General features: G+C 33.5%; 48 protein-coding genes, 1 tRNA gene and 2 pseudogenes (2 of these 51 cut by a window edge). 28 read left to right on the forward strand and 23 right to left on the reverse strand.

Annotated features, from left to right (window positions below):
- The 5 genes from IE051_RS12615 to IE051_RS12635 all read right to left on the reverse strand — a co-directional run.
- Positions 1-490: the 5' portion of a beta-N-acetylhexosaminidase gene (locus IE051_RS12615; protein WP_189361177.1), read on the reverse strand. Its footprint begins 1,562 nt before the window's first position; 490 of the gene's 2,052 nt are visible here — the first part of the coding sequence; it begins with the start codon at positions 488-490; its stop codon lies beyond the left edge, outside the window.
- A gap of 19 nt (positions 491-509) precedes the next feature.
- Complete coding sequence (locus IE051_RS12620; protein WP_189361179.1) at positions 510-929, reverse strand: DUF4488 domain-containing protein; 420 nt, start codon at positions 927-929, stop codon at positions 510-512.
- A gap of 9 nt (positions 930-938) precedes the next feature.
- Positions 939-2,861 (reverse strand): glucosamine-6-phosphate deaminase, encoded by a 1,923-nt coding sequence (nagB, locus tag IE051_RS12625; protein ID WP_189361183.1) that lies wholly within the window; start codon positions 2,859-2,861, stop codon positions 939-941.
- A gap of 116 nt (positions 2,862-2,977) precedes the next feature.
- Positions 2,978-4,555 carry a RagB/SusD family nutrient uptake outer membrane protein gene (locus IE051_RS12630; protein WP_189361184.1) on the reverse strand — a complete coding sequence of 526 codons (1,578 nt, stop codon included), beginning with the start codon at positions 4,553-4,555 and terminating at the stop codon, positions 2,978-2,980.
- 5 nt (positions 4,556-4,560) lie between these two features.
- A complete protein-coding gene (locus IE051_RS12635) occupies positions 4,561-7,668 on the reverse strand; it encodes a SusC/RagA family TonB-linked outer membrane protein (RefSeq protein ID WP_189361186.1) in 3,108 nt (1,035 codons plus the stop codon).
- A gap of 470 nt (positions 7,669-8,138) precedes the next feature.
- Here IE051_RS12635 and IE051_RS12640 point away from each other — a divergent pair, with 470 nt between their 5' ends.
- From IE051_RS12640 to IE051_RS12655, 4 genes are read left to right on the forward strand one after another with little or no spacing between them, the layout of a single operon-like run.
- A complete protein-coding gene (locus tag IE051_RS12640; protein ID WP_229796805.1) occupies positions 8,139-8,945 on the forward strand; it encodes a sensor histidine kinase in 807 nt (268 codons plus the stop codon).
- The gene (locus tag IE051_RS12645; protein WP_189361188.1) at positions 8,942-9,667 is read left to right on the forward strand and encodes a LytR/AlgR family response regulator transcription factor; all 726 of its coding nucleotides are present in this window, start codon (positions 8,942-8,944) and stop codon (positions 9,665-9,667) included. The genes IE051_RS12640 and IE051_RS12645 overlap by 4 nt, the downstream gene beginning before the upstream one ends.
- A 27-nt stretch (positions 9,668-9,694) precedes the next feature.
- Positions 9,695-11,026: a sugar MFS transporter gene (locus tag IE051_RS12650; protein ID WP_189361190.1), complete on the forward strand. Its 1,332-nt coding sequence runs from the start codon at positions 9,695-9,697 to the stop codon at positions 11,024-11,026.
- 5 nt (positions 11,027-11,031) lie between these two features.
- On the forward strand, positions 11,032-12,123 hold the full coding sequence (locus IE051_RS12655; RefSeq protein WP_189361192.1) for an acyltransferase family protein: 1,092 nt from the start codon (positions 11,032-11,034) through the stop codon (positions 12,121-12,123).
- A 194-nt stretch (positions 12,124-12,317) separates the two neighbouring features.
- Here the strand turns inward: IE051_RS12655 and IE051_RS12660 are convergent, their stop codons facing one another.
- Positions 12,318-14,825, reverse strand: coding sequence for a TonB-dependent receptor (locus IE051_RS12660; protein WP_189361194.1), 2,508 nt, complete (start codon positions 14,823-14,825; stop codon positions 12,318-12,320).
- A 193-nt stretch (positions 14,826-15,018) separates the two neighbouring features.
- Between IE051_RS12660 and IE051_RS12665 the strand changes: the two genes are divergently transcribed.
- The 5 genes from IE051_RS12665 (at position 15,019) to IE051_RS12685 (ending at position 20,261) form a co-directional block, all read left to right on the forward strand.
- Positions 15,019-16,023: a LacI family DNA-binding transcriptional regulator gene (locus IE051_RS12665; protein WP_189361196.1), complete on the forward strand. Its 1,005-nt coding sequence runs from the start codon at positions 15,019-15,021 to the stop codon at positions 16,021-16,023.
- 350 nt (positions 16,024-16,373) lie between these two features.
- Entirely contained in the window at positions 16,374-16,514 is a 141-nt protein-coding gene (locus IE051_RS12670; RefSeq protein ID WP_189361198.1) for a hypothetical protein, read from the forward strand.
- 108 nt (positions 16,515-16,622) lie between these two features.
- On the forward strand, positions 16,623-18,635 hold the full coding sequence (locus IE051_RS12675; RefSeq protein ID WP_189361200.1) for a tetratricopeptide repeat-containing sensor histidine kinase: 2,013 nt from the start codon (positions 16,623-16,625) through the stop codon (positions 18,633-18,635).
- A gap of 10 nt (positions 18,636-18,645) precedes the next feature.
- On the forward strand, positions 18,646-19,320 hold the full coding sequence (locus tag IE051_RS12680; protein ID WP_189361201.1) for a response regulator: 675 nt from the start codon (positions 18,646-18,648) through the stop codon (positions 19,318-19,320).
- A 464-nt stretch (positions 19,321-19,784) separates the two neighbouring features.
- Positions 19,785-20,261: a hypothetical protein gene (locus IE051_RS12685; protein ID WP_189361203.1), complete on the forward strand. Its 477-nt coding sequence runs from the start codon at positions 19,785-19,787 to the stop codon at positions 20,259-20,261.
- 1 nt (position 20,262) lies between these two features.
- On the opposite strand, the gene IE051_RS12690 is transcribed toward IE051_RS12685, so the two are convergent.
- Together IE051_RS12690 and IE051_RS12695 are read right to left on the reverse strand one after the other, a co-directional pair.
- On the reverse strand, positions 20,263-21,384 hold the full coding sequence (locus tag IE051_RS12690) for a glycosyltransferase (RefSeq protein ID WP_189361205.1): 1,122 nt from the start codon (positions 21,382-21,384) through the stop codon (positions 20,263-20,265).
- The gene (locus IE051_RS12695; RefSeq protein WP_189361207.1) at positions 21,384-22,361 is read right to left on the reverse strand and encodes a lysylphosphatidylglycerol synthase domain-containing protein; all 978 of its coding nucleotides are present in this window, start codon (positions 22,359-22,361) and stop codon (positions 21,384-21,386) included. The genes IE051_RS12690 and IE051_RS12695 overlap by 1 nt, the downstream gene beginning before the upstream one ends.
- Before the next feature lie 27 nt (positions 22,362-22,388).
- Here IE051_RS12695 and IE051_RS12700 point away from each other — a divergent pair, with 27 nt between their 5' ends.
- From IE051_RS12700 to IE051_RS12735, 8 genes are all read left to right on the forward strand, one after another.
- Entirely contained in the window at positions 22,389-23,030 is a 642-nt protein-coding gene (locus tag IE051_RS12700; RefSeq protein ID WP_189361208.1) for a cell envelope biogenesis protein OmpA, read from the forward strand.
- Positions 23,030-23,578: a crossover junction endodeoxyribonuclease RuvC gene (ruvC, locus tag IE051_RS12705; protein WP_189361210.1), complete on the forward strand. Its 549-nt coding sequence runs from the start codon at positions 23,030-23,032 to the stop codon at positions 23,576-23,578. The genes IE051_RS12700 and ruvC overlap by 1 nt, the downstream gene beginning before the upstream one ends.
- A 12-nt stretch (positions 23,579-23,590) precedes the next feature.
- Complete coding sequence (gene hemW, locus IE051_RS12710) at positions 23,591-24,736, forward strand: radical SAM family heme chaperone HemW (RefSeq protein ID WP_189361212.1); 1,146 nt, start codon at positions 23,591-23,593, stop codon at positions 24,734-24,736.
- 12 nt (positions 24,737-24,748) lie between these two features.
- Positions 24,749-25,498, forward strand: coding sequence for a cyclase family protein (locus IE051_RS12715; RefSeq protein WP_189361215.1), 750 nt, complete (start codon positions 24,749-24,751; stop codon positions 25,496-25,498).
- Positions 25,499-26,107, forward strand: a complete 609-nt coding sequence (locus tag IE051_RS12720) for a DUF4230 domain-containing protein (RefSeq protein ID WP_189361217.1) — start codon at positions 25,499-25,501, stop codon at positions 26,105-26,107.
- Positions 26,107-26,475 carry an MmcQ/YjbR family DNA-binding protein gene (locus IE051_RS12725; protein WP_189361219.1) on the forward strand — a complete coding sequence of 123 codons (369 nt, stop codon included), beginning with the start codon at positions 26,107-26,109 and terminating at the stop codon, positions 26,473-26,475. The genes IE051_RS12720 and IE051_RS12725 overlap by 1 nt, the downstream gene beginning before the upstream one ends.
- Positions 26,476-26,606: 131 nt before the next feature.
- Positions 26,607-27,434, forward strand: a complete 828-nt coding sequence (locus IE051_RS12730) for a hypothetical protein (protein WP_189361220.1) — start codon at positions 26,607-26,609, stop codon at positions 27,432-27,434.
- Between the two features lie 118 nt (positions 27,435-27,552).
- A complete protein-coding gene (locus tag IE051_RS12735; protein WP_189361222.1) occupies positions 27,553-28,131 on the forward strand; it encodes a PhnA domain-containing protein in 579 nt (192 codons plus the stop codon).
- Positions 28,132-28,278: 147 nt separating this feature from the next.
- On the opposite strand, the gene IE051_RS12740 is transcribed toward IE051_RS12735, so the two are convergent.
- The 3 genes from IE051_RS12740 to IE051_RS12750 all read right to left on the reverse strand — a co-directional run bounded on the left by IE051_RS12740 (position 28,279) and on the right by IE051_RS12750 (position 29,805).
- Complete coding sequence (locus IE051_RS12740) at positions 28,279-28,680, reverse strand: hypothetical protein (RefSeq protein ID WP_189361224.1); 402 nt, start codon at positions 28,678-28,680, stop codon at positions 28,279-28,281.
- A gap of 68 nt (positions 28,681-28,748) precedes the next feature.
- Entirely contained in the window at positions 28,749-29,318 is a 570-nt protein-coding gene (locus IE051_RS12745; RefSeq protein ID WP_189361226.1) for a Crp/Fnr family transcriptional regulator, read from the reverse strand.
- A gap of 55 nt (positions 29,319-29,373) precedes the next feature.
- Positions 29,374-29,805, reverse strand: a complete 432-nt coding sequence (locus IE051_RS12750) for a YybH family protein (protein ID WP_189361228.1) — start codon at positions 29,803-29,805, stop codon at positions 29,374-29,376.
- Between the two features lie 234 nt (positions 29,806-30,039).
- Here IE051_RS12750 and IE051_RS12755 point away from each other — a divergent pair, with 234 nt between their 5' ends.
- Positions 30,040-30,318, forward strand: coding sequence for an STAS domain-containing protein (locus IE051_RS12755; RefSeq protein ID WP_189361231.1), 279 nt, complete (start codon positions 30,040-30,042; stop codon positions 30,316-30,318).
- Positions 30,319-30,320: 2 nt separating this feature from the next.
- Here the strand turns inward: IE051_RS12755 and IE051_RS12760 are convergent, their stop codons facing one another.
- The 3 genes from IE051_RS12760 to IE051_RS12770 all read right to left on the reverse strand — a co-directional run bounded on the left by IE051_RS12760 (position 30,321) and on the right by IE051_RS12770 (position 33,880).
- Positions 30,321-31,421, reverse strand: coding sequence for a DUF4407 domain-containing protein (locus tag IE051_RS12760; protein WP_189361233.1), 1,101 nt, complete (start codon positions 31,419-31,421; stop codon positions 30,321-30,323).
- A gap of 84 nt (positions 31,422-31,505) precedes the next feature.
- Positions 31,506-32,366 (reverse strand): DMT family transporter, encoded by an 861-nt coding sequence (locus IE051_RS12765; RefSeq protein ID WP_189361235.1) that lies wholly within the window; start codon positions 32,364-32,366, stop codon positions 31,506-31,508.
- 125 nt (positions 32,367-32,491) lie between these two features.
- Positions 32,492-33,880, reverse strand: a complete 1,389-nt coding sequence (locus IE051_RS12770; RefSeq protein WP_189361237.1) for a dipeptidase — start codon at positions 33,878-33,880, stop codon at positions 32,492-32,494.
- A 102-nt stretch (positions 33,881-33,982) separates the two neighbouring features.
- On the opposite strand from IE051_RS12770, the gene IE051_RS12775 reads away from it, so the two are divergent.
- A tRNA-Leu gene (locus IE051_RS12775) sits at positions 33,983-34,064 on the forward strand.
- 409 nt (positions 34,065-34,473) lie between these two features.
- On the opposite strand, the gene IE051_RS12780 is transcribed toward IE051_RS12775, so the two are convergent.
- From IE051_RS12780 to IE051_RS12790, 3 genes are all read right to left on the reverse strand, one after another.
- Positions 34,474-36,792: a family 16 glycosylhydrolase gene (locus tag IE051_RS12780; RefSeq protein ID WP_189361239.1), complete on the reverse strand. Its 2,319-nt coding sequence runs from the start codon at positions 36,790-36,792 to the stop codon at positions 34,474-34,476.
- Between the two features lie 448 nt (positions 36,793-37,240).
- A complete protein-coding gene (locus IE051_RS12785; RefSeq protein WP_189361241.1) occupies positions 37,241-38,905 on the reverse strand; it encodes a beta-N-acetylhexosaminidase in 1,665 nt (554 codons plus the stop codon).
- Between the two features lie 66 nt (positions 38,906-38,971).
- Entirely contained in the window at positions 38,972-41,371 is a 2,400-nt protein-coding gene (locus tag IE051_RS12790; RefSeq protein WP_189361242.1) for a glycoside hydrolase family 3 N-terminal domain-containing protein, read from the reverse strand.
- 537 nt (positions 41,372-41,908) lie between these two features.
- On the opposite strand from IE051_RS12790, the gene IE051_RS12795 reads away from it, so the two are divergent.
- The 6 genes and pseudogenes from IE051_RS12795 to IE051_RS12820 all read left to right on the forward strand — a co-directional run bounded on the left by IE051_RS12795 (position 41,909) and on the right by IE051_RS12820 (position 45,157).
- Positions 41,909-43,558: a T9SS type A sorting domain-containing protein gene (locus IE051_RS12795; protein WP_189361244.1), complete on the forward strand. Its 1,650-nt coding sequence runs from the start codon at positions 41,909-41,911 to the stop codon at positions 43,556-43,558.
- 181 nt (positions 43,559-43,739) lie between these two features.
- Positions 43,740-44,072 (forward strand): sulfatase-like hydrolase/transferase, encoded by a 333-nt coding sequence (locus tag IE051_RS12800; protein ID WP_189361246.1) that lies wholly within the window; start codon positions 43,740-43,742, stop codon positions 44,070-44,072.
- A gap of 203 nt (positions 44,073-44,275) precedes the next feature.
- Complete coding sequence (locus tag IE051_RS12805; protein WP_189361248.1) at positions 44,276-44,482, forward strand: hypothetical protein; 207 nt, start codon at positions 44,276-44,278, stop codon at positions 44,480-44,482.
- Between the two features lie 17 nt (positions 44,483-44,499).
- Positions 44,500-44,631 (forward strand): annotated as a pseudogene (locus IE051_RS18760) (hypothetical protein); the annotation flags it as partial.
- Between the two features lie 39 nt (positions 44,632-44,670).
- On the forward strand, positions 44,671-44,949 hold the full coding sequence (locus tag IE051_RS12815; protein WP_189361250.1) for a hypothetical protein: 279 nt from the start codon (positions 44,671-44,673) through the stop codon (positions 44,947-44,949).
- Positions 44,950-45,019: 70 nt separating this feature from the next.
- Complete coding sequence (locus IE051_RS12820; protein WP_189361269.1) at positions 45,020-45,157, forward strand: hypothetical protein; 138 nt, start codon at positions 45,020-45,022, stop codon at positions 45,155-45,157.
- Positions 45,158-45,705: 548 nt separating this feature from the next.
- On the opposite strand, the gene IE051_RS12825 is transcribed toward IE051_RS12820, so the two are convergent.
- Positions 45,706-46,896 (reverse strand): LamG-like jellyroll fold domain-containing protein, encoded by a 1,191-nt coding sequence (locus tag IE051_RS12825; protein WP_189361272.1) that lies wholly within the window; start codon positions 46,894-46,896, stop codon positions 45,706-45,708.
- A gap of 329 nt (positions 46,897-47,225) precedes the next feature.
- Here IE051_RS12825 and IE051_RS12830 point away from each other — a divergent pair, with 329 nt between their 5' ends.
- The 3 genes from IE051_RS12830 to IE051_RS12840 all read left to right on the forward strand — a co-directional run bounded on the left by IE051_RS12830 (position 47,226) and on the right by IE051_RS12840 (position 51,330).
- Positions 47,226-48,875, forward strand: coding sequence for an aryl-sulfate sulfotransferase (locus IE051_RS12830; protein WP_189361274.1), 1,650 nt, complete (start codon positions 47,226-47,228; stop codon positions 48,873-48,875).
- A gap of 53 nt (positions 48,876-48,928) precedes the next feature.
- A complete protein-coding gene (locus tag IE051_RS12835; protein ID WP_189361276.1) occupies positions 48,929-50,611 on the forward strand; it encodes an aryl-sulfate sulfotransferase in 1,683 nt (560 codons plus the stop codon).
- A gap of 71 nt (positions 50,612-50,682) precedes the next feature.
- Complete coding sequence (locus tag IE051_RS12840; protein ID WP_189361278.1) at positions 50,683-51,330, forward strand: carbohydrate-binding family 9-like protein; 648 nt, start codon at positions 50,683-50,685, stop codon at positions 51,328-51,330.
- Positions 51,331-51,468: 138 nt separating this feature from the next.
- Here the strand turns inward: IE051_RS12840 and IE051_RS12845 are convergent, their stop codons facing one another.
- From IE051_RS12845 to IE051_RS12865, 5 genes and pseudogenes are all read right to left on the reverse strand, one after another.
- Complete coding sequence (locus IE051_RS12845; protein WP_189361280.1) at positions 51,469-52,176, reverse strand: SGNH/GDSL hydrolase family protein; 708 nt, start codon at positions 52,174-52,176, stop codon at positions 51,469-51,471.
- A gap of 35 nt (positions 52,177-52,211) precedes the next feature.
- Positions 52,212-52,358, reverse strand: a pseudogene (locus IE051_RS18765) (electron transporter RnfD); the annotation flags it as partial.
- A gap of 27 nt (positions 52,359-52,385) precedes the next feature.
- Positions 52,386-52,550, reverse strand: a complete 165-nt coding sequence (locus IE051_RS12855; protein ID WP_189361282.1) for a hypothetical protein — start codon at positions 52,548-52,550, stop codon at positions 52,386-52,388.
- Between the two features lie 101 nt (positions 52,551-52,651).
- Positions 52,652-55,984 carry a VCBS repeat-containing protein gene (locus IE051_RS12860; protein WP_189361284.1) on the reverse strand — a complete coding sequence of 1,111 codons (3,333 nt, stop codon included), beginning with the start codon at positions 55,982-55,984 and terminating at the stop codon, positions 52,652-52,654.
- 83 nt (positions 55,985-56,067) lie between these two features.
- Positions 56,068-57,671 carry the 3' portion of a VCBS repeat-containing protein gene (locus IE051_RS12865; protein WP_189361286.1) on the reverse strand. 1,702 nt of this gene lie beyond the right edge of the window, so only the last 1,604 of its 3,306 coding nucleotides appear in the window; its start codon lies off the right edge, out of view; its stop codon occupies positions 56,068-56,070.

Raw genomic sequence — 57,671 nt, forward strand, 5'->3', positions numbered from 1 at the left:
CAAACCTTGGGGTATCGGTAATAGTGACGCCTGGAATATAATAAGAGGTCATGTTATTGGTCACTAACTGAAGTAAGGTTTGTAAGCCTCGCAATGCACCTATGTCTGTATTAGCATGAATTTTTATGGTTTCATTATTGACCTCTAAGGTGTAAGATTCATTAGTATTTATGTTCAATGTTGCCACCTCATCATAGGAAATAAGGATGGTGTTCGCTTGACTTGATGCAACGGGAAAGCCTTCTTTTAAAAATACGCCTGTTTTATTGCTCAATTGTCTTAAAAAATGAATAGCGACATTACGAACTCGTTCTGAATGGTCAGAATTAATTGAGATCGTAACGTCGCTATTAATCATAAACTTAGCAGAGTTCTCTTTAATTTCTTTTGGCCAGGGCATTAAATCATATTGACTAGCCAAAGCGGACTGAGCATAGCCAAGTGCGCCGAAAAAACTAGTGAATAAAATAAGTAATATGATTTTTTTCATGTTCTGATTTGTTGTGTGCTTAATTAATGCGAATGTACTTTTCAGTTATCATCCTATTAATACCAGCTTCTTTAACTTCTTCTAGCCCGGTTTGAATTAGGCTATCTCCTTTTATTTGTACCTTAAACGGGAATGTGTGATTTCTAATAGCGTTTACAGCTGTAAAACTTAAAGTCTCAGTATAATTTTGACCATTTAATTCATACGTCCCAGAACCTCCATAAAAATTCTCATTACCATCTTTTTGTTGATTAAAAAAAGCAAAATGGCTGTGGTTAATAATTTTTATAAATTCGGTATTGTTAAGGTTTTTAATATTAATAGAATCGTTTTCTATGGTTTCAGCATATACCATTTTCCAAGTACCTACAATCGTGTTTGATTGCTTTTTACAAGAAAAAAGGGTTAAGACCAAAAATGTGAAAACGATTCTTTTCATAATGATTTCTTAAAAATGATAGCGTTTAAAGGCTTCAATTGCGGCATAATCAGCCAAGCCTAAGTCATTGTATTTTTTTGCTGTTAATCTATTTCTGTCCTCAGCTCTCACCCAAAATTCTCTTGAATCGCCGCCTTGAAACATAACACCATCTTTTTGTGATTGATGATAGAAAATAGCATGTCTTTTTCTTAGTACTTGATCCGGACTCATTGGTACAGCCATTTCAATTTGATATGACTCCCATTCATGCCATGCACCTCGATATAGCCAAACCCAGCAATCCTTCATGTAATCATTAGGTTTTAAAACCTTTAATGCTTCAAATAAGGAGTCTAAGCATACCTTGTGGGTGCCATGGGGATCAGCTAAATCACCAGCTGCATAGATTTGATGTGGTTTTATGGTGTCAATAATATCACACATAATATCAATATCTACTTTAGAAATGTTATTCTTTTTAATAGTACCTGTTTCATAAAACGGTAGGTCTAAAAAGTGTACATGCTCATCTTTAAGTCCAAAATATCTTGTGGCTGCTAGAGATTCACTGCGTCTTATTAATCCTTTTAATTGACGAACTTCGACAGAATCAATATCGTTTTCAGTCTTAATTTTTAAGAAGTTTATAATGCTTTGTGTTTCTTCACAATCAGGGCAAAGGTTTTGTGTTATTTCTGCAAATTTTAAAGCTTCCTCATCAGAAACTGCAATGTTTCCCGATGTTTGGTAAGCAATATGAACCTCGTGTCCTTGTTCTACTAATCTATCAAAGGTACCACCCATAGAAATGACATCGTCATCAGGATGCGGACTAAAAATAATCACTCTTTTTTTAGGGATACTAGCACGTTCAGGTCGGTTAGAGTCATCGGCATCTGGTTTACCGCCTGGCCATCCAGTAATAGTATGCTGCAATTTGTTAAACATTTTAATGTTTAAATCATAGGCTGTACCTTCTTCAGTAAGCAGACCAGACATACCATTATTATTGTAGTCCTTATCTGTTAGCTTTAAGATTGAATTATTCGTTAATTCACTCAACCAAACTACTGCCTTTAATTTTAAATCATCATTCCAAACGCAATTTGTAACCAACCATGGTGTTTTAACTCTGGTCAGTTCTGAAGCCGCAGCCTCATCAATTAGAAATGTGGTATTGTTATGGTTTTGCAGGTAGGTAGCAGGTACCTCAGAATTGATGTTGCCTTCAATCGTTTCTTTTAGAATGGATGCTTTGTTACCTCCCCAACCTAACAGAATAATTCTTTTTGCTTTAAGCACAGTACCAATACCCATGGTAATCGCTTTTCTTGGCACATTTTCTATGCCTAAAAATGCAGGAGCAGCATCAACACGTGTAATATGATCTAGCGTGATACTACGTGTTCCCGAATTGAGGTGGGAACCTGGTTCATTAAAACCAATATGTCCTGTTCTACCAATACCTAAGAGTTGAAAATCTAAGCCACCTACAGCTTGTATTTTCATTTCGTAATCTATGCAGTACTGATATAAATTTTCAGAACTTACAGTTCCACTAGGTACATTTACATTTTCGGGTAAAATATCTACATGATTGAACAAATGCTCATGCATGAAATAATAGTAACTTTGTATGTTACCTTGTTCCATGGGATAATATTCATCAAGGTTAAAGGTTATTACATTTGCAAAACTTAAACCTTCTTCTTTATGCATTCTAACTAGTTCTTCATAAACTTTTATAGGTGAAGAACCTGTTGCCAAGCCTAGTACACAAGGTTTGTTTTGTTTTTCTTTTGCTCTAATTAAATCAGCTATTTCTTGTGCAACAAGAATAGAAGGTTCTTTGGAGTCTTTGAAAATAACATTGTGTATTTTTTCAAACCGCGTTTCTTCAAACGTTCCAGCTTTGGTGTATGATATACTTTTTTGATTTGTAATTTCCACAGTACAAGTTGTTTTCTGTTAATGCTTTTTTTTGTAAAAGCAAGCGGAAAAACAGCGATCTCTCCGCTTGCACAACTACAAACTAACTATTGACTAAACTTAATATCAATTCAATTTTAAAAGTTTCCTGCTCCGGTGTCCCACCATAAGCGCGTACCACCAGTGTCTGGACCTCCTAAGAAACCTACCGCTTCCTCAACATTGGCGCTATTGGTGTTTCTTTCGTTTTCTACAAAATTTATTCTTCGTACCTGAATGTTGGTATCAATGGTGCCTCCACTATTGTTAACTACTACAGGGAAGATTCTTGGGTATCCTGTACGTCTAAACTCTGTCCAAGCTTCTTGGCCATCGGGGAACATAGCAATCCATTTCTGAGTTATGATTTGCTCTAATTTTTCTTCATTCGTTCCTGCATCGTTAAATGCAATTTTCACGTCACTGCCATAGGCTATATCATTAGCATCGTTTAATGCATCAACAAAATCAGCAGGTGTACTTGTTGTATCTGCTAAGTAGTCTGCAATTCCCGATACACCGTGCTGTGCAAATGACGCTGAAACTCCAGCTTCATAATTAGACTTAGCATCACCGGCACTAGCCCATCCTCTCAATGCAGCTTCAGCTTTTAAGAAGTGAACTTCGGCAGCAGTCATCCATGTTAATGTTTCTCCATCAATAACACTTCCAATTGAAGCGTGATCGCCATATTCTCCTTTAGCGGCAATGTCAATACCCATTCTAATACCTTTATAGTCACCTTCTAAACTAGCATCTGCCGAAGGATTAAAATACGTTTCAATTCTGCCATCATCATAACCCGTTAGGATAGACTCCATTTCAGCACCCATTCTAATGTCTCCCCAAGAACCACTTATCACTGTGATAGGGTGAGGGAAGCCTGTATTGATTACCATATTAGACTCTGTCATTAAACCCGCATCACTTGATAAAGCTAATTCGCCTTGCGTTTTAGCTAAAGCAGGATCAATTTTAGATACGCGAATTGCTAAACGTAAACGGATACTATTTGCAAATTGTCTCCAACCGGCTATATTTCCTGCAAGAGAAGACATGTCAAATGGAGCAAATTGCACATCGTCTTCATAGACCTTAAGTCCGTCTATGGCTTCCGTTAAATCTTGGAAAAAGGCTTTATAAGCTACATCTTGAGCGTCATATTCACCAGTGGTGGCAAAATCATTAAATTTTGTATATCGTATTGGTCCGTAGATATCAGACACACGGTGCATAGCTGTAACTTTAATAATGTTAGCTAAGAGAACAAACTTAACTCCATCTGGATCACCGCCTAATTTTACTGCATTAAATACATTAAGTGCTTGCGGCATAACGCTACCATAGGCATTACTCCATGGGAATCCATTCCATCCGTCAACTAAAGCATAGGTTTGATTGTTTACGTTTCCAGCAAATGGTGTTGGTGCAGTCATATAACCTGAGTATACGTCACCCATTAGGTTTTGCTGTAATTGATAATTCCAGGCCGGAGTCACATTGAACACATTTAAAAACATGGGGCCAAATTCATTACCCACATTGTTATTCATCTGTGTTAAACTTTCTTCCGTTATCCCGTTTGGATCGGTATTTATTTTTTCAAAATCATCGGTGCAACTAGCAAAGTTAATTGCAACAAAAGAAGCTAGTATGTAATTATATATATTCTTCATTTTTCTTAGAAATTTACGTTAATGTTTAATCCGATACTTCTTGTTGATGGTTGACCGTAAATGTCAACACCTTGCAAACCAATACCAGTACTAGAGGCAATATTTGGATCAAACGGTGCATCTTTATAAAAGAAGAACAAGTTGTTAGCAATTAATGATAGTTTAATTGATTCTAAGAACTCTCCTGGTTTTGGGATGGTGTATCCTACTGAAAACTCTCTTAAACTTACGTTGGTTGCATTATAAACATATTCTCCAAGTAAACCAGCTCTACCAGCTGTTTTAGTGTAATAATCTTGTGCTGTCATTTGAGCTGATGCTCCGTCTGTAGTCACTACATTTACCAATCCACCGTTTACATTTCTTGTGTCGGCAGAGGCCTGAGAAACACCGTAGAAGTCATTAATGGCTTCTGTAACACTCACAACATCGCCTCCAAATTTTCCGTCAACTAAGAAGTTAACAGTGAAATTGTTGAACTCAAAGGTGTTGTTCCAACCTAATGTGAAATCCGGTTGTGCGTGAGCAACAGTTTCAAAATCTGTAGATTCAACAGTTAAGTTTCCACTACCGTCATCAGTAACTATTGGGGTACCGTTATTATCTCTAATAATAGAACGAGCTTTGATACTACCAAAGTCTTCACCTTCAACTAGTGAGTAGCCATAACCATTTACACCAGGGGCTGTTAAAATAGCCTCTCCGTTTTCTAATGATGGATGTACAGATACTACTTTGTTTTTGTTTTGAGCAAAGTTTAAAGCCGTATTCCACTTCAAGTTGTCAGTCATAATAGGTTTCCCAGAAAGAACCAATTCAATACCTTTATTAGATATTTCTCCTGCGTTTACAATATTTTGAGCATACCCTTGAATATTTGGTTCAGCTGCAATAAAGAAAATTTGATCTTCAGTAGTTGAATCGTAGTACGTTAAGTCAATGCCTAAACGATTACTAAAAAAGCGCCATTCAGTACCAATTTCAAAAGATTTTTGTCTTTCTGGTCTCAAAGTTTCACCTTCTCTAGGAGCAAATGTTGCTTGATTTGCTGAGCCTATAGTGCCTCCAGAATTAGTTGTTCCAATGGTTCTTAATGGCACTGTTGCATAAACAGGAATATCTTTACCTACTTCAGCATAAGATGCTCTTACTTTAGCAAATGAAATAGATTCTCCCATATCAAAAGCTTCTGTTAAAATACCTGTTAAACCAACAGAAGGATAAAAGAATGAATTAGAATCTGTATTTACTAGAGTTGAAGACCAGTCTGTTCTACCCGTGATATCTAAATATAACATGTTTTTATAGCCAACATTAGCTGCTCCAAACACAGATTGTACTTCGCGGTTTGCCACTTGTTGTCTAATACCATTGGTAGATTCGAAATTAGCAATTGTAAACTCATTAGGAAATCTTAATCCTTCTGGTCCAGAATCTAATTGTATTTGATCTCCAATTTTGTACTTTGTTAAACTTGTTCCTAAAGTTAATCCAAAATCAAAATCTTCAGATAATTCTCTGTTGTAAGTACCAATTAAATCTAAATACTGTTGTGTGTTTTCAGTTTTTTCAAGAATATGACGCCCTGTTCCTGGTACGAATGTAGGGTCACTACCTGCAAATAACTTTTTCTCAAAAGTGAAGAATGATTTATCATAACTACCTCTAGACTGTAAAGCGAAATGATCTGTAATTTGATATTTAATACTTACACTAGCTAAGGCACGTTGTACAATATCTTTACTTTGGTTTCTGTTGATTAACCAGTAAGGGTTTTGTTGGATGTTCTCATCAAATGATGTTCTGTATTGATCCATCATGTTGGTGCTTGAATTAAAATATTCAAAGTTTTTGTAATTGTTTAAGTCAATTCCAACAGGGTTTAAGTAAAGTCCAGTTAATGGGTTTGAGTATAAACCGTTTCCTGGTCTGTTGTGTATTCTTTGGTCAGATAACGTAATGTTAGCAGACACTTGAATTTTATCATCTAAGAAAGATGCTGTTTCTCTCAAGTTAAAAACATTTCTGTTTAAACTGTTTTCTGGCATAACACCTGTTGCATTGGTATTAGCATAAGAGAAATAGGTTTGTGCTTTTTTGTTACCTGCGCTAAGCGATAAGGCGTTGATAGCTGTAAATCCAGTATTGAAAAAATCATCAACCGTATTAGATAAACCACCTGCTTGAGCACCCCAAGATTTAGGATCGGCAACAGTTCCGTTTTCAGCAATAGGCTGTCCTACAGAATTTGACTGATATTGTGTTTGTAATTTTGGTAAAGAAATCACATTGTCAACCGTCATGGTTGTGTTAAAGTTTACTTTGATTTTACCTTCTTTACCACTTTTAGTGTTTATTAAAATAACACCATTAGCACCTTGACTACCATATAAGGCTGCTGCAGAAGCACCTTTTAATATCGTCATGCTTTCTACGTCATCAGGGTTAATTAATGATGTGATATCACCACCATCTCTGTTTCCAGTCTGACTTCCAAATACATTAGTTCCAGGAGTTTCTCCATTTTGTCCATTACCACTATTTAGCATTGGAATACCATCAATAACATATAATGGGTCATTATTTGTTGTTGAAGAATTACCCCTTAACACCACTTTAGTGGCACCACCAGCACCTGATGAACTTCTAGTAATTGTTAAACCAGCTGATTTACCAGATAAACTGTTAATCGGGTTCACTTGCTTAACGTTTGTTAAGTCATCACCTTTCACATCTTGAGCAGAATAGGTAAGGGTTTTACGTTCCTTTTTAATACCAAGGGCCGTTACAACAACTTCATTAAGTTGTTCAGCGTCTTCAAGCATTTGAACATCAATTACGTTGGAGTCTGCAACTGTAATTTTTACGCTTGTCATACCTAGGTATGAGAAATTTAAAATGTCACCAACATTTACCGTTAGTGAATAATTTCCATCAAAATCTGTTTGAGTACCATTAGTAGTACCATCTACTGTCACATTTACTCCAGGAAGCGGAATGCCATCTACTTGTGAAGTTACTGTTCCTTGAATCTCTTTCTCTTGTCCAAAGGTGATTTGAACCGATAATAGTAGAAAGGAAACTAAGAAAAGCGTTTGTAAGTTTTGTTTCATAATTTGATTATTTTGTTTTTATAGTTGAGCCAAACTATCCATTATAAAAATAGTTTTAAAAAAAATTATATAAACGACATGGTTTTACACATAGACAACATTTTAAAATCGATAAGTGATTTTCGTAAAATAAACTATTTGTAATTTAATTGTTTGTTAGTGAATATATCATTAAAATTGTTGAATATTAATAAGGTTTTTTTAGTAAAACCTGTCAAAAACTAAGAATCATTTTATCATATAACAAAAAAATAGGGTCAACCATTCCAATCAAGTACCATATTATATTTTGGTTGCTGTACTTTACGTTTAATGTATTGCGTTGGGGAAACTATTTTGATAACTATGTGTATTCTTTTAAGTCTAACGTCGTTGAATTCGCTATTCATATTATCATAGTTTATGGTAATGTGTTTTATTTGATTCCTAAGTTCATCTTGCGGAAGAAATACAAAACGTACGTAGCCATCATGTTTTTAATTTTGGTTTTGGTTTATGTGATTAGAACGAGTTTGAATTATATATTAGTAACCGAACAAGCCTATCCTGAGTCTGTAGTACCTTCAAGTGTTTTTGATTTTAACTACATTGTACAGGTTATTCTGGGGGAACTTTATGTGATTTCGTTTGTGACCTCTATTAAGTTTATTGCCGAATGGTTTATTGAAAAAAAGAAAAATGAAAATTTGGCAAAGCTTCAACTCAGTACAGAGCTTAAATTTTTGCGCACCCAAATACAACCGCATTTCTTTTTTAATACCCTAAATAACTTATATGCCTTAACGCTACAGAAATCTGATAATGCACCCAAATTAGTTATTAAGTTATCTGAAATGATGCAATATGTGCTCTATGATATAGATGGTTCCAGAACGGATTTGTTAAATGAAATAAATCACATTAATAATTATATAGATATAGAACGATTAAGATTTAATGATCGCGTAGAGGTGGATATTGATATTTCAGGAGATATTGAAGATGTGTATGTGCCGCCGTTATTGTTGCTTTCATTTATTGAAAATTGTTTTAAACATGGTATGCGTGGTAATGATAAATTGAAAATAAATATGAGTTTTGAGGTTTTGAATTCGGGGTATTTGGAATTTGTTCTAATAAATACGTTCAATCCTATTATCCTACAAGATGCAAAAAGTGGTATTGGGAATGATAATGCTAAACGCCGTCTAAACTTAATGTTTTCAAATAACTTTGTTTTAGAATCTAAAATAGAGGAGGATAAATACAAACTGTTCTTAAAAATTCCAATACGATGAAAATTAAGTGCTTAATTATTGATGATGAACCTTTAGCTATTTCTGTTATTGAAAATCATTTGAAAAATTTTGATCATGTTGACATTGTCGAGACTTTCAATAATCCATTAAAGGCCTATCGCGTGTTAGAACAAGAAAAAATTGATGTGATTTTTTTGGATATCAATATGCCACAAATGACAGGTTTTACTTTTATAGAAAACTTGAGCTATAAACCATTAATTGTGATTACCACCGCCTATAGGGAATATGCGGTTAAAAGTTTTGAGCTTAATATTTTGGATTATTTGGTAAAGCCTATACCGTTTAATCGATTCTTAAAAACCATGAATAAAATATATCAGCAGGTATATGTGAGCAATGCTTCAACAGATGCAAGTTTACAACAAGAGCCTCATATATTTTTAAAGGTGAATAAAAAGCTAATTAAGATTAATCTTAATGACATACTTTATATAGAAAGTTTGAAGGATTATATAAAAGTGATAACAACTATTGGAGATCATGTAGTCCATAAATCACTTTCAGCTATCACGGAAGAGTTGCCGCAGTCAAATTTTATGCGAATCCATAGATCTTATACCATTTCAATAAATAAAATAGCAGCATTAGAGGGGAATACCGTGGAAATAGCGAACAGAAAAATACCAATTGGCCGTAATTATACGAAACAAGCCAAAGAGCGTATTTTTAATATCAATGACGAAAAAGAAAGTAAATAAACTAATCAAAATTTTAAAGGAATAATTATGTCTAATAATCAAGAAAATGTATCTCAGAATAAAAACAATACGCTAGTACCCATACTTATTATTGCTGGTTTATTTTTCATTTTCGGTTTTGTAACCTGGATCAATGGAGCTTTGATCCCTTTTATGAAAACAATTAATGAATTGACTGATGCACAATCTTATTTAGTAGCTTCAGCCTCTTATATTTCATTTGTGGTCATGGCATTGCCGGCCTCTTATATTATTAATAAAATTGGTTATAAGAAGGGGATGTCCCTTGGGTTAATCATTATGGCTTTGGGGGCCTTGGTGTTTATACCGGCAGCTGGAGCTAGAACGTATTGGATGTTTTTGGTCGCTATTTTTATTCAAGGTGCTGGTATGACCTTATTGCAAACAGCTTCAAACCCTTATATTACCATTTTAGGACCTATGGAATCTGCCGCTAAGCGTATTGCTATCATGGGAATTGCTAATAAAGTTGCTGGGGCTTTGGGTTCAATTATATTTAGTGCCATTTTATTATCAGGTATTGGAGAGATTAAAGAAAAACTAAGTGTTGTTGATGATGCTGAGAAAGCCAGTTTATTAGATGCCATGGCTGATAGTGTTGTGACACCGTATTTAGCTATGGCAGCTGTTTTATTTTTATTAGGACTACTAATTCGAAAAGCACCTTTACCTCATGTTGAAGCGGAACCAATTGAAGCTACTGAAACTGGAGAAAAAGCAAAGTCAAGTATTTTTCAATTCCCGCATTTATGGCTGGGTGTTTTAGCCTTATTTGTTTACGTAGGAGTTGAAGTTATCGCTGGGGATACTATCATATCTTATGGCATTTCGCTAGGTCTTCCAATAGAACAATCTTCATTTTTCACATCATACACACTTATGGCTATGGTAGCGACCTATGCTTTAGGTGTCTTTTTAATTCCTAAATACATAAGTCAGGCTATGGCTTTAAAAGCTAGTGCTGGTTTAGGTATTCTATTATCGTTTTGTATTGTGTTTACAAGCGGATTGACATCAGTGTTATTTGTTGCAGCACTTGGGATTGCCAATGCATTAGTTTGGCCTGCCATTTGGCCGCTAACGCTAAAGGGACTGGGAAAGTTTACTAAAACGGCTTCAGCTTTGTTAATTATGGCTATTTCAGGAGGAGCCATAATTCCTCCTCTATATGGGGCTATAGTGGATGGTCATAAGGAGGAATTATTAGCAGGGGGTGTTGCTGAGGTTGCCGCTACAGCAGAGTCCGCGTCTTTTGGGTATTGGATTTTGTTGCCCTGTTATATCATAATTCTTTATTATGCTTTTTATGGCCATAAAGTAGGACTTAAAAAGGCATAATTATTATGTCTGATAAAAAACGAATTCAATCGGTAGATATTTTAAGAGGTGTGACCATTATGGCTATGATTTTGGTCAATACACCTGGAGACTGGAACCATGTTTACAGTCCGTTGCTGCACGCCGAATGGCATGGCTTAACACCTACTGATTTGATATTTCCTTACTTTTTATTTATTGTTGGGATTTCTATTTATTTCGCTTACAAGCATAAAACGAATTCAGCCACTACACTTAAGAAAATAACCATAAGAAGTTTGAAACTGATTGGCTTGGGGTTGTTTCTTAATTTATTTTTACCCTATATTCCGTTTATAGTGGATTTAGATTCGGCGCGATTGCCTGGGGTACTTCAAAGAATAGGTATTGTGTTTTTTGTGACTGCGATATTATATCTTAATTGTAATTGGAGATTGTTACTTGGTAGTTCGGTAGTTATATTAATTGGGTATTGGCTATTTCTAGGTTATGCGCCATTACCTAACGGCATGGTGCCAACATTTAATAGGGCACCTAATAATTGGGCTAATTATATTGATTTAAAAATTCTTGGTAACCATATGTGGCAACCAGATTATGATCCAGAGGGTATTGTGAGTACGCTGCCTGCTATAGTGAGTTGTATTTCTGGAGTACTTATTGGGAAACTTTTAGATAGAGATAAACCACTAAAGGTATTATTGATTACAGCTTTGTTATTACTGGTATGTGGGTATTTGTTTAGCGCTGTTTTTCCCATAAATAAGGCCCTGTGGAGTAGTAGTTTTGTACTTGTTACCAGTGGTTGGGGGACTTTGATATTGGCTATTATTTATTATTTTAAAGATGTAAAACAGTATCAGTTTGGTGAACTAGCTCGGGCAGTTGGTGTCAATGCAATTACAGTTTACTTTTTATCAAGTTTTATATCAAAATGTATGTACCTTATAAAAATAGATGATACGCATAATTTGCATTCCTGGATATTTCAAACATTTTTTATAGATAGTTTTTTAGGTTTAAAACTGTCTTCTTTGCTCTATGCTTTGGGTGTTGTTTTATTTTATTTGTTGTTAGCACGCTGGATGTCAATTAGAAAGATTTTTATAAAAGTATAGTGTTTTTATTCGATTTTATAGTTCTGTCAAAAGGAAAAAATAGTTATGTAACAAATGTTACATAACTATTTTTTTTTTAACGTATTTATGCAATTCTAAATTCTTTTTTTAGAATTGGAAATATTAATAGCTAATAAGGCACTTACTTTTGTAGGTGCCTTTTTAGTTGTTATTGTTCCTAAAAATTTTAGTAATTAAAACTCTTTTTTACCAAATTCACTATCAATAAATTTAGACTTGTTTTTAGTGTTTCTGAAGGTGTAACTTAGATTTAGCATGACCATGTCTACTTCATAGACGTAGTTGGTTGTTGTGAAGAATGAATTGGGTTCTGATGTTGTAATACGCTGTTCATTGGTATTTAATAATCCCATGTCCATATTCTGCCATTGTAAGGTAGCTACTAGCCGGTTTTCCAGGAAGCTCTTTTTAAAACTTAGATTAGGCGAGTAGAACCGAGAGTCTTCTCCTTGAGCCGTTTTACGTTCTGATAAATAGTTAAATGTAAATTGAAGTGTTGCTGTGTCTGTAAAGTCATAGCTGCTATTCAAGTTAAACGAGTATTGTGTGGCGTTACCTTTTATAATTTTGCCATCGTACTCACCATCTATTTTAAAGTTGTAAATGTTTGCACCAAGGAAATTAGTCCATTTTTCTGTAAGGTTAAAGTTTGCACCAAATTCTACACCTAACGATTGTCCTGTTCCTACATTAGAGTAAATTCTGTCTAATACCACATTATCAAAACGCGGATCCTGCGGGTCTATAGGTGGACCGTCATAGACTTTGTTTACACGATTTACTAAATTCTCAACATGCTTAAAATAAGCCGTGGCAAATAGTGAATTACTTTTTCCTAGTTTTTTTGTGATGCCTAACTCAACTAAATCTGTAAATTCTGGCAATAGGTTTTTATCTCCTTGTTCTAAGGTTTCTGAGTGTTCACGTTCTCTAAACGGATTCAGTTTAAAAGCAGACGGGCGATCTACACGTTTGCTGTATGATGTTTTTAAGGCAGTGCTCTCATTTATATTATACTGCAGTTGTGCTGAGGGGAATAGCTTTTCGTAGTTGTAATATAAGGTTTCCTCAGTAGTGCCTGCTTTATCGGCAAGCATTAATTCTCTGTCTAAAATCTCTAGGCGTAAACCAGCAGCGTACTCCCATTTATCTTTAGCTCCGGTAAGTTGAACATAGCCAGAATGGATATTCCTTTTTAAGTCAATATCACTTGAAAACATGTCAACGCGTTCAAAATCATCATCATAATCATATCTCCTACCGTAATAAAAATCACCTCTATTGTTGAGTGTTCTAAATTGGTAGCCTGTTTCTAATGTGCCAAAAGAAAAAGGCTTTAAAGTGTAATCTATTTGCGTTCTAAATCCATTTAACGGGTTGTCATTGGTGTTGTATTCGTCTTGAATAAGATTTTCTGTGTCGGGGTAATTTAAATTTTGATTGGTTGTTGGTCCTCCTAATTGCGTAAACTCATACAGCACTGAACCTGATAAGGTAGACGTGTTTTTAAATAGGTGCGTATAATCTAAACTACCTAAAATAAAATCACCTCTTCTTATTCTTAAGTTTTCATTTAAATAGGTGAGTTCAAATATTTTATTGTCTTCATCACCAACAGGGTAAGCTTGATTGTTATAGATAATATCTGCGGTTCTAGCTTTATCTCTTTTTCCTGCGTAAAATCCTAAGGAGAAATCGTTGTTTTTGTTAGGAGTGAAATCAACGGTGAAACGTCCGGAATAGTTTTCTTCATCGAAGCTGCGTTCGCCATCTGAAGGGAATTCAGTATAAACCCCATCCACAATGGTATACACAAAACCTTCACGTCTTCCACTTATATCTTTACGTTGGTATGAGGCACCTAGTGATATGTTCCATTTGTCTTTTTTAATGTTGTATATGCCGTCAATCCCATAGCGTTGTGTATTGGCTTTGTTATCATAATTTTCAATAGAAGGCAAACCGGCATTCACGTTAATTTGGGCGAAACTTCCATTAAGGGCTCCCTTTTTTGTGATGATATTCATTAATCCAGATTTTCCTTCTGGATCATATTTAGCGGATGGCGCTGTAATCATTTCAACGCGTTCTATGGCATTGGCAGGTATTTGATTTAGAAAATCAGACGGACTACCTTGAATAGGTTTTCCGTTAATCAAAAGCACAAAACCTTGATCCCCCCGTACATTTATTTCACCTTGGCTATTAATGGTAACCGATGGTAGGTTTCTTACTATATCGGTTGCAGACCCGCCTTGTGTGTTTTGAAAAGTTGAAGCACTATAGACTTGACGATCTATTTTATTAATGACGGCAGACTTTTTAGCTTTTACAAGAACTTCATCTAATTCATCACTATTGATGGCCAAAGCAATAGTACCCACAGATACGGGAATGCTTCTCTTGATTACCGTTATGGATTGTATTGTTTTGGTTTCATACCCCATAAAAGAAGCCTCTAAGTAATAGTTGCCTTTGCCAATATTATCAATGCTAAAGCTACCATCTTCAAGCGTAATGACTCCAGTGACTAGTGATTGGTCAGACGTGGAATAGAGTGCTGCCGTGGCGTATTCTAAAGGTGCTTCTGTTGGAGATTCTACTATCCTCCCTGTAATCTGACCAAAAATAGAAGACGTAAATAAAGTGAAAATAATGAGTAATATGGAGGTTTGTTTCATTCTGTTTATTTCGATTTTAACTGCCTTTATTTTAGGCATGCAAATGTATGGAATAATTTCATTTACCTAATAAGTAGGATAGGACTATACCAATCGCAAATGGTTTAATACGATATTACGGCATGATGTAAATATTTTCGAGTTGGTAGCAGTTATTTTGTAAATTGCATGTCTTATAACGCAGCGCATATATATGGTTACATTAAAACAATTGGCAAAAGAATTGAACGTATCAATTTCAACAGTTTCTAAAGCATTGAATAATAGTGATGAAATTGGTGAAGAAACAGTAAAACGGGTTAAAGAACTTGCCAACTTGTATAATTACCGACCAAATAAGATGGCTCTAAGTTTAAAACAAAACAAAACAAAGACCATTGGTGTTATTATTCCGAATATTTTAAGTCGTTTTTTAGCCAAAGTACTTTTTGGTATTGAGCGCGAAGCGAATAAGCATGGGTATAATATCATTACATGTATTTCTAATGAGTCTTTAGATAAAGAAAAGGAAAGTTTACAATTATTAGGAAGCGGTAGCGTAGACGGGTTTATTTTGTCCGTGGCACAAGAGTCTCAGGTTAATAATGAAATAGATCACTTTAAACGTACCATTAGTAATGGTTTGCCTATTGTAATGTTTGATAGAGTGGCGCATGATGTTATGTGTGACAAAGTTATAGTTGATGATTTTGATGCCACCTATAATGCGACTAAAAGCCTTATTCGAGAGAAAAGAAAAAATATTGGCTTTATTAGTAATATTAATGATATAAGCGTTGGTAAGCTCCGAGAGCGTGGCTATAATAAAGCGATATTGGAAGAAGGAAAACAAGAGCCTATAGTTTTGAAGATTAAAAAGAAGGATGATCCTCAAAAAAAGATAAAGTCATTTTTTAAAAAAAATAAAGGCATTGATGCAATTGTTGGAGCAGACAGTTCTTCAGGAATCATTGCTCTAAATATGGCAGTTGATTTAGGATTAAATGTTCCGAAAGATATTTCCGTAATCGCTTTTGCCAGTAAATCAGATTCTAATCACACCTTCCCTAAACTTACCACTATTAGACAACATGCCAAGTCTATTGGCACTAATGCCGCTGAGTTACTCATTCATAGAATTGAAAACGCGGCAGCTAATGAGCGTATGAAGACTAAAATAGTAAAAACAAGCCTTGTAAAGAACAAGTCTACGCTATAGAACTGATTATTCATACCGTTCGTCGATGTATTTCATCGGTAAAATAAAGCATTTAATCGATAATTTTTCGGTTCCCTTGAATATTTGGGTTATTTCGTTGTATAAATGAGCGACCAACCATTTCCCTAAGTTCATTTCATATTAATTAATCCTTTTATCGGCTTTTTACAAGTCAAAAAATTCCTCAAAATGAAATCGATGTGTCTTCGGACGGCATAATTTGCATTCGATTTTAAGTTAATTATCCATTTTATTAGGTGTTATAGATTTTGTTTTTTAAAATCTGTTTAGTCTGAGTATTTAGACCATTAGGTCTTGTTTAAAATGTATAATCTTAAAATTGACCAAATATGAAAGCCTTAAAAATTACCTTAGTTTTAGTAGTACTTATTTCATCATTAACATCATGTACTAAACAAGATTTATCAGAGGATGATGTGTTAAACGCACCAGAAATTGAAGCTACTGGGGAAATAGAAGCGTTCAGATAGTATAATCAAACATAAATATCATAAAGCCTTATCAAAAGATAAGGACTTTATGTGTTATATACATTCAAAAAAAATGGATACATTTGGGTGACTAATTGTTTTGTGGCCTTGAATCTTAAATTTTTCATTTTATTTGTTTTTTATAGTACTTTTCTTTGTTCTCAAGAGGATCTTAAATCTGATTTAGATAGTATTCAATATTATTTACGTCATTCAGAGAAAATCACATCAAAGAATTTAGAATCTAGCGTAAAATTTTCGTTACGAGCAAAATCATTATCCGAGAAGCTCGCCATAGACTCCTTGGTTTTACAAAGCGAAATAAACCTGTTATCCGCCTATTTCATTAAAGGGGAAAATCCCCTGTTTTTAAAGCACAGTCATAAGTCTTTGAAACTTGCAAAAAAAATTCATGATTCTACTTCATTGGCTGTTGTAAATAAAAAATTAGGATATTTTTATTACGATAAACTAGTAGATAGTGCCTATTACTATAATTCTAAGGCAGAGAAGCTATTTCATATTTTAAAGGATAAATTTAATAGAGCAGTGGTATTGTTAGATATTGCATTGCTCCAGTATAATGGCAAAGATTATACAGGAAGTGAGCTAACAACTATTAATGGCCTTTCCTTATTGGATGACTTAGAGGAAACTCGGGAGGTTATTAAGTATAAATCTTATTTTTATAGTAATTTGGCTTCAGTTTTTGGTGCATTAGAGCAATACGAAGAAGCTATTGTCTACAATAACAAAGCTATAGACATACATAAAGATTTGTATGGTAGTGGCAGTATACCCGTTGCCAGACAAAAAAGTAATTTGGCCATTGTATATAGAAATTCCAAACGTTATGATATTGCTCTAAAATATTATACTGAAATTTTAGCCTATGAAAATTTGGTTAATGAAAATCCTGGTTTTTATGTTGCAGTATTGGGTAATTATGGATATACACTATATTTAATGGGGCAAACGGAACAACTTCCTAAGTTGTATTTAGATGCCATAAAAATATGTGACAGTATTGGTAATACCTATCGATCTATTATAATTTATCGGCGCTTGTCAGAGTATTACCAAAGTGAAAATATTAAGGATTCAGCAAAATTTTATGCACATAAGGCTAAAACTAGAGCCGAAGATTCTTTTGATGACGAACTATTGGAATCCTTATTGCTTCTTTCGAAAATTGAGGAGGATAGTATCGCTGTAAAACATTATGATGCCTATATTACTCTTAATGATAGTATTATAAAAAACGAAAGAACGCTGCGTAATAAATTCGCGAGAATTCAATATGAAACCGATCAAATAGAAAAAGAAAATATCCAAATTGCTAAAGAACGTTTATGGCTTTTAATAATTTCAGTTGTTGTGGTTATTGCTTCCTTTTTATTATATCTTTTTATTACGCAGCGCAATAGGAATAGGGAGTTGCAATTGGTTCAAAAGCAGCAAGAAGCAAATGAAGAGATTTACAACCTAATGCTTACTCAAAATGAAGTTATTGAAGAGGCTCGAACTAATGAGAAAAAGCGAATTTCTCAAGAACTGCACGATGGTGTTCTAGGGCGTTTATTTGGAACTCGATTGAGCTTAGATAGTCTTAATATGAACAATAGTATTGAGGCTGTTAAAACGAGAAGTGAATATATTGATGGGCTAAAAACCATTGAGGAAGATATTAGAAAAGTATCTCATGAGCTTAATACAGATTTTGTCTCAGGCTCTGGGTTTATTGATATTATCAAAACCTTAATAGAAACACAAACCCTTGCTTACGGACTTAAATATGACTTGAAACATGATGAGGCCATAATTTGGGATGAGTTAGATAACAAGAAAAAAATTCATATTTATAGAATCGTTCAAGAGTCCTTGCATAATATTTATAAACACGCCAATGCTTCGCACGTAAGTATTAGTTTTAAATTGAAAAAAAATGTAATTTGCTTCACGCTTAAAGATGATGGTTCTGGCTTTGATGTAACTAAAGCAAAATCAGGAATTGGATTGAAAAATATGAATTCAAGAATTAAGGAGATAGCAGGTAACATAGACATAAAATCTGAAATTAATACAGGAACTACAGTTATAATAGAAGTCCCAATAACATAAACCCAAATTTATGACCGAGAAAATAAAGATATTAATGATTGATGATCATCCTATGATTATAGAAGGTTATCAAAACACACTGCTGTTTACAAAAAAGGATAATCAAGAATTGATAATCGATATCGCCAATAATTGTGATGAGGCCGTACGAAGCATGGATAAATCAGTTGAATTGGATCTGCCTTATGATATTTTGTTTGTAGATATTAGCCTACCACCCTCATCAGACGGTTCAATGACTTCTGGGGAAGATTTGGCCGAGTACGCCAGAAAGATTTTGCCCAATGCCAAAGTAATTATTTTAACAATGTTTAATGAGTCATTTAGAATTCATAATATTATTAAGACTATTGATCCTGAGGGCTTTTTGATTAAAAGTGATTTGACTTCAAGTGAACTGGCTAGTGCATTTCAGGCGGTACTTAATAATCCGCCGTTTTATAGCGGGACCGTAAACAGTTTTATCAGGAAATCAATTACTAATGATATTGTGATTGATGATAAAAACCGGAAGATACTTTATTTGTTATCTCAGGGCGTAAAAACAAAGAATTTAGCACCACATTTAGATATCTCATTAAGTGCTGTTGAAAAGCGAAAAAAGCAACTTAGGGAAATTTTTGAAGTTAATGATGGACAAGATGAAACGTTGCTTCGAGAAGCCAGAAAGACTGGTTTTGTGTAATCGATTGTAGCAAATTTGGATTTGTGAACATTTTTTTTAAAAAATATACGATTTTTTTTGGTCTTGAAAGATGCGCTATAGTTTAAAACTACTACTTAACCGCAAGTCTACTGTGGTTTTCCCGCAGCTTAAAAAGAAAGAGATTACTTATATTTGAATATTCATTCTTCAAAAACTAATTAATTCCTCAATTATTTTTGTCGATAATAGCAAATTATAATACCCTGCAGAAGTGAGAGACCTGCAGGGTTTCTTTTTTTAATGTCAGGATTTCTTTGATGCTTAATGAATTATTAATAGCATGGATGGTTTAACATGCCATAGACTTCTAATAAATAGTCGTTTTGAGATGATGTGTCTTTTTTGTTAAATAGATCTGGTAAGTTCTTGTACTGCGTTAATTTGCTATAGAATACAGATTAATTTTTGAAATAAAATTGTATTTTTCAGTTTTTAACCATACCATGAAATCATTTTTTATTATTGTCTCTTTTTTTGTGCTTTCATCATGCGATAATTTGAATGTAAAAAAAACATCTTCAGAGGCTATTTTAAACGAAGAGTTACAGACCTTTAATTGGGATGATGTTGATGTGTATCCTAGTTTTTCAGTCTGTGATAATTTGTCTTCAAAAACGGAACAACAAGCGTGTTTTCAAAACACTTTAGTGAGTCGTATTACAGATTATTTAACAAAAGAGGACCTTGTAGTGACACAAGATATTAATGATACCATACTCTTAAGCTTTCGGGTTGATAGATTGGGTAAATTGACTGTGCTCCAAGTGGATCTCGATTCTATTACTGAACGAGAAATTCCAAATATTAAGAGGTTAATTAATCAAAGTTTAGATACATTACCAAAGGTTTATCCAGCAATTAAAAGAGGGCAACAAGTTATTACAGAGTTTAATTTGCCTATTATTATAAATGTAAGGTAGCCTAGTTTTTAAAAGTTCTTCCTTTCCAAGCGTATCCAAAAAATAGAGATTTTAAGGCTATGTAGGCGCTGAAAAATGGGTAAATTAAAAAGCCTAACGGATAGGTTTTTAGTACCCTTTGTTGGTTGAAAAAACGAGCAGATTTAAAGATAATTAAGAAATCGATATTAAACTTAATAAATAAAATATAGGCAAAAATTTTCAAGTCAATACTAGTGGTTAATAAAAGCAGAAAGGCTAAAGTTATATAGGTGTTCATAAAAAAAACAATGCTACCCATGGCTTTGCCAAATGAATTGTAAGCCTTTGTTTTTGACGCCCATCTTACATGTTGTGCAACTAATCTCCCCCAAGTAGGTTGTCCTGTAGTAGATACAATAGCGTGGTTACATTTCAGGTATTGCACCTGTTTATTATTGGCTTTAACCATTTTTTCAAGAAGAAAAATATCGTCACCACTAGCTCTATTAGTGTTGCCTTTAAATCCCTTAAGTTCATTGAACAATGCTTTGCGGTAGGCGAAATTAGCGCCATTGCTCATAAATGGTTTGTTAATTCCGAAACCGCCAATGGTAGCACCTTGTAAACTGAGATGATTTAGTAATTGAAACTGCTTTAAAAAGGTCCCTTCTTGAATATAAGAAACAGGCGCTGCTATGCAAGAGGCGTCCCTTTGTTGAATGAATTCATCATAACTATTAAGCCAGTATTTAGGAAGGACGCAATCAGCATCTGTTGTGATAATCCAATCGTAGTTAGAGTTTTTTATGCCTAAGCTTATGGCGTCTTTTTTTGGTGATCCTGTTTGTCTTGTATTGGGTAATATTTTGAAGGTTAAATTAGTATCCACCATGAAATTGTTAATGATTTCTACAGAATGATCCTCAGAGGCATCATCAAGAAGAATGACTTCAAATAAGTGATTGGGATACTCAAGTGCTTGTAAAGATTGCAATAACTTGGGTAAGTGCTCTGCTTCATTTCTAAAAGGAATCACAATTGAAAATTTCGTTTTAGACGGGAGGTCATTTAGATGGAATAATTTTATTTTATCGAAACCGTAAACAAAAAATCCTATTGTAATTAAATAGAGTAGGGTGATGCAAATACCAAATATCATCATTACAATGCTGCGCTTTTAACTGGTTTAAAATTCAGGACAAAATAACTACCTATGAGACTGGGGAAAACAAAATTTAAGAGCCACATCAAGGTTGTGATGCATAAAACGCTTAGTTCATTAACATCTAGGAAAGAGAATAAATACACGGAAACACTCCCTTTAATAACAACATCAAAAATAAATATTGATGGTAGCACCGAGACTATAAGATACATGGACATTATAACAGACATGGCATCAAAATAGTTGATATTCACTTGGAATAATTGGAGCAAAAAATAAAATTGGAAGGAGAAAATAAGGTATCTAGAAAAAGAATAGAGTAAGCCTTTAGTTAATAGTATTTTGGGATAGCTTGAAATACGCTGTTTTAATTTAGGAATGGAAAGACCGGCTATGGTGTATTTACTGTAATTAAGTATGACAAGTAGGGTGATTAGAATCACGACACTAAAAAGCGTGTATACTAAAAGATTATTATAATCAAGGGCTAATTGATTGTAGTTTAACCAGAGGTAGCTTAGACCAACACCGCCTAAACAGATGGTAATAGACAATTGTAGTAAGTTGCTTAAAAAATTAATAAGCAAAATAGATTTTCTTAAATTCGGTTGAAAATAAAGTGCTTTCGCACCGTATTCTCCAATTCTATTAGGTGTGAATAATGAAGCTGTTAACGACCCAAGACTTTGTGCTAAAGCGGCTTTAAAATCAATCTTTTTTATGGGATGAACAAGGGATTGCCATTTTAATGTTTCCAGTAACCAATTAAGACAAGTAAGTACTAACAGCACTAGGGTGTTTTGAATTGATAGAATGTTTTTGCTAGATATAATATTGAAGAAATCAGTGTATGTGATTTCTTCTAGACCAGCTATTTTAAAGTATATGAATGCAAATGATGCGATGACAATACTTAGCTTAATAAGTATAAAAAATAATTGATTAGTTTTGTATGATTTGATAAGCGCGGTCATTGGTGCAAATTAAACTAATATTAATTAATGATATTAAAAAATATAGGAAAAAGCAGAACATTAATATGTTCAATTGTATTAAGTTTTTGCTTTTTTTTGGGCCTGTCTCAAGGGGATACAAGTACAATAAAAGCGCAATTTGCTCTAGGTATTAATAGCCCTGCTGCTAATGGTTTTGTGGCCGACTATAAGTCAAAGGCTATAAATTTTCCATCAATAAACTTAGGGGTTCAATATTTAGGAGCAAAAGGACTGGGCGGGAAGCTCGATTTTGGTTTTAATCGATTTTCAAATGCGAATGATTCGCCTGAATTTAAAACAAATTATACGCGTATAAATGGCCAATTGGTCTATGACCTATCTCGGATAGTTTGGTTTTCAAATAGAGTGGTACCTTTTGTTCATGCTGGCCCAGGAATAACTCTAATAAAACCTTTGGGTAATTTCGGAGAGAATAATACCTCCTATTTAAATGCTATGACGGGTTTAGAAGTGCATTACGGTATTTCAGATATTCTATCAATATATTTAGATACGTCTTATATTTTTGGATTTGGAAAAGATTTTGATCCCGTTTTTAAAGGTTTTGGCGCTTTTAATGGGAATTTATTAACAGTAACTATTGGGGCATCTATTTCCTTAAGTGGTTGTTATTATTGTAGAGATTAATGCAGGAAAGAATTATTTTAGGAATTGACCCTGGTACAACCATAATGGGATTCGGACTCATAAAGGTAGTGGGTAAAAAGATGGTTTTTTTGCAGCTTAACGAGCTAGACTTAAAGAAGTATAGCGACCATTACATAAAGCTAAAACTTATTTTTGAACGTACCATTGAGCTTATAGATAGCTATAATCCTGATGAAATTGCTATTGAAGCACCTTTTTTTGGTAAGAATGTACAAAGTATGCTGAAATTGGGAAGAGCTCAAGGGGTGGCTATGGCTGCTGGTTTAAGTAGAGAGGTTCCAATAACCGAATATTTACCAAAAAAGATAAAAATGGCTATTACGGGTAATGGTAATGCCAGTAAAGAACAGGTGGCTAAAATGCTACAAAGTTTACTAGGTCTTAAAACACTTCCAAAGAATTTAGATGCCACTGATGGTTTGGCGGCAGCTGTATGTCATTTTTATAATTCTGGACGTGTTAATGTGGGTAAAAGTTATTCGGGATGGGATGCTTTTGTAAAGCAGAATCCTAAAAAAATTGGTTAGTCTTATGTATTAATGGCAGGTATCTATATCCATATTCCATTTTGTAAACAAGCATGTTTTTATTGCGATTTTCATTTTTCAACGTCCTTAAAAAAAAAGGATGAACTCATGGCTTGTTTGGTTAAGGAATTGGAAATTAGAAGTGTAGAATTAGCCAATCAAACTATTGAAACCATTTATTTTGGTGGAGGTACCCCTTCATTGTTAACAATTGAAGAATTACAATTACTTCTTGAAACCGTACATAAGTTCTATGCGGTCAGTGAACATCCAGAAATTACTTTAGAGGCTAATCCTGATGATTTAACTAAAGATCGTATTATCGAATTCTCTAAAAGCCCAATTAATAGATTAAGTATTGGCATTCAGTCTTTTTTTGATGATGATTTAAAAAGTATGAATAGGGCACATAATGCTGAGGAATCAAAGTTGTGCTTGGAATATGCATCCAAGTATTTTGATAATATTACTATTGATCTTATTTATGGCGTTCCAGAGATGAGTTTAGAGAAATGGAATAAAAATTTAGATATGGCACTACGTTTTGGGGTCAATCATATTTCAAGTTATGCACTCACTGTGGAACCTAAAACAGCTTTAGATGCATTTATTAAAAAGGGAATCTATCCGCCATTAGATGAAGACCTGGCATTACAGCATTTTAATGCTCTTGTAAAAAAAACAGAAAGGTATGGACTAGTGCATTATGAAATTTCAAATTTTGGAAAACCACATTATTTTTCAAAACATAATACCAGCTACTGGCAAGGGAAGTCTTATCTTGGAATAGGACCTTCAGCCCATTCATTTTTTGGAGATACACGCAGTTGGAATGTGGCTAATAATAACAAATATATTCAGGCTATTCAAGGCGGGATATTACCACGTACTGCCGAAAAACTCTCTAAACAGGATCAGTTTAATGAATACTTAATGACTGGTTTACGCACCATATGGGGTGTGTCCTTTAATAAAATTGAAACTAATTTTGGTCTAGACTTTCTCGAACATTTAAAAATAGTTTCAGAAAAGTTTATAAAACAGGAGCTACTTATCTTAGTCCATGAGCAAGAGCCGCATCCTGCTAGTATTTTAAAAACGACAACAAAAGGAAAATTTTTAGTTGATGGAATTGCTTCAGAATTGTTTATGATTTGATTATATTTGAGTATGATCGCAGCTATTCAATATAATTCCAGAAAACTTCAAATTAATTTAAATGAACCTATTGATATTTCTATGCCGCTTAGGGCATCAAAGAGCAATGTAAATGCATGGTATGTAGATGAACCAAAGATAGAACCTGCTAGAGATGGCGAGTGGATCGCAAGTGTTAAAGAAGGCGCTTGTATTAATTTTAATAATATCTCTTTTAATCCACATGCCCATGGTACACATACAGAGTGTGTGGGTCATATTACGGAGGAGGTATACTCTATAAATGAAAATTTAAAGCAATTTTTCTTTTTGGCAGAAGTTATCACCGTGGCTCCAGAACGTTTTGATGACGATTTGGTTATTTCTAAAAAACAAATACAGTTTGCTTTGGGTAATAAAAAGCGTGACGCCGTAATTATTAGAACGATGCCCAATACTAGAGATAAAATTTCTAGACAATATTCTAATACCAATCCAACATATTTAATGGAAGAGGCAGCTATTTATTTGAGGGAAAAGGGGGTGAAACATTTGTTAATAGATTTACCCAGTGTTGATAAAGAAAAGGATGATTGTCAGCTTTTAGCGCATCATGCTTTTTGGAATACTAAAGGTAAGTTGCGAATGGATGCGACCATAACCGAGTTTATTTACGTGTCTAATAAGGTGGAAGATGGTAGATACTTTTTAAATTTACAAATAGCACCTTTTGAGAATGATGCAGCACCAAGTAAGCCCATATTATATAAAATTATAGACTAAATGGATGCAATTTTAGGAATTTTAATAGGTATTGTTTGTGGCTGGGGCTTGTTTGCTTATTATCAAACCTTAAAGCAAAAACAATTGGTTGACTCACAATCAACCATATTATTGGATAAAATAAAAACCGTTTGTAGATTAATCACTGTGGAGGGTGATTTTGCTGAAATTTACCATTACCAAGATGTCAAGCAGCGCTTATTGAAAATGGTGTCTAGCAGAAAGAAAGCCTTAGTGGTTATTAATGCTAAAGCTCACGTTGGGTTTGATTTGTCTAAAATAGTACTCCGCGCCAATAACAGTAAAAAGAAAATTATTCTCGAGAAATTCCCACAACCAGAGGTCTTATCTATTGAAACGAATTTGAATTATTACGATAAATCAGATGGCTTGTTTAATAAGTTTGACGCTTCTGATTTAACCGGTTTGCAAAAAGAAGCCAAATTGCACATCAAAGACAAAATACCTGAGAGTGGTCTTATTCAGGCCGCACAAAAAGAAGCCTTAGAAGCTGTGTTACTCATAGAGACTATTGTAGAAACCATTGGTTGGAAATTAGATTACTCAGATCTTAAAATAGAAGAAAGTAAAATGGCCGAAATACAATAATGGATATTGAACAAATTAGAACGTATTGCTTAGGTAAAAAGGAGACTACTGAGGGATTTCCTTTTGACCAGGACACATTGGTTTTTAAAGTGTTAGGTAAAATGTTCGCGCTAATTTCATTAAAAAAGTGGGAACAGGGTGAGGCAGCCATTAATTTAAAAGCAAATCCCGAATATTCAGAACTTCTTCGAGCAGACTATAATAGTATTCGTCCTGGATTTCATATGAGTAAAAAACATTGGAATACGCTTTATATTCACGAAGGTGAATTGACTTCAGATTTCATTAAAACCCTTATCGATCATTCTTATGATATGGTTGTTCAAGGTATGACTAAGAAAAATCGCGATCGTTTGAATGTAAAGTGAATCATTTTAATTTTTGTATATTTCACGAATAGTATCTCTCAATATCGTATTAATAGCATAATCAACACCCGTCCTAAGTCTTAAAGTAGTATTTAATTAACCCTTATATTAACTTTAATTTTTTAATGATTATGAAAAAAACCAAACCATTTTTCGTGGCAATTGTATTATCACTTTTGCTACTCAGTTCAACCACTATTTTTGCTCAAGAAGGGGAAGATAAAGGACCGCAATACATGACCCTAACCACCTTGCATTGGAATATGGATTATGAAGACTTTGATATGGATACATGGAAATCTGTTGAAAAAGAGTATCTCGATAAAGTAACAGCTAAGAATGAGCATGTTGCTGCGTCATCCTTTTATTTACATCAATTAAGTCCTGATAATAGAGAACTGATATCCGTAAGGGTGTATGATACCTGGAATGATATTGAAAAAGCTGCTGAAAGAGATTGGGAGTTAGCAAAAGAGGCCTGGCCCGATGAGGCAGAAAGAGATGCGTTTTTTAAAAAACAAAATGCTTATTATGATCGTAATCATACGGATGAAATTTATACTACATTACCCATTGTAAAACATTTGAAGGACGCTTCAAAAGATTTAATCTGTTATGTGCGTACATCGCATTTGGCTTTTCCTGAAGATGGAAAAGGCGATGAAATAAGAGCCCTAATGGGTGAGAATTTTGATAAACTTATAAAAGATAACCCATTAGTTAAAGGGTATTATCCACACAGACATGCATGGGGGAAAGATGGTACAGAAATGATGGAGGCTTACTTCTTAGACTCTTTGACTGATTTGGATAAAATGTTTGACGGTCTTGGTGATTTGATGGAAGAAGCATGGCCAGATGAAGATGCTAGAAAAGAACGATGGAAAAAATTTAATAAGTATTTTACAGGCGTTCATGGTGACGCCGTTTATAAGTTTGTAGCAGGACTTAATAAGTAAGACTACTTTTAGAGATTAACATAAAAAAGACACTTCGCTTTAGAGGTGTCTTTTTGTTTCGAACCGAATACCTAAAGTTGTTTTATTAAAACGTATTATTGCATAATAAATCATATTCATGAGTGTATTACAAACCCTAATTGATAGAAGTAACAATAGCTGCGAGTTATGCGCTTCAGCCCAAGAATTAAAGCAATATACCATCCCGCCTTCATTAAATGAAAATGTGGCGAATGACGTTTTGGTTTGTAAAACGTGTTTAGATCAAATAGAAGGTAATGAAGCCATGAATCCCAATCATTGGCGATGTTTAAATGATAGCATGTGGAATGAACACCTGCCTGTACAAATTATGGCATGGCGTATGCTACAGCGACTAAGAAATGAAGGCTGGCCAAAAGATTTGTTGGATATGATGTATCTTGATGATAATGCCTTATCCTTAGCTAGAGCCACTGGAGAAGATCAAGAGGAAAGTGAAAAAATCATCCATAGGGATGTCAACGGAGTTATTCTCGAGCATGGAGATGCTGTAGTGCTTATAAAAGATTTAAAAGTAAAAGGGTCTAGCATGATAGCTAAACAAGGTACGGCCGTTAGAAATATTAGGCTGGATCGTGAAAATGCGCAATATATAGAAGGGAAGGTAGGTGCTCAGCAAATAGTTATTATTACTGATTACGTTAAAAAATTATAGGATTTTTAGGTTGTTTAATGCTAGTGCATTTCCATGGAAAGGCTTTCCAATTGATGAACTTTGTATTTAAGACTTAGGAGAAGTCTAAAACAAACTTTGGTGATTGCGCTAATTTCTTTAACCGTTTTTTAAAATAAGTTGTATCCATTAGCGGGTTTTGTAATTGGGTGCATCATTATGAATATGATGTTTTCTCCGTAGCGCATTATATTGATTTATCGCCATTAAAAGTACAATTAAGGCTACGCCGGCAATTATATAATGGCCTGTTCTGCTTATGCCAAATGGTTGAACCATTAGAATAATAAGACTGCCAAATACCCAAAAGAAATCTTGGACAATTACCCATGAAACGGCTAGTGTTCTTTGTCTTTTAATTTCATAAACAATAGTACACGTGAAAAAAATTAGAGCCAATCCTATAATCCAAAACGGTAATGGTTTTAAGCCAAATACTTCGGCGAAGAAACTCTGGAAGACAATTAGTAATAATCCTGAGATACCAGAAAAAAGGGCGTTAATACTTAATGATTTTTGAAGTTGATTCATGATTTTAGTTTTGAACAAAGTTCATAAGTCATAGGGAAGAACCACTTGACATAAATCAAGAAAATGTATTAATTCGCGTTCTTTTTTCTTAGTCGGCTTAATGTTTCTGGAGTGATACCTAGCATTGAAGCAATGTATTGCAGCGGCACATGGTTAAATAGTTGCGGGTCTGCCTTAAATAAGGCATCAAATCGTTGTTGTGAAGATGTATGAAGTTGAGATAGTATTTTTTGTTCTAAAAGGGCAAAGGAATGTGCTAGTAAATGATTATCAAACTCCAACCATTTCGGTTGTTGTTTACATAGTGTAAAATGGGATTCTCTATCAATAATATGCAGTTTACAATCCGTTATGGCTTGTATGTTCCAAAAATTGGTGGTCTGAAAAACAAAGCTTGATAAAGAGGTAATAAATTTACCACTACTGCCAATCCAAAAGGTGACTTCTTTACCGTCTACAATATCAAACATTCTTAAATACCCAGTATCAATAAAAGCCATTTGTGTACATAGTTTGCCAGCTCTTAAGAAAAAGTCCCCTTTTTTTAAATCACGCGTATAGAAAGAAGAAAGAATAACCTCTATGCTAGAGGTATCTATTTGAGTTTCTTTAGTAATGCATTGTTTTAATGAATCCAATTATATTACTTTTTACCAGTGGGCCTTATACTATAAATAGGTGTTTGATAGGAATTCAAGATGATGTGTCGGCAATAATTTTCCACTCGCCGTTTATCTTCTTAAAAATAATCATGAAAATACCGTCGGCATTTCCAACCTCGCGCTTTATATGGTATTCACCTAATACATAATAAGCATCTTCACTTATAGGGCTAATATCATTAATTTTAAAGCTTAATTTACCAGTATGGTCTTGAGTAGGGTAGGCTTTTTTATAGCGCTTTAAAGTGGCTTTCCACCCATAAGTCACACCATTGGAACCATAAAATTTTAAAGAGTCACTTTTCCAATACCCCTTCATGAAGCCTTCAAGATCATTATTAGACCATGCTATGCGCTGTTTTTTTAAAACCTTATTTATGGCTTTAATATCGGCTTCTGCATTGTTTTGAGCATAAGTGGCACAGGTGCAAACGATGCATAAAAGTATAATTAGTTTTTTCATTTTGAATACGTTAAGATTTTGGGTATAAGAATTTTTATGAAGTAAATGTAACAAAATATTGTTTTATGACGTCAATCATCGATGAAATTGACTTTATGATTGGTTTTATCTGTAGTTAAAATCGATTGGTCGAAAAAATGATAGGTTAACTTATCATCTTTATTACTTTTATCAGGCAATTTAAGTATTGTTCTCCCTCAAGTTTTGCTATTAACTATTTAAAATCACTTAATTATGAATTTGGAAATTACAAACTGTAACAATTTTTTTAAAGTAAAAGGTACCCTAAATAAAGGTAATGTGGCTTTGTTTAAATATGAATTAAAGGATGTATTTGAAAAAAGAGATCAAGTTACCATAAGTATTAAGGACATTACAGGGATGGATAAATACGGTGTTCACGCCATGGCACAATTGCATGAAGAGGCTTTGTCTAAAAACAAAAAACTCTCAATAATAGGCTATGGTTGTAAAGATCTTTATGATCATTTTAAATCTGGCAACGCCGCTTAAAATTATAATATATTTTTTTGCTGTTTATAAAAAGCATCGGCTTGTAACTGCATGAGTTCCTTTGCTTTTTTGCGCTCATATGCGTATAAATCATCTTCTTGCTGAAGATCATTATAAATGCGATCATTTATAGCGAAATCTGTTTGGAGCATGGCTTCTCTTTGGTTTTTATTTTGAAGAACGTTTGTTTTTACGGCGGTTTCTAAATCCTCTAATTTAAAGTCATAGGCCCCCTTAGGAGAAAGTAATTTTGCTAAGATTGGAGATGTTTCAATAGCTAAAAATAGCAGGAATATAAAAAATGATGGGAGCCAGGGGAGTTTGTTCAATGCATTAACACGGGCCATTAAACCATCAAAATTATTTATTATGGGCTGAGAGCGCGTAATGGCAGCTTTGTATTGCGTATTTAGCTGGTCTATTTGCGCTTCATGGGCTTTGATTTTTTTTCTGTTTTCTAGTTTTAGTTCATTTAATTCTGCTAATAGCGCATCATGCTTTTCTCTTTTTTCTTTATATACAGGACCCTTTCCTAAAAGTCTGGTTCCTGCTGTGCCTTCAGCTTCAGAAATATAAGTGTTATATAGTTGATTAACCTCGGTTTCTTTTGTTTTAATGTCTTCCTGTAAAGCTAAAATAGAACTATTGAGAGCTTCAATTTTAGGATTGTATTGCGCCGCTATTTGATCTTTATTAGCAAGGGTTAATTCATTTTTTTGCTCCAACAATACCTGATTAATTTCTTTTTCAAAAATCTTTAATTCTAAAGGCTTAGAAATTACAATGGCTATAATTACAGCAAGTATAACTCTTGGAATGGCCTGAATGAATTCATCAAAAAAGTGGCCTGTTTTTTTAATTGTAGAAACAATGTAACGGTCTAGATTAAAAATGAGTAAACCCCAGATGAGTCCGAAGAAAATACTAGAATACAAAGTGTCAAAAACCGTGTAAAGGGCATAACTAGATGCGATAAAAGCCATAACTGCTGTAAAGAAAACCGTGGCCCCTACACCAGCATATTTATTTTGTTCACCTTTTGAGCACTGATTTAAAATATCGGTATCTGCACCCGAGCAGATAATGAAGAATTGCTTTAACATAATGATTGATTTTGATTGATGATTGACTATAAGAACGTTAAAGTTGATGATTTGTTACATAATCTTAGTCAAAACTATCATAAATCACCCTTTTCTAGAGCGCATACTTTCAATAAATACTGTCGCTAGAATAAGGCTTCCGCCAATAAAAGTGTTCAGTGTTGGAATTTCATTTAAAAAGAAAAACGCAATGATAATTCCGCAAATAGGTTGGGCGCTACCAATAATACTGGCTGTGCTTACTGAGAAATATCTTAGGCTTCCAATAAATAAAGAATGACCTATGGCGGTAGTAACTAGGCCTAATAAAATTAAATAAGGGAGTTGTGTGTCAATATTATCAATATTCATGGTAAACATAATTGGTAGTAGTATGATGCTGACTATGATTACCTGTTGGGTCATAAGAACGGTGCCGTTATATTGATTTACATGTTGTTTTAATATTAAATTTCTTAAGGCATAGCACAGGGCTGATAAAAGTCCAAAACATATCCCTTTAAGTTGGGTGTTTTCAAAGTTAAATTCTGGAGCGAGGATGTAAATACCTATTAAAACTATAATAGCCAAAAGGACATGAATAGGATTAAATTTTGTTTTGGTAAATAGCGGTTCTAGAATGGCCGTCATTACGGGAAATGTAAACATAGACAACATACCTAAAGCCACATTAGAAAGTTTTAAGGCATAAAAATAGGTAAGCCAATGGGCGCCCAATAGAAGCGCACTAAGTAGAATAGTAGGTGCGTCTTTTTTTGATTTTAGTTTTATGCTAGACTTTTTAAAAAGACAAAAAATAAACAGGAAAACTGCTGCGATGGCACTTCTACACCAAATGATTACTGGTGTAGGTAAATCTATATATTTTCCAAGGCTACCTGAAGTACTAATGAGAATAGTAGCGAGACCTAATAATAGGAGGTGATTGGTGTGTTGGTTTTTCATGAGATACGCTAATTTGTCTTAGCGATAGTAAATGTTAATTTCTTGCAGACTTCGTTTTCAGGCAAAACTATGAATATATACCTCCACTTATATTTAGTTTTTATAAAAAGATAATACGGTCCTCGTTATTTTGATAAGGCAGTAAAGTGTTTATAGAATAAAGGAATGGTCCCTATTCCTTTTAGGTAATTCCACACCCCAAAATGTTCATTAGGCGAGTGAATGGCATCACTGTCTAGCCCAAATCCCATTAAGATTGTTTTGCTTTTTAACTCTTTTTCAAAAAGAGCCACTATCGGGATGCTGCCTCCACTCCGTTGAGGAATAGGTGTTTTTCCAAAGGCCTCTTTATAAGCTTTGCTTGCTGCTTGATAACCAATGCTGTCTATGGGGGTTACGTAACCTTGCCCACCGTGATGGGGGTTTACTTTAATGTTAACACCTTTTGGGGCAATACTTTCGAAATGCGTTTTAAAGCGTTGAGTGATTTCTTCCCAATCTTGATGGGGGACTAAACGCATTGAGATTTTAGCATAAGCTTTACTTGGGATTACTGTTTTAGCACCTTCACCAATGTAACCTCCCCAAATACCGTTAACATCCAGGGTTGGTCTTATAGAATTTCGTTCGTTAGTCGAGTAGCCTTTTTCACCGTAGACCGCTTCAATATCTAATGCTTTTTGATAGCTTTCTAGGCTAAAAGGCGCTTTCGCCATTTCTTTCCGTTCAGCCTGCGAGAGTTCTTCCACTTTATCATAAAAACCAGGAATGGTAATTCGATTGTTTTCATCGTGTAAAGACGCAATCATTTTTGTTAATACATTTATGGGGTTAGCCACTGCACCACCATATAATCCTGAATGTAAATCTCGATTAGGTCCGGTAAGTTCAACTTCAACATAACTAAGGCCTCTGAGTCCAGTGGTAATAGAAGGTACATCGTTTGCTATCATTCCAGTATCCGAAATAAGAATGACGTCATTCTTTAGTTTATCATGATTGTTTTTTACAAACGTAGCAAGATTAGCGCTGCCCACTTCTTCTTCGCCTTCAATCATGAATTTGACATTACAAGGCAATTGATTTGTCGCTGTCATAAATTCCATAGCCTTAACATGCATGTACATTTGACCTTTGTCATCACAAGCCCCTCGCGCAAAAATGGCGCCGTCAGGGTGCTTATCTGTGGGTTTAATCACGGGTTCAAAAGGAGGTGAATCCCAAAGTTCTATTGGGTCAGGCGGCTGTACGTCATAATGCCCGTAAACTAAGATGGTAGGTAGGTTCTTATCAATTATTTTTTCACCATACACTATAGGGTATCCAGCAGTTTCACAAATTTCAACCTTTGAGCAGCCTGCTTTTTCAAGACTAGTTTTAACCGTTTCTGCGGTTTTGAGAACATCATTTTTGAATGCCGAATCAGCACTAATAGATGGGATTTTAAGGAGCTCAATAAGCTCGTTTAAAAAACGGCTTTTATGTTCTGAAATATAAGATTGTATCTGATTCATAAATTCTTTTTAAAGGATGTACTCAAAAGTATAAAAAAAGAAAGTTTTTTGAGACTATTAAGTTTGCAATTTAAAAATCTTGTTTATATTTGCAGTCCTTTTGCGGGCGTGGTGGAATTGGTAGACACGCTAGACTTAGGATCTAGTGCCGCGAGGTGTGGGAGTTCGAGTCTCCCCGCCCGCACTGTATAAAAGGAAAAGCCGAAGAGAAATCTTCGGCTTTTTTGTTTTTGTAAGTTTAACGATTACTTATCAACTTTTTTAAATAGCCTAAAATTATTCGTTGTGTCTAATTTTGAAATTATTTCGATTATATTTTTGACATTACTATCAAATAAGTGTCATTAAGGATTCTTTGCCGTTTAGATTCATTTTTACTTCCCTTATAAAAACTTAATAGAACTCATTCTTTGTTTATTGTAATGAGATATGAGGTTGTAAGTATTAATCCATACCGACCAGTTTTGTAAAATATTTTATTTTTTTAAAGATAAAAGGCTATCACTCAAACAAAGTTTGTTTGTGATAGCCCTCTAAATAATAATTACACTTTTTTGAATATTGTTAAAAACTAATAGAAAACATTATGGTCTCTATTGTTGTGTGATTTTAACATTATCTATGGAAACTTTACCTCTATTGTGCACACCAATAATAGCGTAATAATCACTTATAGATCCTGTTGAAATTGTAGTTGAAATACTGCCTGTTTGTCCCGTTAAAAGCGTTTTTTGATTCCACCCCTTATTTGAGCCTCCTTGTGTTTTAGATTTCGAGATAACATAAACATAAGCAGCATCTCCAGCAGTTTTTAATACCTTATAATCAAATTCTATTTTATAAGTTTTGTTTGCTTCCATTTTTTTTTCTGGAGAGAAATAGAATTCATGAAAGGCATTAGTAGGCAAATTCATGGTGTTTACGCGCCATGCCGTAGAGTTGTCAATCAAATCAACAGCCTTGGTTGCCAAAATTACTCTAGGATAAACTGTTGAGGATATTTGATTTGCTCCAGCACTGTTTATTTCGAATTTTGTATTCGAATTAAAATCTTGAATAAAGGGAGGTGTGCCTCCTCCTGTATTAACGTTAATATTTATTACATCGTTAATCCAACCCTGAGAAGTTGAATTTGTATATACCTTAATTTCATGAGCTCCAGCTGTTAAACCTGTTAGGTCAAACGAATATGGCGACATATTCTTATGACCTTTATAAACACCATCTACCTTAATTTCTGCAAAAGTCACATCTCCAGTTGATTTTGCATTAACAGTCAAAGAAGTTGACGTAATTGTTGCACCAACACTAGGGCTTGTAATTGAAATTGTTCCTCCTGTCGACGGCGGAGGCGTAGTACTACCTTCTTGTCCAGTTTCTGCACCTGTTTCTCCTTGAATAATAATATCATCAATGATATAGGCGCAATTTTTATATAAACCTAGCAACAAGTTATAATCATTACGTGATGGTGTAAACGAAAACTCTAATCGACCTTGATTATCTTGATTTGTACCAGAACCATGAATAGAATATGACGCTATTTGTTTAGGTGATGCTCCAACAGCTTCCGATTGCACAATTGCATAAGCGTATGCGCCAGACACTCTTTCAGCGGCCTTATAATTAATAGTAACGGTATAATTTACCCCAGATTTAAACATCCCTGTAGGTGTAGAAAAAGCTTCAAACCAATCTCCTGATTTTCCTCTAGAATCGATAAATAATGACTTGTCTCCGTTAATTACCTCTATTTTTGTCGTTGGTGTGGCATTAGCTATCCCCGTATTATTGGCAGAAGTTGCCGCTTTTTGCGTAGAGATTCTAACATAATCTTTATTAAACTTCTTAGCGGCTAAATCATGAATTTTATCAATGGTAATGTCTTCAAAATCATATCTATTTGTAGCTCTAGAACCATGTTTAGCATCTTCCATTGCTTGAATAGCAGCGTAGTTACTATATTGATAATATTTAACATAATCAATATCCATGTTTAAAGGTAATTCGCTAGGGTTAATCGCACCGGCAAAATTAGTACCTCCAGCCGCTAAATTTAATATTATGTAATGCTCTGCAATAGGTACAGCCTCTCCAGTATATCTAGCTTTTTGAACACCATCAACATAAAGAATAATCTCGTCAGGATTCCACTCTAAAGTAAATACCTTCCAGACGTTCGGTGTTGTGCCAATGTCAACTCCCGAAGAGTTAGCCTTCCAGCTTTGCGGAGATATATCTGTACCTCCATATCCATCCCAAAATAGGCCATAGTTAATTTTGTTTTTGGTACTGTAAATTGATGGAAAATGCTCCATAGCGTCTATCTCTGCGCCATATGGACGGTAAATATTATCAGATTCTGGCATTAACCAAAAAGCAGGCCAAGTCCCAGCATTTCCAGGCATTTTAATTTTTGCCTCAATAAGACCATATTTTAATTTACCTTGATCTGTCGATTTTCCCATAACGCACCCACTGGCATAAGGTAAGGTATGACCTCTTAGACTTACTGTTGGCTTATTTTCTAGTTTAAACCTCATGGATTTACCGTCCGATGCGGTGGCATCATTAATATAAGAAATTTGTCCTGTTTTATAGGCAGCTCCTTCATGAGCGCTAATATTGAAACTTCCTCCTACAGGAGCTTCATGGGCATTACTTACACCATAATCATAAATGTAATTTTTTCTCCATTTAGAACTGTCAAAAGAACCAAATTGATCTTCCCAAACTAAAGTAAATCCAGCTTTAGAACTGGCATTTGTTCCTGCAACCACATTCAAATCACTTTGAGGTGCTGCTTCTAAATATTTCTCAACTAGGTCAAATTCATCCTGCTTTTCGCAGGAAGGAAAAAGTAGAAAAGTCAATGAAATAGAAAGTAATAATAATTTAAATTTTGTATTCATGTTTATAAGTTTTTATTAATTAATCTTAGTGTTTTTATTAATAGCTAATACTTACTTTTCTCTCATAGGCATATTGATTTAAATGTTTATCTTATTTAGTTTTATGAAAAATTAATTCAGTAAAATTTATATTTAATCCAATAATTAAATATTCTTCAACATAAGCTTGTTCTTCATTAGTAAAAGGATTAGTAGCCCAACCTCATGGCGATTTGGATGTTATTTTTATTTGTAAACGGTTGTTATCTCAAATTCATCTGAAGAATTTAGCATAAACCATAAGTTATACTTGGTCTTGCAGAAGTAAGCGCTTCTGATACAAGGAAGGTTTTGTATTTACAATTTCAATAATAATTGGGACATTCTTTTAGCTAGAGAAACATTAACACAATAAAAGAGAATAGAATAAGGAGGACTCTATTATCATGTTTTCTTGGTAAAAAGGGTCTTAGTATCTCTTGTTATTTTTTGCGTAATTATAGTTTTTATCTTCATAGAGGTTGATTAAATCTTTTAATCTATTATTAAAATCACCCCAATTCTTTTTTTCTGGTTTACTCCAAAGAACCTCTGACAATGCTGCTAATCTAGGAAGGGCCATATATTCTAAATGCTCCATTTTTGGAATGTATTCTGTCCACATACATCCTTCTGCGCCTAAAATATATTTTTGTTCTTCTATTGATAATTCCTTGGGTAAAGGATTGTAACTATAGGTTTTTTTTAGTGAAACAACACCCCATTGAGCCAAGGGCGTTTTTTGTTTAAAATCAAGTGAATCTTGATATTTGTCAAAATACGTATGAGTTCCTGGAGACATGATAACATTATGATTCTGTTTGGCTGCTTTAATACCTCCTAACTCTCCCCGCCATGACATTACTGTAGCATTCTTACTTAATCCCCCTTCTAAAATTTCATCCCAACCAATAAGGCTCTTTCCTTTAGAAGTCAAAAATTTATCTAATTCTCCGATAAAATAACTCTGTAAACCCATTTCATCTTCAAGGTTATATTCTCTTATTAGATCTTGACAAAATTTTGAATCTTCCCAATGGGTTTTATTAGCTTCATCTCCCCCTATATGTACATAATTACTAGGGAATAACTCCATTACTTCGATTAATACGTCCTTAACAAAATTAATCGATTTTTTCGTGGGGCATAATATATTTGGGTGGACACCCCAACGTGTGGCCACTTCATAGCTTTCTTTACATCCAAATTCTGGATAGGCCGCTAATGCCGCAGAAAAATGACCTGGAACATCTATTTCAGGAATAACTTCTATGTATTTACTAGCTGCATATTGAACTATTTCTTTGATGTCTTCCTGGGTATAAAACCCACCATGAGGTTTACCGTCATAATCATTTGGATTTGGGATGTAGTTTTTTCTAAAATCCCATTTACCTGTTTGTTCCCATAGAACTTTTCTTGCATTGGAAGCCCTGAAATCCCCTTTCATAGTTTCTTTTCTAATTGAACCAATCTCTGTAAGTTTTGGATATTTTTTTATTTCAATACGCCAGCCTTGATCATCTGTTAGGTGCCAATGAAACTTATTGTATTTATGGAGTGCCATGATGTCCAAAAATTTTTTCACATCTGCAATTGGATAGAAATACCTTGATACGTCAAGCATCATACCCCGATAAGTAAATTGAGGAGCGTCATTAATGGTTACTCCGGGAAAACTATTATCTGTTTTTAATTGATTTAACGATTGTAATGCGTAAAATATACCAGCCTTATCGCCACCCTTAACCATAATGTTTTCAGGAGATATATTTATAGAATAGCCTTCCTTCTTGAGGTTTGTGTCAATTGAAAGAATCAGGCCATCATTATTGGGAATTTGAGATATTTCAACTTTATCAACCCCTAGTTCTTTAGCGTAAACGTTAGCAAGCTCGACTAAATTTTCCGTGTTGGCGATTATTTTGGTGTGTTCAGAAATCAAAAAACCCCTTCCCATTGTTGTTATTTGCGCTGGTATTGGTATAATGCCTTTTGCTACTAAAGGAATGTCATTTTTTTTCTTACATGAATTTAAAAAACATAGTACTAATAATATAAGTATGTAATTTCTATAATTATATAAATATTTCATCTTTAGTTTTTTTATAATACAATCATCATATGATCTATCTGCCTCCAATATATAAGATAAGAATGATTATAATTTGATATCTATTCTTTCGTTTAATCTAATATCATTGGACGATGCTCCTATCATAATATTGAACTCACCTGGTTCCACAACATATTTCATTTCTGTATTCCATAGTCCCATTTCTTGAATTGATAGTTCTAAGTCGACTGTTTTAGTTTCACCCTTTTTTAAATGAATTTTCTTAAATCCTTTTAATATTTTAACGGGAGTAGCTACACTACTATAAATGTCGTTATAATAAAGTTGAACAACTTCTTTGCCGTCGTAAGCTCCATTATTAGTAAGTTCAAACGATACTTTTATTAAGTCATCATTTACAGAATAACTGTTTTTATCAAGTTTTAAATTGCGATACTCAAAAGTGGTATAACTTAAACCGTAACCAAATTCAAATAATGGAACCGGTGTTTCAAAAACGTAATCACGACCAGGTGCCTTTATTGTTCCAGGTTTTCCATAAAAACCACGATGTGAAGGTTGATGATTATAAAAAACAGGAATTTGTCCAACAGTGCGTGGTACAGACAGTGTTAATTTTCCTGAAGGGTTTACATTACCAAATAGAACATCTGCAATAGCATTCCCTCCTTGTTCACCATTATACCAAGTCTCTACAATTGCGGGAAGATTTTCGTTTTCCCAAACAATACTGTATGGTCTACCGTGCACCATGACTAAAACAATGGGTTTTCCTGTAGCATGAATCGCTTTTATAAGTTCTGATTGGACGCCCGGAGGTCTTAAACTAGTTCTGTCATAACCTTCCCCTCCAGTAGGCGGATTAAGAGTTTCATCATCTACCTCAAAACTACTTTTTGGTCCTTCCCAACCAACTCCACCTAGTACCTTATGTGTTCCGCCAATAGCCAAAACTACAACGTCACTTTCCCTAGCGGCAGTGACTGCTGCAACAATACCACTTTTATCTAATTTAGATATATGGGTCCCTTTTGCATAATTCACTTTAACATTCTTACCTACTAAAGATTTAATTCCTTCTAAAATGGTAACACCTGTCGCTTTGTTTTTCGTTGCACTATAATCTCCATATTGGATTTGATCGGCATTTGGTCCAATTACAGCAATTGATTTTATTTTAGTTTGATCCAATGGTAAAAGATTGTTTTCATTTTTAAGTAAAATGATAGATTCTTCTGCTAGAGTACGTGATAATTTTATAGCTTCATATGTGTGAACAATTTCTTCTATTTTTTCTGGTTTTGAATACGGTCTTTCAAATAAACCTGCTTTAAACTTTGCTGTTAATATTCTACTAACAGCTTGATTTATAAGAGATTCTTCTAGTCTTCCTTCTTTTACAAGAGTGACCAAATTTTTATAAGTCATTGCTCCGGGAGCCTCGAGATCTGTTCCTCCTTTTAGAGCCATAATACCAGCCTCATCTCTAGTCTTTGCTACATTATGAAAATAAGAAGTCAGCATGTCTATTGCTTCATAATCAGAAAAGGTATAGCCCTTGAAACCTAATTCATCTCTTAAAACATCTCTTAATATTTTTTTATTAGCGTGAATAGGTACTCCATCAAGTTCATTATAAGAAGGCATTACTACATATACGTTAGCATCATCAATCGCTTTTTTAACAGGATAATAGTGTGTATTTCTTAATTCACGTTCACCTAAAGAAACAACGCCTAAATTTATACCACCTAACGGTGCGCTATAAGCCCCGAAGTGCTTTACGGTCGCCATTAATTTTCCTTCAGGAATTCCGTTTTTAGTAATTTCTTTCTCTCCTTGTAAACCATTCACAAATGCCACCCCCATTTTAGAGACTAAATATGGGTCTTCAGAGTAACTTTCTTCTGTTCTTCCCCAGCGTGGATCTCTTATGACGTCAAATACAGGAGATAAAGCTTGGTCAACACCCGAGGCTGATGCTTCTTTAGCCACTACCGCACTCATTTGTTTTATTAATTCTGGCTCCCAAGTACTTCCTAAGGCTATAGCTTGCGGGAAAATAGTTGTATCAAAAGCTAGGTAACCATGTAAGCCTTCTGCAATTTGAATGGCAGGAATACCTAAGCGTGTTTTATTCCTTAAATAACGATCAGTTGCTTCTGAAATAGTTGCAACATCTGCATAGTTTAAGAAAGGGCTTTCTACTGTTCCTGAACCAATACCTTTAAATAAGGTTTCAATATCATCATCATTTACCTTACCATTTTTATTTAATACTAATCCATTTAGCGTCACTTGATGCATTTGAGCAACTTTTTCTTCTAATGTCATTCTACCAATAAGATCTTTTACTCTTTTTTCTACAGGTTGAGATGGGTCTTTATATAATGCATTTTCTAATGAGCTACTTTTTATTGCGAAATCTTGACAGTTAAAACAAGTGGCTATTAGACATGAGCATAAGAATTTAATTATTTTCATGTTATGTCATTTTTTTAATTTGTACTTTTTATTAGTTTATTAGTTTATTAGTTTATTAGTGTTTGTAATTCTTTTATTTATTTGATTCTTAGAAATTCATGCTTAATGCCTTCGATCTATTATGAGTCTTTATTGACACTAAAAACGAGGAGTAATACATTTAGAATTAAAAGAACAACTATTGCAATTATTGAAAACTTCATTCTTATATTTTGATAATCTTATTTTATTACATTTTCGTAAAACTTTCAGTTTGTATTTGGAATAGTCTTTTTTAGTTTGTCAATTATTCTTTTATAAAGAGAAAATTTTATGTCTAGTACTCTATTCCATTATTTTTTCAAGGAATGGCTTTTAAATTTTTATTCTAGATATTATTTTAAAATTCATATTTGGCATTTTTACCTAATGGTAATTAATGCAAAATATGGTCAAATATAATCAAATTATTGAATGTGCACGAGCACATCTTACTTTTTTTATTATATTTGCATAATATTAAGTACATGAATCTATTCCCCATTTAAAATAAATAATATGAAAAACAAGTTGGTTTTAGTATTAATACTACTGCTTAGTATTAATAAAGTTGTCTCACAAGGTTCTGTAGTTGTTTATAACAGCCAGGCAGGAATATCTACAATAAATGGTACCCCATTTTTTCCTAAAGGAATTTATACGGGTAATGGAGTTGCTCTTTCCCTTGACTGGGAAAACATTAAGAATCAGGGATATAATATTATACAAAGTTACCATTTTCCTAATTTGAGCGATGCCAATATTCTTACTGTTATGAATAGGGCAGAAATTGAGGGCGTATATGTCCTTTTTATGTTAAATCAGAATGATGTAAGTGGAGGGAATCTCAATAATATAATTGCTAAAGTAAATAAATTTAAGAATCATAATGCATTGTATGGTTGGTATTTAATAGATGAGCCAGATTTGCAAGGAATAAGTTCTACTAAAGTAAACGATGCCTATAACGCAATAAAAAGTAATGATGCTAATCACCCTGTATTTATATCTACTTTTGACTTTGATGGCTATCAATCTGGCGCTGATGTGGATATGCATCAGTTTTATGAAGGAAGACCAGATTTCATGAAAACAACTTTTTTAAACAAGGCTAATGGTAATGTTCCTCGAATAGGCTATATAGATTTGGTAAATAGTGCGTTATATAATAAAACAAATACGAGTTGGCTTGCTATTATTAATTTACATTCAACGCGTTTTAATAGTCCAAGAGGTCTTCCCGAAGACCAAGATGCAGGAAAAAATGTAAGTCCTGCACAATTTTATCATAGCTCAAGTACGCTTACTGGTACTGAAAGGTCTAACAGAGGGTTTGATATGCAATTGAATTATGTTGCTAAAGACATTGTACCTTTTGGAAAAAAACCTGTGTTTCCTTCATCTGGTGGAGTATATACGGCTAATTCGAATTTCCCAATGACTACCAATAGATTTAGAGGTCAAGTAACTAGTGCTTTAGCCTATGGTTCTAATGCTATATTTGGCTGGTTATGGGAAAATGATGCGTATAGTAACCCGCCCGGACTTAACAATAGGTGGGGATATTATACGATTTTTCATCACACACCAACAAAAAACACCTCTAAAACGGTCTTGTCTGAAGTTTCACAATTTGAAGACATGTTAATAACGGCTAAAGATGAGGATGTTAGAGGTAATATTCTTGAAGGAAATCTGACTTATAGATATATAAAAAAGGGGGATAGAGAATTAATTATAGTTGTTAATGAACAACCTGATGGTAGCCCTCTATCGGCTTCAATAGCGTCATTTATTTTGCCAGACGGAGCAAGTACTTCAGGGTATATGCAATTAGAGGGTAGTAACAAATCCCCAATTGATTTAAGTGGGTTTACAATCCCTGGGAGAAGTGGAATCTTTTTTTTAAAAGGAAATTCTTTAAGCATTAACGAGAATAAATTAAGTGACATGGTGCTTTATCCAAATCCAGTCAAAGAAAGTTTTAGAATAAAAGGAGTTAATAATGCAAAAATTCAAGTTTTTGATGCTAGAGGAAGTATGGTATTAGATTATAATCAATATAAAGGCACTAAAATCTCCGTAAACAAATTACAATCTGGGTTTTATTTTGTTCGTGTAGTAGATGAAAATAAGAGTCAAAAAACTATAAAACTTGTTATTAAATAAGTGAATTAAATATAGTGAAATTTATGTCAAATTATAATTTGTTCTGTAAGAGTTTAAGCGTTTGGATAAGGATTTAAAAAGATGTTTTATTAATTAAAAGTGTTTTTTTATATTGAAGCTTACTATTATGGTATCTAGAATTACAGTTATATTTTTGCCTTTTTTAATACGGTCCTCTTGCTTGAAATCAACAAAAAGTAAAGGATTTAAAAAGCCTGTAAAAAAACCAAATATACTATGGTTTGTTGCGGAAGATTTGGGGCCCTATTTGGAATCGAATGGAGATTCTACAATACATACAACAAACCCTAGTAGGTTGGCATCGGAAGGTGTTATTTACACTAATGTTTATTCTACCTCCAGGGTTTGTTCGCCTAGTCGTGCTGCTATTATAACAGGCATGTACCCAACAAGTATAGAAGTAAATCACATGCGTACCACCTCTCATACAGAAGACACTGAGCGGCCTTCATATGAAGCTGTTCTAGAACCACAAGTACGTATGTTAAGTTAACAATCACATTTAAATGGATATTATTGTACAAATAATAGTAAAACCGATTATCAATTCACCGCTCCGGTTACGGCATGGGATGAGAGTAATTGGTATGCTCATTGGCGTGGAAAAAAAATAACCAGCCTTTTATCTCTGTTTTCAACTTTGAAACTACGCAGGAATCTAGGTTATTTGAGCCATACGGATTTTATAAAAATGAGATGCGTCACTATAAATCTGGAGATAAATCACTAGAACGCTTCCCATGGGATCCTAGAATGTCCGAAAACAAAACTCCAGTGCATGTTTCAAAAAATCTTAAATTCCCTATTTCACCTTATTTACAAGATACAGATAATATGCGCAGGAATTTTGGAAAATGTATAATAATATTGCCGAAATGGATAAACAACTTGGGATTATTTTAAACTAGTTAGAAGTCAATGGACTTCTCGAAGAAATCATTATTTTCTTTTATGACGATCACGGTGGTCCATTGTCAAGACAAAAATGGCTGTTATACGATAGCGGGCTTAAAGTACCCATGATTATTCGTTTTCCCAGTAGAAAACATTGAGAAAGAAAAGATGACCAATTGATAAGTTTCGTGGATTTTTTGCCTACGATACTATCTTTAGCTGATATAGAATCACCTAATTATTTGTATGGGCAAGCATTTTTGGGTGAGTATAAAATTGAAAAGAAACGTAACTATATACAATCAGCGGCTGATAGATTTGATAAATTTACGGATGTTATTAGAGCCCTAAGAAGCAAAGGTTTTAAATATATTAGGAATTACACACCAGAGCAAGGATATTATCTTCCTGTTAGTTACAGAGAGCATATTCCTTCAATGAGTGAATTATTAGAATTACATAAAAAAGAAAATTGAACAAAGAGCAGGCCTTGTGGTTTAGAGAAAAAAAATAGGGAAGATCTATATAATTGTGAAACGGACCCACATGAATTACATAATTTGGCTTCTAATCCTGACTATTCAAAAATCATGGATGTCCTTAAGGAATGAAATGGACAGATGGATATTTCACGTTGGAGACCAACCAAATCTCCCCGAAGTAGAATTAATACATCAACTATAGGAAGGTATTAGTCGACCTTCTACTAGCGAACCAATAATTTGCATAAAAAATAAATTGATGGAAATTTCTTGTATAACTGAGGGAGCTTCTATTGCAAATAATTTAATAAAAGAGGAGATACCATTGAGTTGAAATATTTACAGGCAACCTTTTGAAATTTCTGAAGGGGAAAAAATTATTGTAAATCCTCATAGAATAGGCTTTAAACCAAGTAAAAATATTGAATTTACTGCATATTGAAAACCATGAATTTATTCAAGCCAAAAACAAGGAAGATTCCATTTAATCTTTTATTAATCCCCTTTTTTTTTATGAAGATGGGTTTGGTTAAAACTGGTGAATTGCCGGTATGGACTTGCCAGATAAGCGTTTATATTTAAATTATTTGAGCTAACCCTCTGTTTTATTAACAAAATTTAGGCTCATTTAATATCCCAACTTTTAACTTATAAAGCAATCAATATTCTTAATCAGAATTCAAAATGAATATGGTAAAAAAAAGCCTCTATTGAAATTCAATAGAGGCTCTTAGGCTATAATTAAGGCTGTTATTTTATAATTATTTTTTTAGAGATACCCGTACCATTTTTTAGATTAACCGATACAATGTAAACTCCAGGACTTAAAGTGCTAATGTCTAAGTTGTCCGTGTTATCAGATTTAACTATCTGGCCTAATAAACTAGTTAATTTCATATTTGCAACAGCAATGCTTTTTTTAGTTTTAACATATAAATAATTAGCATGTCTATATATTGAAACCTGATTAACAGCAAAATCTGCAGTACTCAATGGTTGACAACTAAAAGATGTAAAACTAATGGCAGTTAAATCTGGATCATAAGATGGATTTGCTCCATTACTTACACCCGTTAAGGTTAAATCTTTGACAATTGTGCCCTCCGATGCATAATCTGAATAATCGTTTTGACCTACAAGTACCACTTTTATTGTGTTAGCAGCTAAATCAGCTTCAGATTGTGAAAAGTTAATAGCAACACGTAAGTCTGGGTCTACAGCAGTCCCATCTGAGGCTATTGCTTCACAACTATCACCGCTAATTTCAAGCAATGTTCTTGCTTTTCTATACGCTCTAAATAAGGCCATTTCGCCTTTATACGGATTTTGTTCATTGGCATAAACTTGTGCACCATCTACATCACCAAAATTATTATAATTCCCTACAGCGATTCGATCTGTGGCGTAGGCAAAAATGGAATAGTTTGGAGTGCCATTAATGGTAGCATCCATAACACCGTCTATGTAAAGCATAAGTTCAGTAGCAAAAGTCCCGCCATTTACTTGCCCTACCAACGCAATATGATGCCAAGTGTCATCAAACACGGTTGTGGCAGAATTGACATTTACAATATCTGTTGGTCCAGCAGCATCATGGAAGAATACTTTTAGTTTACCTGTACCGTCTCCTTTAATGGAGAATTCTGGTTTGCCAAACCCTCCTTCACTGTATACATTACCAGATTCTGAAGTGCTTGACTTCACCCATGCCTGCCAAGTGAAATTTCCAGATTGTCCCCTCATTGTGGATTCTGCAAGATCTTGAAATAAAAGAGGGAAGGTTCCAGATGTTGTTCTAGTATAAAATCCAATACCATTTGTACCGGCTAGACCTAAAAAATCAAAATTAAAGGCTTCCTGTCCAGAAACGCTTTTAGGTGCAAGCATAAAAGAAATGCTTAAACATGTGAGCATTAAAAATTTTAAGGTAATTTTTTTCATTTTTAAATAGTTTAAATTAATAATAATTGATGTTAAATAAATTTCATTGATAAATTCGATTCTAAATAATATTAAACTTATGTGTTTATAAGGTTATATTTTAAATATTGTGTTATCGAGCACATTTTTTATTCAAAACCTAGTTGTTAAATACATGTATGATTTCAATAAAAAGCTGCTTAGTTTAGGTTAAATCTAGGATGTTCAATATATATTTTCTGTAAATATAGTAAAATATTTCTAAATGTGCTCGTGCACATAATTTTTTTTGTTACATTTGAACTTTATCTTTTATAATTCATAAGCTAAAAGGGAATAAAACCAATTCTATGAAAAATATTCGCCTGTTTATTCTGTTTTTTTTAATTAATTGTTGTTTTACAATAGGTCAAAATACCGTAGGGATATTATCTAATACCGCTAATTCTTTTGTTGGATATACACTGTTTACAAGCCAGAAAGAAACTTACCTAATTGATAACTGTGGACGTGTTATTAACCAATGGACTAGTCAGTACAACCCTGGAAACGCTGTTTATTTGCTAGAAAATGGTGATTTATTACGAGCTGCTAAAATTTCTAATGATTATATTAATTTTGGGGGAACCGGGGGAAGAGTAGAAAAATTTGATTGGGATGGTAATCTTATATGGGAATTTGAATATAATGACCAAAATAAACGCTTACATCATGATATTTATCCTATGCCAAATGGTAATGTTTTATTGCTTGCCGTTACCGTAATTGATAATGCTGATGCGATAGAAGCTGGTAGAGACCCAAATAATTTGGTTGGAATTGATTTATACAATGAAAAGATTTTTGAAGTTGAACCGATAGGTAATAGTGGTGGTAATATAGTTTGGGAGTGGAACATTATGGATCATTTAATTCAAGATTTTGATGATACCAAAAGTAATTTTGGAGAGGTTAGCAAGCATCCAGAATTATTGGATATTAATTATCTAGGTAATAGTGCAGGAAAAGCAAATTGGTTGCATTTTAATTCTATTCAATATAATGATGCATTAAATCAGATTGTGATTAGCTCCCGTTTAATGAGTGAGATTTATATCATTGATCATTCTACAACTACAAATGAAAGCTCGAATCATACTGGAGGAAATTATGGTAAAGGCGGTGATTTTTTGTATCGCTGGGGAAACCCTCAAGTTTATAACCATGGAACTGAAGAGGATCGTCAACTTTTTGGACAACACTTCCCCTATATTATTCCTAATGGATTACCTGACGCCGGTAAAATTATCTTATTTAATAATGGGTATACAAGAACCCCTGATTTTTCTCAAATATTTAAACTCAGCCTGCCTGCAATTTCTCCAGGTATTTACTCATATGATTCTAATTTTCCTTATGGGCCGTTAGTGCCAGATTTTATATATACTAACCCCATTGATCCTAGTCTTTTTTCAGCAGGTTTTGTTTCTGGTGCTCAGCAACTTCCAAATGGAAATATTTTGATATGTAATGGGCCCATTGGAAATTTGTTTGAAGTTGATACGAGTGGTAAAACCGTTTGGGAATATATCAATCCTTCTACAAAAAATGGAGTTTGGGAACAGGGGATACGCTTTGATCCATATACCGATACAAATACTGTTTTTAGAGCTACAAGGTATGCTTTAGACTATCTAGCTTTTGAAGGTAAAACACTTATTCCTGGAAATACTATTGAAACTGGATCAAGTAATTACAATTGTCAATTACTTAGTGCAAATAGAAATGACTTTAAAAATATTACAATTTACCCTAATCCTGTAGAACATAATCTACATTTAAAATCAATCAAAACAATTAGGAAAGTTGAAATATATGATATTTTCGGTAAACTAGTTAAAACATATAATGCCAATAATATAAAAACTTTAAATGTGTCGTACTTAAAAACAGGAATATATTTAATGAAATTATATGATGGGCTTAACTACTCAATTAATGAAAGATTCGTAAAAAAGTAAAAGGAAAAATTTATACTCTTATTATGGGATTTATTAAAGTTAATTTATAAGAAATGCGAATATTATTTATTGGTTTTATACTGATTACTATTAATATAAGTTTTGTTTTCTCTCAAGGTAACACGGTTGGTATAATTTCTAATACCTCTAATTCTTATGAAGGGTATACTTTGTTTACAACTGGAAAAAAAACATTTTTAATTGATAATTGTGGTCAGCTTATTAAAGAATGGGCAAGTTTAAATGATCCTGGGAATTCTGTATATCTACTGGACAATGGTAATTTATTAAGAGGTACAAAGTTATCCAGTACATCCTCTATTAATTTTGGAGGAACTGGAGGAGGTGTTGAAATGTTTGATTGGGATGGTAATCTAATCTGGGAGTACGAATATAATACGACAGAGCACCGGCAACATCATGATGTATATCCCATGCCAAATGGAAATGTATTGATGTTAGCGGCTAGTGTTATGTCCTTTAAAGAAGCTGTTCAGGCAGGTCGAAATCCCGCTAAGTTAAAGGATGAGAATGGAAACGAACTGACTCTATTCAATGAGCAAATACTCGAGTTAAAGCCAATTGGTAGGAATGATGCTGAAATCGTTTGGGAATGGAATATTAAAGATCATGTAATTCAAGATTTTGATATTACTGTAGATAATTTTGATATTGTGGCAGATCATCCAGAACTTTTAGATATTAATTATTTGGGTTCTGAATCCATTTTATTAGGTAATTCTAATTGGTTGCATTTTAATTCAATTCAATACAATGCTACCCTAGATCAAATAGTGATAAGTTCTAGGTTAATGAATGAAATTTATATAATTGATCATGGTACAACTACTGCTGAAGCCGCCTCTCATACTAATGGTTATCGAGGGAAAGGAGGTGATTTTTTATACCGTTGGGGTAACCCTGAAGCTTATGATCAAGGAACATCTATAGATAAAAAGCTATTTGGGCAACATTCACCTTATATTATTCCGGATGGTTATCCAGATGCCGGTGCAATTATGGTCTATAATAATGGTTTTGGTAGGTTTCCTGAATATTCAGAAGTTTTCATAATAGAACCTCCTAGAAGTGCTCCAGGTATTTATACTCACTTACCTGGCATTGCTTTTGGGCCAGCTGAACCAATAATCAAATATGGTGATGAAACAAATACAGGTTTATATTCTGCCATTTTATCAAGTGCTCAAAATTTGCCTAATGGTAATATTTTGATATGTGAAGGAGCATCAGGTCATTTTTCAGAGATTAATGCTAATAAAGATGTCGTGTGGGAATATATTAATCCATATACTGCAAATCTTGGCCCTATGTCACAAGGAGAGGATCCCACCAATACGGCTAATAGAGCCTTTAGAGCCACACGATATAATAAAGACTATGGAGCTTTTGTAGGTAAAAGCTTAAATCCTGGAAGCCGCATTGAATTGGGTGTGAGTAATTATAATTGTGATATTCTAAGCACAAATAAAAATGAGTCTTTGAAGATGCTATTATATCCTAACCCAGTAAAGAACATTTTAAATGTTAAATCTCAAGTGGGGATAAATAAATATGAAATATATGACCTTTTGGGGAACTTAATCAATTTTCGTATTGACAAGAATATTCAAGTTATTGATGTATCTCATCTTAAAACTGGCGTGTATATAGTTAAACTGTATGAGGAATATAATAATTCCATTACAAAAAGGATTGTAAAACAGATAATCAATTAGCAATTCAAAAAACATATAGCAGATTTGACTATTTATTTTGATATAAAAATGATAATTATTTAAAACTTTTAATGAAACCTAATACAAAAATATATAATGTAAGTCGTGTCGAGGCCGGCAGATTAATTAATGGAAAAGGAAATCTTGATATATGGGATAAAGCTATTGTTTTAAACGATTTTGCGTCACCTTGGGAAAATACGGTTATTGATGATATTGAATTTAGAGCACTTCATAATAGTGAAAATTTGTTTTTTCAATTTAAAGTCTATGATTCTAAAATTCATATTAATCAGGCAGATAATAGCTATGTTAGTATAGGTAATTCTGACAGAGTAGAACTTTTTTTTAGAACGAATGAATCGCTTGATCCATACTATTGTTTAGAGATTGACCCAATTTCAAGAATGATGGATTTTAAGGCTAGACCGAATAAGCTTTTTGATTATAATTGGAATTGGCCCAAAACGGATATTTCAATAAAATCTAAAATTTGCAAAGAATGTTTTGTGGTAGAAGTAGCTATAAGTTTTTTTTCCCTAAAAGCTTTTAACTTAATACATGATAATATCATTGAAGCAGGAATTTTTCGCGCCAAATATCGCAAACAAGAGTGTGGGGCTTACAAACCTACTTGGATAACATGGGTAAACCCATTGACTGAAATACCAGATTTTCATGGACCTACTTCCTTTGGAAGATTAAAACTTGAAAATTAATAGAATTCAATAAAAATTGTTTTATTCGTACATTAAAGTAAGCTTTATGGTTTGAGTTTTTTTAATAATCCAGTCCATATTCGTTAAGAATTATTTTATTCAAAAGCAAGGAATTCTTCACCCCCTAATCTGTTTTTATTACCATATTATATTGGCATCAATAAAATTAATCAGATTGTTCGCCATACATTCTTGTTCAGATATAGATGGGTGTCCTGAAGTGTTTTTGAATGGAACAATATGAGAATAAATTTTAGTATCATTAAGCTGTACCACTGCTTCTTTAATATATGAAGGCCATATTGAGCCAACTCTAGAAGCATCCATATTACCTAACATGCAAATAATATGTGTTTCGGGATATATTCGTCTTGGGTAACTTATAAATTTTTTATAAGCTTCAATGAACTCAATAGAGTTTGGTGATGAAATCAGCCATGAATCATTTTGAAGAATATTGATAATTACTAAGTCTGGTGAAAATTTAGAAAAATCCCAAGCACTACCTGCAATGTTTGGATTTAAACTATTAAACATTTGATGCATAATAAGAGGAAACCAACTAATAGTTAAACCAATACCTGATAAACATATATTTCTATATTCAGCTTTATAATTTCCGCCTACTATGGATGTATAGCTATGATAATTGTTTTCGTATTTAGGATCTCTGTCATCACTAAGTAGTGGGTCATCTACAGCTAGCCCTTGCGTAATTGAATTACCATAAAGTTCTATTTTTTTCTTTCTAGAAGTTGTTTTGTTTATTATAGGTGCTACTTCTCCGGTTATTTTAAAGCCATAAAAATTGGTTGTTCCACGATCCCAAACTGTTCTTTTAAACAATTCAATTGTATGATTTCCAGCAGATAAGTAAGAAGCTAAAGTGTGATATTTTTTGTATTTGTTATTTGTGTGGTAGACCTTACTTCACCGCAAATTATAACATTGAAATAATCATCATTTATACTTCCTTCTAAGAGAGCTTCAATAGTTTCACCTTCTATGTTTACTTCAATTGAAGATCCAGACCAATAGAGTTGTCATGTTTCAAATTAGATAGTATCAATTCGACCTAAATATGTTAATTTAGGGTTGTCATGATTTACAACTAAGGTTTTTATTTCTTTTATAATATCTGCTTGAGCTAGGTTATTTGTATTATCAGTATTACTTTCATTAAAAGCTAATAAGAAGAAAAAAATAATTAGGGAATTCATTGTTTTGTAATACATCTTAGGGTTTATTTTGTGAGGTAAAAAAAGGTTTGTAAATTTTATTTAAAGAGGAGAAGTAGAAATATTTGATAAGAAATATTTAATCACCTTAAAATATAAAATTGGTGCATGTCATTGTTATTGCTTACAAAAACATAATTCTTTTTATGATTTTTTAAAAGTAATAGACCTCTTACGTCTCTATCTGCTACAAAACCAGAGAATCTATTGGGTATAAAGTTGAATTCACCGCCCTGTTGTCCTTTTAGGAAAAAACCAGTACCGGCATCGGCTCTAGTCGTTTCTACTTCAGACATATAATTATTACCAGCCATAAGTAGATCTTTAATACCATCATGGTCAAAATCTTCATATATAATACTATTTATTGGTGCTATTTGGGCTTCATTTGTAAAAGGCATGAATGTATATCCTGACGCCTTATTGTTAATAAATATCCCAGATCTAAATTCATTAGCTTCGTAATGTAAGGAAGTGTTGATTCCTTCTCCTAGAATGTCTTTAATACCTGCATTCGCAAAATCATTATAATTCTTGAATTTTTGACTTAAATGAGGCATTTGTTGTGCTGTACATGATTTTCCTCTAACCGGAACCTCACTACCATTATAATATTTGGCTAACATAATATCTTCACTACCATTGTTGTCAAAATCTTTAGTATATATATGAAATGGCTGTTCTAGGGAGGCGTGGAATTTATAATTTAGGCCAAGATTACCTGCTATAATGTCTAGATCGCCATCACCATCAACATCTTTTACCAAAATAGTGTTCCACCACCCAATAGTAGTCGCAAGTGAATGATGTGTTTTATCTTTAGATAATTTACCGTTATTATTTAGAAAAACGGTAATGCCCGTCCATGCTCCTGCAACCACCAAATCTAAATCACTATCATTATCCATATCAACCCATTGGGCGCAGGTAAGCATGCCTATGTTTTCTAGTTCAGGGGCATGATTATCAATTTCATCTGTAAAATCACCGTTATTGTTAATCAGTAAATAACTTTTAGGGGCATAAGGGTATTTGTCAGGAATGACCCTGCTGCCAACAAAAAGGTCATTATCACCATCACCATCATAATCAGCAGAAATGACAACGGAACCTACAGAATTGACAGTCGGTAAATTTGATTTTGACCGCACAAAATGTCCATTGTTGTTAATATATAATCTATCCTGAAGAAGGGGAGAATCTTCTCTAAATTCGTAACTACCACTGGCCACATATAAATCTAAATCATTATCACCGTCTGCGTCAAAAAATACAGCACTAATATCTTCATATTTTTTATCTTCACTAAAGATTTTGGAAGCAATAATATTGAATTTTCCTGATAGTGTTCCTAGTAAAATCTTGCCACTTTGTCCATGAGCACCTCCAATAAAAAGGTCGTCAATACCATCTTTATTTATATCGGCTTTAGCAATGGCTGGTCCTAATTGAGATAATTTATGAGGTAATAATAGTTGTATATCATAATCATTAAAAACCTTTTCTTTATGAGAATAGGGAGTGTTTAGTTCTTCGAAAAGTTTGTTGTATTTTAATTTAGGTTTATTTGACACATGTCTTTTATCATATTTAATTTGGAGTAGTGTGTCTATGGGGGTGGTTGTTATATTTTGAATTTTTCCATTAGGCCATTGAATCTGTAAAGAATCTATTGAGGTATTATTTGGGATTCCAAAATGTATTTGGTTTGGAGTTGAAGACAGGTAACCTCTTGAATTTATTAAACTATGTGATTGTAGTTCACCATTATTTAAGTATAATTTAGCCGTTGTCCCAACACCATTTCTGTTCTTGTAATAATCGGAAAAAGAGAGCTTTAAATAACTGCCTTTATTTTGTTCAATAGCATTGTTTTTTAAAACCGTAGCTGCTTCATCAATATTATTTACTATCAAATCTAAATCACCGTCATTGTCTAAATCTGCATAAGTTGCCCCATTAGAAAATGTAGCACCAAAATTACCCCATGTGTTTTCGGCCTTTGAAAATGTTAGGTCCTTATTGTTTTTATAGAAATAATTATATGCTTTTTCTTGGGGAAGCATTTGAGTATATTCTAAAAAATCTTTCTTAGTAGGTTTTCGCCGTCTTGATCTCAGAATATTTAAAATCTCATTGTTTTTATCTCGAGACATTAAATCTCTATAAATACCATTTGAGATAAAAATATCCTTATATCCATCTAAATCAAAATCGGCTAATAAAACAGCCCAACTCCAGTCTGTTTTTGCTATTCCAGCTAGATTTGCAATTTCACTAAAAGTATCATTACCATTATTTAATTGTAGTACATTATGCATATATTGATAATGATACCCCTTGTCAATCATTTCTTGAAATTTATTTATTGACGTCATGGACATGGTTGTTTTTGATCGTATATAATCTTCTGGACTCATATCTAATACAACCATATCATTAAGACCATCATTATTAATATCCGCCATGTCACTGCCCATACTTGTATTTGACATATGTTTAAACATAGTGTCTCGAGAATCAGAAAAAGTGCCATTTTTATTATTTATATAAGCAAAGTCTGGGATGGAAAAATCATTACTAACATAAACATCTAGCCAACCATCGTTATTTAAATCGCCTACCTGAGGATTAAGTCCAAAACCAATATCTCTTTTAATTCCTGCTTTTAGAGATACGTCAACAAAGTGATTGTTTCCATTATTTCTATATAATTTATCACTTCCTTTTAATAAATCGGTTTCTGGGTTATTCTCTACATCTTTTAAGTTTATTATTTTACGACTATTAGGATTCATATTTGGAGCATTAGAAAGAAATAAATCTAAATCACCGTCATTATCGTAGTCAAAAAATGAGGCGCCAATACCTCTATTAGTATCATCTACCCCAAACGCATTAGCCTTTTCTGTAAAGGTAAAATCACCATTATTAATATATAATAAGTTGGATAGTATTGCGTCATCATTAGTCCAGCCACCTCTACAAATGTAAACATCTAAATAACCATCATTATTAACATCAGCTACAGTTGTTCCCATGTCAAAACCAGATTCATCAGTAATCCCGGATACTTCACTAACATCTTCAAATACAAATTTCCCTTTATTTTTGTAGAGTTTATTTTGCCCTTGCCCAGACGTGAAAAACAAATCTATTAAGCCATCATTATCAAAATCAGCTGCAGCTACACCGCCACTTACATAGGAATACACATAGTTGTAATAATTGAAATCTTCAGATTCTACAATGGTATTTATAAAATTGATATTTGATGAATCTTTTGAAATGGCAGAAAACAAATACTCAGTCTTTTTAGGCAACTCTTTACTTAAAACTTCTTTTTTTGAGTTTTTATCAGCACAATTAAAAACGGTTAAAAAAGAGAATAGAAAAACTAAAGTGGTAAATTTCATATGTTTTGTATTATTAGTTAGGCTCAATGGTACGGAAATATACAATTAGAGTCTCATACCTTAAACTCTTGATAGGCTTAAATTTATTCATAAACCTTAATGAATTTAAGTGTGTCATTATTTCTTGCAACCACTAAAACTAAGTCTGATCCGATTTGCATAAATTCCATATCCTTAACATCACCATCTAAATAAAGGCCTGATTTTTGAGATGGTATAGCATTAAACGCGCCATTACCTTTGCCTTCTAGATATAAGCCAATAGAAGCATCGTTTCTTGTGGTTTCAACTTCAGAAGCATACAAGTTCCCTCCTATAATTATATCTAGATTGCCGTCTTTGTTATAATCATTTACTAATATTTTGTTTACAGAAGATAGCTGAGTTTCTATAGGTAAGTCCCTAATAGCCCATTCATCATTTCCTTTGTTTTCTATAAGGACCGTTGAAAACGTATTGGCTTTATAATGGATACCACTTTTTAAATTATCTTCACCATAAACATCCACAAGAGAAGCGTTTGCGAAGGATTCGTAATTTTTAAATTTGTATTTAATAGCGGGTATCTGTTCTGAAGAACATTCTCGTCCTCTCAAAGGATATAAAGTACCTTTTTGATGATACCCTAAAACAATATCTCGTTTTCTGTTATTGTCATAATCTCCCGAGTACACTTCAAAAGGTGCTTCTTTTGAAGCTTGGTATTTATAATTATTGCCTAAATTTCCAGCAATAAAATCAATATCACCATCATTATCAAAATCACCTTGTGCTAAACTATACCACCATCCTAAATGTTCATCTAATTCAAAATCTGAAGTCCTTTCAATAAATTTGCCGTTTTCATTCTCGTAAATCCCAATCGGCCCCCATTCTTTTGATATCACAACATCTAAATCTTTGTCATTATCAAAATCAGTCCAAAGGGCGTCTGTTACTAAGCCAATGTTGTTTAAACTTGGAAAATATGTATTGGTAATATCTTTAAAGCTAAGATGTCCCGTTTCTATTAACTCATTTTTTAGTAGATAACTACTTGCAGCTAAAGGGTAAGCAGCTGGCATAATTCTTCCTCCAATAAATAAATCTATATCACCATCACCGTCGTAATCGGCTTCGCTTATGGTTCCTGTACTAATAAACAAATTAGGTAAGGCCTTTATGTTTTCGGTATAGTTTCCTTGGCCGTCATTCATGTATAGTCTATCTCTGTAGTTTTTACTATTTTGTGCAAACTCATTGCTTCCACTTCCAACATAAAGGTCAGGATCACCATCGTTATCAGCATCAAAAAATGTAGCAGCCATGTCTTCAAAAATAATTTGTTCTTGCCATGGCCCAATCACTTCGATAAATTCACCTTTAGTATTTTGAATAAATAATTTTGCTGACGCTGCAGTGGCATTACCAATAAAAATATCTGATAGCCCGTCATTGTTAACATCCGAAACGGCTAAGCCAGGACCCATTTTTGAATATTGATGAGGTAAAAGAGGTTCTTGGAAAAAATCATTATAATTATTTTCTTCGTGATTGTAATCTATATTTACATGGTCTGAAATATTAATAAAATTATAGGTATATTCTTTATTGTCAATCGGACTATTTTTTAAATTTGCCTCGCTGTAATTAACAGATATAGTTTGATTTGGCGTTAGGTTTTTTAGTGTTTGCGTTTTAAAATCTG

The sequence above is a fragment of the Algibacter mikhailovii genome (assembly GCF_014651495.1).
Lineage (GTDB): Bacteria > Bacteroidota > Bacteroidia > Flavobacteriales > Flavobacteriaceae > Algibacter_E > Algibacter_E mikhailovii.

Coding starts and splice junctions, on each gene's coding strand:
- IE051_RS12620 (WP_189361179.1), bottom strand. CDS start 929: ATGAAAAGAATCGTTTTCACATTTTTGGTCTTAACCCTTTTTTCTTGT.
- IE051_RS12630 (WP_189361184.1), bottom strand. CDS start 4,555: ATGAAGAATATATATAATTACATACTAGCTTCTTTTGTTGCAATTAAC.
- IE051_RS12635 (WP_189361186.1), bottom strand. CDS start 7,668: ATGAAACAAAACTTACAAACGCTTTTCTTAGTTTCCTTTCTACTATTA.
- IE051_RS12640 (WP_229796805.1), top strand. CDS start 8,139: ATGTTTTTAATTTTGGTTTTGGTTTATGTGATTAGAACGAGTTTGAAT.
- IE051_RS12645 (WP_189361188.1), top strand. CDS start 8,942: ATGAAAATTAAGTGCTTAATTATTGATGATGAACCTTTAGCTATTTCT.
- IE051_RS12650 (WP_189361190.1), top strand. CDS start 9,695: ATGTCTAATAATCAAGAAAATGTATCTCAGAATAAAAACAATACGCTA.
- IE051_RS12655 (WP_189361192.1), top strand. CDS start 11,032: ATGTCTGATAAAAAACGAATTCAATCGGTAGATATTTTAAGAGGTGTG.
- IE051_RS12660 (WP_189361194.1), bottom strand. CDS start 14,825: ATGAAACAAACCTCCATATTACTCATTATTTTCACTTTATTTACGTCT.
- IE051_RS12665 (WP_189361196.1), top strand. CDS start 15,019: ATGGTTACATTAAAACAATTGGCAAAAGAATTGAACGTATCAATTTCA.
- IE051_RS12670 (WP_189361198.1), top strand. CDS start 16,374: ATGAAAGCCTTAAAAATTACCTTAGTTTTAGTAGTACTTATTTCATCA.
- IE051_RS12680 (WP_189361201.1), top strand. CDS start 18,646: ATGACCGAGAAAATAAAGATATTAATGATTGATGATCATCCTATGATT.
- IE051_RS12685 (WP_189361203.1), top strand. CDS start 19,785: ATGAAATCATTTTTTATTATTGTCTCTTTTTTTGTGCTTTCATCATGC.
- IE051_RS12690 (WP_189361205.1), bottom strand. CDS start 21,384: ATGATGATATTTGGTATTTGCATCACCCTACTCTATTTAATTACAATA.
- IE051_RS12695 (WP_189361207.1), bottom strand. CDS start 22,361: ATGACCGCGCTTATCAAATCATACAAAACTAATCAATTATTTTTTATA.
- IE051_RS12700 (WP_189361208.1), top strand. CDS start 22,389: ATGATATTAAAAAATATAGGAAAAAGCAGAACATTAATATGTTCAATT.
- ruvC (WP_189361210.1), top strand. CDS start 23,030: ATGCAGGAAAGAATTATTTTAGGAATTGACCCTGGTACAACCATAATG.
- hemW (WP_189361212.1), top strand. CDS start 23,591: ATGGCAGGTATCTATATCCATATTCCATTTTGTAAACAAGCATGTTTT.
- IE051_RS12715 (WP_189361215.1), top strand. CDS start 24,749: ATGATCGCAGCTATTCAATATAATTCCAGAAAACTTCAAATTAATTTA.
- IE051_RS12720 (WP_189361217.1), top strand. CDS start 25,499: ATGGATGCAATTTTAGGAATTTTAATAGGTATTGTTTGTGGCTGGGGC.
- IE051_RS12725 (WP_189361219.1), top strand. CDS start 26,107: ATGGATATTGAACAAATTAGAACGTATTGCTTAGGTAAAAAGGAGACT.
- IE051_RS12730 (WP_189361220.1), top strand. CDS start 26,607: ATGAAAAAAACCAAACCATTTTTCGTGGCAATTGTATTATCACTTTTG.
- IE051_RS12735 (WP_189361222.1), top strand. CDS start 27,553: ATGAGTGTATTACAAACCCTAATTGATAGAAGTAACAATAGCTGCGAG.
- IE051_RS12740 (WP_189361224.1), bottom strand. CDS start 28,680: ATGAATCAACTTCAAAAATCATTAAGTATTAACGCCCTTTTTTCTGGT.
- IE051_RS12750 (WP_189361228.1), bottom strand. CDS start 29,805: ATGAAAAAACTAATTATACTTTTATGCATCGTTTGCACCTGTGCCACT.
- IE051_RS12755 (WP_189361231.1), top strand. CDS start 30,040: ATGAATTTGGAAATTACAAACTGTAACAATTTTTTTAAAGTAAAAGGT.
- IE051_RS12760 (WP_189361233.1), bottom strand. CDS start 31,421: ATGTTAAAGCAATTCTTCATTATCTGCTCGGGTGCAGATACCGATATT.
- IE051_RS12765 (WP_189361235.1), bottom strand. CDS start 32,366: ATGAAAAACCAACACACCAATCACCTCCTATTATTAGGTCTCGCTACT.
- IE051_RS12770 (WP_189361237.1), bottom strand. CDS start 33,880: ATGAATCAGATACAATCTTATATTTCAGAACATAAAAGCCGTTTTTTA.
- IE051_RS12780 (WP_189361239.1), bottom strand. CDS start 36,792: ATGAATACAAAATTTAAATTATTATTACTTTCTATTTCATTGACTTTT.
- IE051_RS12785 (WP_189361241.1), bottom strand. CDS start 38,905: ATGAAATATTTATATAATTATAGAAATTACATACTTATATTATTAGTA.
- IE051_RS12790 (WP_189361242.1), bottom strand. CDS start 41,371: ATGAAAATAATTAAATTCTTATGCTCATGTCTAATAGCCACTTGTTTT.
- IE051_RS12795 (WP_189361244.1), top strand. CDS start 41,909: ATGAAAAACAAGTTGGTTTTAGTATTAATACTACTGCTTAGTATTAAT.
- IE051_RS12805 (WP_189361248.1), top strand. CDS start 44,276: ATGCGTCACTATAAATCTGGAGATAAATCACTAGAACGCTTCCCATGG.
- IE051_RS12820 (WP_189361269.1), top strand. CDS start 45,020: ATGAATTACATAATTTGGCTTCTAATCCTGACTATTCAAAAATCATGG.
- IE051_RS12825 (WP_189361272.1), bottom strand. CDS start 46,896: ATGAAAAAAATTACCTTAAAATTTTTAATGCTCACATGTTTAAGCATT.
- IE051_RS12830 (WP_189361274.1), top strand. CDS start 47,226: ATGAAAAATATTCGCCTGTTTATTCTGTTTTTTTTAATTAATTGTTGT.
- IE051_RS12835 (WP_189361276.1), top strand. CDS start 48,929: ATGCGAATATTATTTATTGGTTTTATACTGATTACTATTAATATAAGT.
- IE051_RS12840 (WP_189361278.1), top strand. CDS start 50,683: ATGAAACCTAATACAAAAATATATAATGTAAGTCGTGTCGAGGCCGGC.
- IE051_RS12855 (WP_189361282.1), bottom strand. CDS start 52,550: ATGAATTCCCTAATTATTTTTTTCTTCTTATTAGCTTTTAATGAAAGT.
- IE051_RS12860 (WP_189361284.1), bottom strand. CDS start 55,984: ATGAAATTTACCACTTTAGTTTTTCTATTCTCTTTTTTAACCGTTTTT.